This window comes from Photobacterium minamisatsumaniensis (assembly GCF_050336695.1).
GTDB classification, from domain to species: Bacteria; Pseudomonadota; Gammaproteobacteria; order Enterobacterales; family Vibrionaceae; genus Photobacterium; species Photobacterium minamisatsumaniensis.
Window position 1 is genome coordinate 1 of record NZ_JAKJSI010000031.1, and the last position, 57,671, is coordinate 57,671.

44 protein-coding genes and 1 tRNA gene (1 of these 45 running past the window's edge) are annotated in these 57,671 nt (G+C 42.6%); 24 read left to right on the top strand and 21 right to left on the bottom strand.

Features of this window, described 5'->3' with window-relative positions; genetic code table 11:
- Positions 1–242: 242 nt before the first annotated feature.
- From L4D78_RS16905 to L4D78_RS16925, 5 genes are all read right to left on the bottom strand, one after another.
- Complete coding sequence (locus L4D78_RS16905; protein ID WP_428468028.1) at positions 243–878, bottom strand: winged helix-turn-helix domain-containing protein; 636 nt, start codon at positions 876–878, stop codon at positions 243–245.
- Positions 879–2,276: a sensor histidine kinase gene (locus L4D78_RS16910; RefSeq protein WP_428468029.1), complete on the bottom strand. Its 1,398-nt coding sequence runs from the start codon at positions 2,274–2,276 to the stop codon at positions 879–881.
- A 184-nt stretch (positions 2,277–2,460) separates the two neighbouring features.
- Positions 2,461–3,444 (bottom strand): SCO family protein, encoded by a 984-nt coding sequence (locus tag L4D78_RS16915; protein ID WP_428468030.1) that lies wholly within the window; start codon positions 3,442–3,444, stop codon positions 2,461–2,463.
- 92 nt (positions 3,445–3,536) lie between these two features.
- Complete coding sequence (locus L4D78_RS16920; protein ID WP_428468031.1) at positions 3,537–5,918, bottom strand: multicopper oxidase family protein; 2,382 nt, start codon at positions 5,916–5,918, stop codon at positions 3,537–3,539.
- A 298-nt stretch (positions 5,919–6,216) separates the two neighbouring features.
- Positions 6,217–7,656, bottom strand: coding sequence for a glyceraldehyde-3-phosphate dehydrogenase (locus tag L4D78_RS16925; protein WP_428468032.1), 1,440 nt, complete (start codon positions 7,654–7,656; stop codon positions 6,217–6,219).
- 458 nt (positions 7,657–8,114) lie between these two features.
- Here L4D78_RS16925 and L4D78_RS16930 point away from each other — a divergent pair, with 458 nt between their 5' ends.
- A complete protein-coding gene (locus L4D78_RS16930; protein ID WP_428468033.1) occupies positions 8,115–8,765 on the top strand; it encodes a PEP-CTERM sorting domain-containing protein in 651 nt (216 codons plus the stop codon).
- A 67-nt stretch (positions 8,766–8,832) separates the two neighbouring features.
- On the opposite strand, the gene malZ is transcribed toward L4D78_RS16930, so the two are convergent.
- The 3 genes from malZ to L4D78_RS16945 form a co-directional block, all read right to left on the bottom strand.
- Positions 8,833–10,692 carry a maltodextrin glucosidase gene (gene malZ / locus L4D78_RS16935; protein WP_428468102.1) on the bottom strand — a complete coding sequence of 620 codons (1,860 nt, stop codon included), beginning with the start codon at positions 10,690–10,692 and terminating at the stop codon, positions 8,833–8,835.
- Between the two features lie 154 nt (positions 10,693–10,846).
- The gene (locus L4D78_RS16940; protein WP_428468034.1) at positions 10,847–11,296 is read right to left on the bottom strand and encodes a DUF4174 domain-containing protein; all 450 of its coding nucleotides are present in this window, start codon (positions 11,294–11,296) and stop codon (positions 10,847–10,849) included.
- A 288-nt stretch (positions 11,297–11,584) separates the two neighbouring features.
- Positions 11,585–12,508, bottom strand: a complete 924-nt coding sequence (locus tag L4D78_RS16945) for a LysR family transcriptional regulator (protein ID WP_428468035.1) — start codon at positions 12,506–12,508, stop codon at positions 11,585–11,587.
- Between the two features lie 184 nt (positions 12,509–12,692).
- On the opposite strand from L4D78_RS16945, the gene L4D78_RS16950 reads away from it, so the two are divergent.
- The 4 genes from L4D78_RS16950 (at position 12,693) to L4D78_RS16965 (ending at position 17,366) form a co-directional block, all read left to right on the top strand.
- Positions 12,693–13,886 carry a glycine C-acetyltransferase gene (locus L4D78_RS16950; RefSeq protein WP_428468036.1) on the top strand — a complete coding sequence of 398 codons (1,194 nt, stop codon included), beginning with the start codon at positions 12,693–12,695 and terminating at the stop codon, positions 13,884–13,886.
- 99 nt (positions 13,887–13,985) lie between these two features.
- Complete coding sequence (gene tdh, locus L4D78_RS16955; RefSeq protein ID WP_428460621.1) at positions 13,986–15,017, top strand: L-threonine 3-dehydrogenase; 1,032 nt, start codon at positions 13,986–13,988, stop codon at positions 15,015–15,017.
- Between the two features lie 195 nt (positions 15,018–15,212).
- On the top strand, positions 15,213–16,808 hold the full coding sequence (locus L4D78_RS16960; RefSeq protein WP_428468103.1) for an ABC-F family ATPase: 1,596 nt from the start codon (positions 15,213–15,215) through the stop codon (positions 16,806–16,808).
- 108 nt (positions 16,809–16,916) lie between these two features.
- Entirely contained in the window at positions 16,917–17,366 is a 450-nt protein-coding gene (locus L4D78_RS16965; protein WP_428468037.1) for a YaiI/YqxD family protein, read from the top strand.
- A 169-nt stretch (positions 17,367–17,535) separates the two neighbouring features.
- Here the strand turns inward: L4D78_RS16965 and L4D78_RS16970 are convergent, their stop codons facing one another.
- From L4D78_RS16970 to L4D78_RS16980, 3 genes are all read right to left on the bottom strand, one after another.
- A complete protein-coding gene (locus L4D78_RS16970) occupies positions 17,536–18,636 on the bottom strand; it encodes a ParB/Srx family N-terminal domain-containing protein (protein ID WP_428468038.1) in 1,101 nt (366 codons plus the stop codon).
- Between the two features lie 125 nt (positions 18,637–18,761).
- Positions 18,762–19,433 (bottom strand): DUF3334 family protein, encoded by a 672-nt coding sequence (locus L4D78_RS16975; RefSeq protein ID WP_428468039.1) that lies wholly within the window; start codon positions 19,431–19,433, stop codon positions 18,762–18,764.
- Positions 19,434–19,579: 146 nt separating this feature from the next.
- Positions 19,580–19,942, bottom strand: coding sequence for a glutathione S-transferase N-terminal domain-containing protein (locus tag L4D78_RS16980; protein ID WP_428468040.1), 363 nt, complete (start codon positions 19,940–19,942; stop codon positions 19,580–19,582).
- A gap of 405 nt (positions 19,943–20,347) precedes the next feature.
- On the opposite strand from L4D78_RS16980, the gene L4D78_RS16985 reads away from it, so the two are divergent.
- The 7 genes from L4D78_RS16985 (at position 20,348) to L4D78_RS17015 (ending at position 28,315) form a co-directional block, all read left to right on the top strand.
- Positions 20,348–21,298 (top strand): response regulator, encoded by a 951-nt coding sequence (locus L4D78_RS16985; protein WP_428468041.1) that lies wholly within the window; start codon positions 20,348–20,350, stop codon positions 21,296–21,298.
- The gene (locus tag L4D78_RS16990) at positions 21,298–22,287 is read left to right on the top strand and encodes a GGDEF domain-containing protein (protein WP_428468042.1); all 990 of its coding nucleotides are present in this window, start codon (positions 21,298–21,300) and stop codon (positions 22,285–22,287) included. Before L4D78_RS16985 ends, L4D78_RS16990 begins: the two co-directional genes overlap by 1 nt.
- Positions 22,288–22,429: 142 nt before the next feature.
- A complete protein-coding gene (locus L4D78_RS16995; protein ID WP_428468043.1) occupies positions 22,430–22,777 on the top strand; it encodes a DUF3802 family protein in 348 nt (115 codons plus the stop codon).
- Between the two features lie 200 nt (positions 22,778–22,977).
- Positions 22,978–25,017, top strand: coding sequence for a methyl-accepting chemotaxis protein (locus tag L4D78_RS17000; RefSeq protein ID WP_428468044.1), 2,040 nt, complete (start codon positions 22,978–22,980; stop codon positions 25,015–25,017).
- An 88-nt stretch (positions 25,018–25,105) separates the two neighbouring features.
- Positions 25,106–25,825, top strand: a complete 720-nt coding sequence (locus L4D78_RS17005) for a tRNA-uridine aminocarboxypropyltransferase (protein WP_428468104.1) — start codon at positions 25,106–25,108, stop codon at positions 25,823–25,825.
- Between the two features lie 188 nt (positions 25,826–26,013).
- Positions 26,014–26,925, top strand: a complete 912-nt coding sequence (gene nagK / locus L4D78_RS17010) for an N-acetylglucosamine kinase (RefSeq protein ID WP_428468045.1) — start codon at positions 26,014–26,016, stop codon at positions 26,923–26,925.
- Between the two features lie 139 nt (positions 26,926–27,064).
- Positions 27,065–28,315: a DEAD/DEAH box helicase gene (locus L4D78_RS17015; protein WP_428468046.1), complete on the top strand. Its 1,251-nt coding sequence runs from the start codon at positions 27,065–27,067 to the stop codon at positions 28,313–28,315.
- 87 nt (positions 28,316–28,402) lie between these two features.
- Here the strand turns inward: L4D78_RS17015 and L4D78_RS17020 are convergent, their stop codons facing one another.
- The gene (locus L4D78_RS17020) at positions 28,403–29,482 is read right to left on the bottom strand and encodes a ketoacyl-ACP synthase III (protein ID WP_428468047.1); all 1,080 of its coding nucleotides are present in this window, start codon (positions 29,480–29,482) and stop codon (positions 28,403–28,405) included.
- A gap of 168 nt (positions 29,483–29,650) precedes the next feature.
- On the opposite strand from L4D78_RS17020, the gene L4D78_RS17025 reads away from it, so the two are divergent.
- Positions 29,651–30,631: a Gfo/Idh/MocA family protein gene (locus L4D78_RS17025; protein WP_428468048.1), complete on the top strand. Its 981-nt coding sequence runs from the start codon at positions 29,651–29,653 to the stop codon at positions 30,629–30,631.
- An 86-nt stretch (positions 30,632–30,717) separates the two neighbouring features.
- Here the strand turns inward: L4D78_RS17025 and L4D78_RS17030 are convergent, their stop codons facing one another.
- From L4D78_RS17030 to L4D78_RS17045, 4 genes are all read right to left on the bottom strand, one after another.
- Positions 30,718–32,088, bottom strand: coding sequence for an SLC13 family permease (locus L4D78_RS17030; RefSeq protein WP_428468049.1), 1,371 nt, complete (start codon positions 32,086–32,088; stop codon positions 30,718–30,720).
- A 671-nt stretch (positions 32,089–32,759) separates the two neighbouring features.
- Complete coding sequence (locus tag L4D78_RS17035; protein WP_428468050.1) at positions 32,760–33,434, bottom strand: SanA/YdcF family protein; 675 nt, start codon at positions 33,432–33,434, stop codon at positions 32,760–32,762.
- 140 nt (positions 33,435–33,574) lie between these two features.
- Positions 33,575–33,651, bottom strand: a tRNA-Pro gene (locus L4D78_RS17040).
- Between the two features lie 138 nt (positions 33,652–33,789).
- Positions 33,790–34,767, bottom strand: a complete 978-nt coding sequence (locus tag L4D78_RS17045) for a ribonuclease T2 family protein (protein WP_428468051.1) — start codon at positions 34,765–34,767, stop codon at positions 33,790–33,792.
- Between the two features lie 595 nt (positions 34,768–35,362).
- On the opposite strand from L4D78_RS17045, the gene L4D78_RS17050 reads away from it, so the two are divergent.
- The 3 genes from L4D78_RS17050 to L4D78_RS17060 all read left to right on the top strand — a co-directional run bounded on the left by L4D78_RS17050 (position 35,363) and on the right by L4D78_RS17060 (position 37,762).
- Positions 35,363–35,665, top strand: coding sequence for a hypothetical protein (locus L4D78_RS17050; RefSeq protein WP_428460697.1), 303 nt, complete (start codon positions 35,363–35,365; stop codon positions 35,663–35,665).
- A gap of 403 nt (positions 35,666–36,068) precedes the next feature.
- Entirely contained in the window at positions 36,069–36,920 is an 852-nt protein-coding gene (locus L4D78_RS17055) for an ABC transporter ATP-binding protein (RefSeq protein WP_428468052.1), read from the top strand.
- Positions 36,920–37,762: an ABC transporter gene (locus tag L4D78_RS17060; protein ID WP_428468053.1), complete on the top strand. Its 843-nt coding sequence runs from the start codon at positions 36,920–36,922 to the stop codon at positions 37,760–37,762. The genes L4D78_RS17055 and L4D78_RS17060 overlap by 1 nt, the downstream gene beginning before the upstream one ends.
- A gap of 55 nt (positions 37,763–37,817) precedes the next feature.
- Here L4D78_RS17060 and L4D78_RS17065 read toward each other — a convergent pair whose 3' ends face one another.
- From L4D78_RS17065 to L4D78_RS17080, 4 genes are all read right to left on the bottom strand, one after another.
- Positions 37,818–38,021, bottom strand: coding sequence for a helix-turn-helix domain-containing protein (locus L4D78_RS17065; RefSeq protein WP_428468054.1), 204 nt, complete (start codon positions 38,019–38,021; stop codon positions 37,818–37,820).
- A 109-nt stretch (positions 38,022–38,130) separates the two neighbouring features.
- Positions 38,131–40,965 carry an Hsp70 family protein gene (locus L4D78_RS17070; RefSeq protein WP_428468055.1) on the bottom strand — a complete coding sequence of 945 codons (2,835 nt, stop codon included), beginning with the start codon at positions 40,963–40,965 and terminating at the stop codon, positions 38,131–38,133.
- Positions 40,966–41,186: 221 nt separating this feature from the next.
- Positions 41,187–43,022, bottom strand: a complete 1,836-nt coding sequence (locus L4D78_RS17075) for an Hsp70 family protein (RefSeq protein ID WP_428468056.1) — start codon at positions 43,020–43,022, stop codon at positions 41,187–41,189.
- Positions 43,022–43,681 carry a DUF2760 domain-containing protein gene (locus tag L4D78_RS17080; protein WP_428468057.1) on the bottom strand — a complete coding sequence of 220 codons (660 nt, stop codon included), beginning with the start codon at positions 43,679–43,681 and terminating at the stop codon, positions 43,022–43,024. Before L4D78_RS17080 ends, L4D78_RS17075 begins: the two co-directional genes overlap by 1 nt.
- 344 nt (positions 43,682–44,025) lie before the next feature.
- Between L4D78_RS17080 and L4D78_RS17085 the strand changes: the two genes are divergently transcribed.
- Positions 44,026–44,379 (top strand): YajD family HNH nuclease, encoded by a 354-nt coding sequence (locus L4D78_RS17085; protein WP_428468058.1) that lies wholly within the window; start codon positions 44,026–44,028, stop codon positions 44,377–44,379.
- Positions 44,380–44,475: 96 nt separating this feature from the next.
- Here the strand turns inward: L4D78_RS17085 and L4D78_RS17090 are convergent, their stop codons facing one another.
- Positions 44,476–44,769 carry a winged helix-turn-helix domain-containing protein gene (locus tag L4D78_RS17090; protein WP_428468059.1) on the bottom strand — a complete coding sequence of 98 codons (294 nt, stop codon included), beginning with the start codon at positions 44,767–44,769 and terminating at the stop codon, positions 44,476–44,478.
- A gap of 175 nt (positions 44,770–44,944) precedes the next feature.
- Between L4D78_RS17090 and L4D78_RS17095 the strand changes: the two genes are divergently transcribed.
- From L4D78_RS17095 to L4D78_RS17125, 7 genes are all read left to right on the top strand, one after another.
- Positions 44,945–45,082, top strand: a complete 138-nt coding sequence (locus L4D78_RS17095) for a periplasmic nitrate reductase, NapE protein (protein WP_428468060.1) — start codon at positions 44,945–44,947, stop codon at positions 45,080–45,082.
- A gap of 71 nt (positions 45,083–45,153) precedes the next feature.
- Positions 45,154–47,646, top strand: a complete 2,493-nt coding sequence (gene napA, locus L4D78_RS17100) for a nitrate reductase catalytic subunit NapA (RefSeq protein WP_428468061.1) — start codon at positions 45,154–45,156, stop codon at positions 47,644–47,646.
- A 10-nt stretch (positions 47,647–47,656) separates the two neighbouring features.
- The gene (locus L4D78_RS17105; protein WP_428460686.1) at positions 47,657–48,112 is read left to right on the top strand and encodes a nitrate reductase cytochrome c-type subunit; all 456 of its coding nucleotides are present in this window, start codon (positions 47,657–47,659) and stop codon (positions 48,110–48,112) included.
- 11 nt (positions 48,113–48,123) lie between these two features.
- A complete protein-coding gene (locus L4D78_RS17110) occupies positions 48,124–48,705 on the top strand; it encodes a NapC/NirT family cytochrome c (protein WP_428460685.1) in 582 nt (193 codons plus the stop codon).
- A 306-nt stretch (positions 48,706–49,011) separates the two neighbouring features.
- Entirely contained in the window at positions 49,012–49,977 is a 966-nt protein-coding gene (gene lpxL, locus L4D78_RS17115) for an LpxL/LpxP family Kdo(2)-lipid IV(A) lauroyl/palmitoleoyl acyltransferase (RefSeq protein ID WP_428468062.1), read from the top strand.
- A gap of 420 nt (positions 49,978–50,397) precedes the next feature.
- On the top strand, positions 50,398–51,327 hold the full coding sequence (gene lpxL / locus L4D78_RS17120) for an LpxL/LpxP family Kdo(2)-lipid IV(A) lauroyl/palmitoleoyl acyltransferase (protein WP_428468063.1): 930 nt from the start codon (positions 50,398–50,400) through the stop codon (positions 51,325–51,327).
- A gap of 716 nt (positions 51,328–52,043) precedes the next feature.
- A protein-coding gene (locus tag L4D78_RS17125; RefSeq protein ID WP_428468064.1) for a beta strand repeat-containing protein crosses the window boundary here: on the top strand, positions 52,044–57,671 show its 5' portion. Its footprint extends 243 nt past the window's final position; 5,628 of the gene's 5,871 nt are visible here — the first part of the coding sequence; it begins with the start codon at positions 52,044–52,046; its stop codon lies beyond the right edge, outside the window.

Genomic DNA, 57,671 nt, shown 5'->3' on the forward strand with positions numbered 1-57,671 from the left:
GGAAATGTATTGATTGCTAGCGAGATCTAAGAATTAAAATTCCCCATAAAATTGATGATAAATTAAAATTAGCATAGAAATAAAAGCTTAATAAATAATGTGATAACTGAAACTATCAAAAAATAAATATGTGATAGCTTCAGTGATATTGACAGGGTTAAATTAAATATTTAGTGAAACATAAAAGGGGTTACCTACCTTAGCAGTAAACTAAAGCACAAAGTTATATTCTATTGGTTTTACTATTTTATAATTTGGTGACGGAAAAGTTGCTCACCAGCTTTTGATAAGCGGTAAACACGGTTGTCATCTTGGACAATTAGCTCGGTTTTCTTCAACGTTTGAATATGGAAGTTGAGTTTTGTATGATCCTCAATATCAATAAGCCGGAATATCTCCATAAATTTCAATGAACTATTTTCTGTTAAATGCTGAATAATGTCTCGTCTGATAGGGTTAGAAAGGGCTGAATATACTTTATCGAGATTCAGTTTGGTTGCATCGGGTATAAATGCTTTTTCTGCGATACAACGCTTAACAGTCATTAATAATTTATGGCTGTTAAAAGGTTTCGGGATAAAATCATTCGCCCCTTTTTGCATGGCATCGACGGCAATCTCTACTGTTGCAAATGCAGTGATAAGAATGACAGAGAGGTTAGGGTTATATTGACGAAGGTTTGATATCGTCTCTGTGCCTGTAATGCCAGGAAGTAAATAATCAAGTACAGCTAAATCAAAAATGTGCTCCTGACATAAGGCGATTGCTGAGGTGGAATCTATCGCGGTATGTACGCTATAGCCGGCATGTTCCAGAATATCTACAATATTCTCTTTAAGCATTTCATCGTCTTCAACAACGAGAATTTTACCTGTCATTTATATCTCCTTTGCGAGCTTGGCTGTTACTGTTGTACCAATATTAATCGTGCTTGTAATTGTAAGCTCACCATTATGATCTGTCGCTATTTGGCTACAAATGGTAAGCCCTAATCCGGTGCCTTTACCGATGGGCTTTGTTGTAAAGAAGGGATCGGTCACCTTCGAAAGCGTTTTAGTATCTATACCACAGCCTTGGTCGGAAACCGCTATTTGTACGTACTCACGGCCGTCAAGCATACAATCATGAACGGCAATTTTTACGTCACTACCGATATTAGAGGCATCGATGGCATTACTGACAAGGTTGATAATGAGTTCTTCAATCTTAATTGGATTAGCGAGTATGCTTATCGCCTTGTCACATTGTATGTCAACATTGTATCCCCTGGTTTTATGTGCGAGAAGCTGTAACGCAGAATCAATGATTGTGTATACATAAACGATATGCGCTTTTTCTTCACTTGAGCGAGAGTAGTTGAGTAATTCTTTACATATAGTTGCAGCCCGGTCGATTCCAAGCCGTGTTCTTTTGATGAGCTCAGCATCTCTTTTTTCAGTTACTCGACTTTCTAACATATCAAGTGATAAAGTTGAAGATGCAAGCGGATTATTGATCTCATGAGCAACGCCGGATGCTAATTGTCCTATAGCCTTATACTTGTCAGAGATATAAGCTTGATGGAGGTGAGATTCAATAATGCGTTCCTTTTCTTTGTCAAAAACGTCAAGCGCTTGATATAGAGCGATAAGTAAGGCAAAGGAAATAACTACTCTCGCGTAAAAAAGTGATGAACCGACTTCAACAGGAATGATGCCACTCACCACACTCATTAGAATAAAAGCGTACCCAGTGAGTCGGAAATAACGGCCATAACTTTTTTTTTCATCGGTTAATTGTTGGCCATAATAAATTAAGCATAACCCTGCTATAAGCGCGGCTGGAAACGCTAAAATCAAATGTGCAAAATACTCAACATGATCAATCGCCTCTTTACTCAGCGATGAAGTGGATAGAGCATGAATGAAAATGAAGGCGTATATGCTTGTGGCAAGTAATAAAGTAACTCGGGCGATTTTTTTAACGGTTGTGTTATGAACGTCTGTTACCATCCAAGAAAATAAAAGTAGGAAGGAATAGGCGAGGGTGAGCTTTGTTAGTCTGAGCCATTCGATAAACGTCGATTTGGGTTCTTTAATACGATCACCAAAAAGGTTGATATAAAGTTCAGACCATTCATAAAACGCATAAGCGAAACTAAAAGCAGCCAGTGCCCATAAGCTGTGTGATATTTTGAGCTTACTATTACGAAAATTACGGAATAATATGGTACAGCCAATAGAGAAGAATGCTAGGCCATAAAATAGGTAGACGAGAAACGTTGAAAAGTAATTCATGATAGGCTTAAGTTGAAATAACCATATAGATAGTAGCGTGTTCTTGCTCTGTTGATAAGTGTTAGCTATGTATAGATGTGTTGCGATTTATTACCAGGTTGGAAAAAAGTACAGCATCATTACTTTCATAGATATGATGCTGTATGAGTACTCATAGTAGATCGTGTTACAGGTGTTTAAATAACTAATTTTTTTTACCTTCTATAATGCTTTTGGTGAGGATTAGGTTAAGTTGATCTTGCTCTTTTAAAAACGCCATTATATCACTGATGTCTTGCTCGGTAAGCTGTAGGTTCGGCATACGAATGCCATTGTAGGTATTCAGTAACGCTATAGCGGTGGTGTCTTTTTCTGCAAACATTTTATCGGGTTCTTTCAACCAGCGCTTGAGCCAAGCGTCATCTCTTCGCTGTGTTACACCTATCAAACTTGGGCCCAGCGATGGCTTGTTTTCGTATGTATGGCAGGTAACGCATCGGGTTCTGAATAAGTATTGCCCTTTACTTTCCTCTTCTAATATTGGGGCTTGCTCATAAGAAACGAGTTGTTCTAAATCCGTATTTTTCCAATTGTGCAGCCAATCTCCGACCATGGCTGATAAAATGGCAGTGTCTTCAAATGGTGAGCGTTTCATCCATCGTCCGGTTGATTCGTTGCCGATGATTAAGCTCAAATTATGGTCGGGTTCTTCTGCACCTTGTATTTGGATCTCGTCGATATAAAGGCCGAGTTTTTTGCGTAGCTCAATAATGTCTTCTTCACTGCCGGTCAGAAATTGCCAGCCAGAGGTAATGTTGTACTGTTTCGCATAGGCATTGAGCCTCTCTGGGGTGTCATACTCGGGGTCGATAGAGATTGAATAGAAAAAAATGTCTTTTCCGACTCTATTGCCCAACATGTTCTGAAGTGCAATAAGGCGTGCAGTCTCTAATGGACAAGCATTTTGGCAACGGGTAAAGATAAAATTAATTAAAACGACCTTATCTTTTATTAGGTCATCATAGAACTTTACTTTCTCGTTGTTATGGTTAGTTAAAATCGTGTTTGGGAAGTAGTTTTCATGCCATTCTGCGGCATATGTTGAGTGTATAGGAATTGTAAATAGTAGAGTGGATAAAGCGAATCGGCAGACCTTTGTTTTTAGGCTGACTATTAGTTTTTTCATCATAGTGTTAATCCATGGTTTTACGATGCTGTAACCGTATTAGGATTACGGTTACAGCACCGTATTGTTGTGATGCATGTGATCTATTGTGAGGTTTATTCGTTGAACTCCTGCTTCGCATCTTTGTCGCCGGCTTTGTAAGTTGGCAAGCTAAATGAGTCTGCATAGCTCACGCCGTTCCATGTCGGCATGGGGGTACGAATAGGTACGGTTTGACCGGGATTTTCAATGTCCCACCTTAGCAGTTGGGCGTGATCTTCATGCTGGGTATTGTGGCAGTGCTCTAAGTATGACCCTTTGAATTCTCGGAACCTTAAAGCAACTGTCAGCTCACGACTACTGTCTTCATCCTCACCTAATCGATAAACGTCTTTCCTCGCCCAGCGCTCCCATTCTGGAGGCTTTCCACCATCGCGAGATAAAATTTTGCCTTCTTCAAAGTGAATATGAATAGGATGACTCCAGCCGCCGCCACCTTTTAAATGCCAAATTTCGACATCACCTTTATTAGGCGCAGCCGAAAGTCTTTTCGGGTCGGCTGCGAAACCTTGTCCACCATCGGTTTTTATGGTCCATGGACTAGAATCTGTACCACTACTGCGACCAAAGTCAAACGTTCGGTGCTTGGCATTAGCCAGTTCAGATTTGGTAAATTTAGGCAATGGAATCATTTTCTTTTGCCCTTTAACATAATTAGCCGGATCCATACTTAAGTCTTTCCCGCTATAAGGCTGCACCCGCAATTCTAAAAATTTACCCACGGCAGGATCACAGGTGTTACCTCGTTTGAATGGGTTATTAAACGCTTTCGAGCGGCTAAGTGAACCTTCAGGCTCTCTTCCATCATTATGTTCCATTAAGTTAACGAGATAGATTTTTGTGCCGGGTTTAAACTGACTAAAATCAATGATGATGTCATAGCGTTCAGCAACAGCTTGTGTGGGGAGTTCACCTTTTTCAAATAGAACGCTGTGCTGCATGATATTGCCATCATTTGCAATCATATAAACTGGGACAGGTTCTTTGTCTTCTGTCATCACAGCAAGCTTCATATAGCGTGAGACTGAACCATTAAGTAGGCGAAAACGGTATTTACGCGCCCTGACATCAAGATAGGGTTTGTATTGCCAGTTCACCAACATTTGATCACCTAAAAAGCCGTCTAAATTAAATATATTGAAGAACAGCTGACCTCTTTTATCCCATGCTTTGTCAGCCATGACGAGGTTGACGTCGTAATCACGGTTCCCCCAATCAAGATAATCACCACTAGGGAAGCGGAGGTTAGTCCCGTCGTTGATAGATTCATTTCCCCGATCGATTGAACTATAAATATTTAGCATTGCGGCGTTGCCTTTGTAGACATTCTGGGCGGTAAAATCGAGCATGTGATCATGAAACCATAGGGTGCTCATGGTTTCACGGTAATCTCCGGGGATTTTTTTGATTCCTCCATAACCATCAGGGCCGCCTGCTTTCGGGTTTGTAGCTTTTTTATTGATGTGATCGTGGCCTGCGAGGATCACTGGCCAGCGGTAGTCGTAATATTGTCCCGGGAAGAAAAAGGATTGAGTATACCCGTCACTTTCTGCCGGATTATGGCCATTATGCTGGTGGGTCGAGAGAGTGTGTAATCCAAATCCATTATTAGCTGAAGGTGAAATGGGGAGGGCGTTGTAATGCCTAAAGAGCAAGGGATAACCGTAGCGCATTTTGAGTAACTTTGGTGGAAATGTACCGTCAAATGTCCACACGGAATTACTATCTTGCACAGGCATAGATGGATGAAACTGCATTTCTAGCCCAAAGGTGGTGCCATAGTAGCTATCAGTATCTGGTCCATTATCCCAATGATATGTGGAGTGGTATAACCCATTAAGACGAAACTCTTGAGACTTATATTGGTGACTTTGGTATTGATCTCGCCAGCCGCTATTCACTCGCGCACCAGCTTGTGCTGTTACTGTGTATTCAACGGGGTAGAACTCACTCCAGCGTTGATGTGCCCAGTCATTACCGGGCGGGCGCCCTTCTGCAGGTGCTTTAGATAAAGTGCGGTTTAAATAGGCTCCGATTTTATTTCTCCAAGGATTGAAGTCTTGTGTGTTTGCTAATGCACCTTGGCTATTTTTATTCGGAATGGGGTATAGAGGTTGGCTAAGAAACGTATCAAGCATTGAGCCATCAGGTGAAGAATTATAATTTTTAGGCGTTGGAAACGGTATCCCTTGCGAGCTAGAACTCGGGAGTTGCCGAGTACCAAACTCTTCGAATCGATATAAGGATTGAGTAAACGGTTGGGCATTGAATAATGGACTAGGAGGTGCATCGGTTGGAACGTTGCACTTATCAGCAAGTAATGGCGTGTGTTGAATAGATATGGCAACGAATAATAGTCGCCTCAGGTATATGGAATAGGTGGGATTGTGATGCTTGGTCGTACTTAATTTGCGGATGCTTGATCGATAGAGAGACATATTATTCACCCAAAGATGACTACGCTTGCCTAGAAAGTAGTACTTCGTTATACAGGAATCATACGAAAGATAGTTTAGGCAGGGCCTCTCGACTGGGTAAAATAAGTGATTAACTTCAGGGTGAATGAAAGCCCAGATTTTTGGTTTTTCATCTAACTGTTTTATAGATAAAAACAGCTGTTGAGGTGAGTGTGTCAAGTATTAAAGTTAAGATGGTGTGTAAAAAAGAAAGCCGCCAAAGATGGCGGCAAAAGCTAGGAAACTATTTTATTGTTTTAATTCGCTTACTTATTATTCGCTATTTAATTTCTGGGTACGTTTTGTAGCGTACGCCCATCATTTGCTCCATGCAGTGCACTACTTGGCAGCTATAACCAAACTCATTGTCGTACCAGATATACAGTACGCAGCGCTTATCTTGCGCTATGGTAGCTGCACCATCAACGACACCGGCATGGCGTGAGCCAACAATATCACTCGACACGATTTCAGTGGATTGCGTGTAATCGACTTGGCCGGAAAGTGCAGAATTTAACGCAATATTACGTAGGTATTCGTTAAGCTCATCTTTATCGGCGTTTAGATCTAAATTGAGGTTAGCCACAGCCATAGAAACATTAGGCGTTGGTACACGGATAGCGTTGCCCGTTAGTTTACCGGCCAGCTCTGGTAATGCTTTAGAAACTGCTTTTGCAGCACCCGTTGAAGTCAAAACCATATTCAATGATGCAGAACGCCCACGACGTTCACCGCTATGGAAATTATCAATGAGGTTTTGGTCATTGGTAAATGAATGAACGGTTTCGATATGACCTGAATGAATACCGTATTTGTCATTGATAGCCTTTAGTACAGGCGTAATGGCATTGGTCGTACAGCTTGCCGCTGAAATGATGGTATCATTTTCTTGAATAACAGATTCATTAACCCCGAACACGATATTTTTGATGTCGCCTTTACCAGGGGCTGTCAGCAGCACTTTTGCAGCACCTTTACTGCTAAGGTGCTGGCTCAGTCCTTCTGTGTCACGCCACATGCCTGTGTTATCAACAATCAGGGCATTATTGATGTTATAGGCCGTGTAATCGACATCTGCTGGGCTGTTCGCGTAGATCATTTGAATGTAGTTACCATTAACAATAATGGCTTTACGCTCTTCATCTACAGTAATGCTGCCATTAAATTGCCCATGTACAGAATCACGGCGTAACAGGCTGGCACGTTTTTCTAGATCACCATGCTTACCGCCACGAACAACAATCGCTTTAAGACGGAGAGGGTAGCCTTGGCCACTCTTTTCAATGAGTAATCTTGCTAGCAAGCGACCAATGCGACCAAAGCCATAGAGTACAACATCGCGAGTTTCTAACGATTGCGTACTGTTTAAAGACTCGAGCAATGCGGTATGCAAGAAATCAGAGATGTTGGAGTCATCGTCATTGGTTTTCCAGTAACTATGGGCAAGCTGTCCAACATCGATACGACATGGAGACAAGTCAAGTTCATTTAGTACTCGAATGACCGCTAAGGTCTGGCCTGGAGAAAGCTCGCTACCAGTGTAGCGACGAGCAACACGGTGTGCTTTTATAATATCAATAATCGATGCGTTTACGATTTGACGTCCAAAAAGGAGTATTTCAACGCCTTTTTGACGGTAAAGCTGACCTAGAAGTGGTGAGATTGATTCAGCATTTGTTTGGCTTGTTTGCCAGTCGAGAAGATATTTTTCTGGACTCATCTTTACTAAGGACCTTTCACGTTAGGGAAGAGGTGGGTTTTAATCTCACGCTAGTGAAATGTAACCCAATTGTTATATTATTTTTATGGTGGTGAGTGTAACGTTTGCGTGGTTTTTATCCTAGTAAAAATAATGGCTTAAAAGTGTGATCTGATACGTTGTGAAAGAGTGATGCAGTTCAATATTTTTTACAGTGCCGATAACTAAAAGCAGTTTTTTGTCGAACTTTATTTGTCATGCTAACCAATGCTACTTATTGATTATAAATATCTTAATTGTTTTTTATTCTGCGAAGTGAAGCGTTCCATTATGAGTAATTACTGTMAGTTTTTTTACACAATTGAGATTAGCAGGCTTAGGTAATACTTTAACTTATTGATCTCTAGTTATATTCAATTTTTGGCATATTGATTGCATTAATTTCCGTACAACCGGGTAAGGAAAGGCATGGTGACAATATGAAGCAACGAATAACTATTATGGTTTTTATCGCGAGTATTTTTACTTCAGCGACACAAGCCGCAATTTTGTCAGTTACTCAGGCTAACATGTCTTCTATCGGTGGAAGTGCGCAGCTACTTGTTACGGCACCTGTATCAGTTGAAGATGATGCACCTGAAAATGAAAATATGGCACAACAGGGGTTTAATGAGCGGCAGAATGTATTACTGACATCAGCATTGCAAACCGATGACCTGTTAATAGCTGCCGGTACTCGGGTTGATAGCCATATGATTTTTTTAAATAGCGATCGGCGTCAAAGGATCAAGCATAACAATGTTTATTGGACTTTTAGTGGGACGATCCTCGGTGTGATGTCTGACCGTCACGGAACACTTGAGGCTGCCTCTAATTATCTTGGCCATCCCGATACAATCTATCCTGGAAGTTTCAGAAACCGTGGATTAGAAGGGCGTAACTCATACGAGATTAACGATAATGTACTTACTGTTAATATGCGTGTAAGAGAGCCTGGTGACTGGATTCGAGTGATCACTGATGTTCCTGAGCCAGCAATGCTAGGGCTCTTCGGCTTGGCGCTATTAGGCTTAACAGTAAGGCGTCGCAAGCCAGTAAATGCGCCTTTAGGATTAAGGGGAAAGGCTTAAGGTTAAGTAATAGGCCTAAGCTTCCCTCACTAACATTGGGCTAGTGAAGGGAACTTAGGTAGCTGTGTTAACTTGCAAGCAGTAAACCTTCCTTACCTGCCAGTGTCATCGAGAGTATGCCATCTTTAACGAGCCATTCGTCACCTGTTAGCAAGTCATTTAATGCTCCATTGCTCAGGCCTAGCTGCCAAACTGGGAGTTCGATGGTTTTTGCTTTTTCGCTATTATTTAGCAGGCATATCGTGATCTCGTCGCCAAGGGTGCGAGCAAATCCTAAATGTTTATGCTCGGCACATAACCATTGAATACTGCCTTCTTGTAGCGATAGCCGTGTTTTACGTAGCGCTATTAGCTGTTGAACATAATCGAAAGTATCGTGAGGGGCTTCAGTTCGTTCCCACGGGAAGCAGCGACGGTTATCAGGATCTTGCCCTCCTTCAAGACTCACTTCAGTGCCATAGTAAATACACGGCGCACCCACATAGCTAAACAGCATAAGCAGGGCGAGCTGCATGGTTTCTTTGTCACCATTTAAGGTGGTGAGAAAGCGTATGGTGTCATGGCTATCAAGCTGGTTAAGTTGAGATAGTTGGTTTAACCAAGGGATTTTGCTTCTTGCTTCATTTAACCATTCGACAAACTCTTCAGCCTCAATTTGGCAGTTGTGGTAGGCAATGTCTTTGTTGGCAAAAAAGGCGCGCATGGGGTGAGCAAAACCGTAATAGTTCATCGCACCATCTTCTTGATCGCCCTGAAGCCAGCTTGTTGCCTCAAAAAAGTGTTCGCCGAGGACATAACAATCTGGGTTTACGCTTTTAGCGGCATGACGAAATTCTTTAACATAATGAGCGTTATTTTTCGCACCGGCACCTTCGCCCAACATATGAATGACATCGAAGCGCCAAGCATCAACATGGTAAGGTGCGCGTAGCCATGATTTGATCACCGCGTTTTCACCCGCATAGATATAGTCTTGTACTTCAGGGTTAGAGAAGTTCAATTTAGGCAACGTCGAAATACCGTTCCAGCCGATATAGTCATTACTAGCACCATCAAATTGGTAGTAATCACGGTAGGGAGAATCCGGGTGATTATAGGCACCTTGAACCTGATTGCCGCCATTGGCATTCTTACCGTATTTATCGAACCAGTGATGATCGACAGAAGTATGGTTGTAGACGGCATCAAGCATGATTTTCATATCACGGCGGTGGAGATCTGACACCATCTCTGCAAATTGTTCATTCGTACCAAGGTGAGGGTCGATATTTTGATAATCAGAGGTGTCGTACTTATGGTTGCTGGGGGCGGTGAAAATAGGATTTAAGTACAGTGCAGTAACCCCAAGTTTCTGCAGATAATCAAACTTGGAATGAATCCCAGCTAAATCACCACCGAAGAATTCATTTGGGCCATTTTTACCATGCTCTGAAACGGCTTCTCCCCATGCTTTCGCTAAAGTCGGTCGTTCATTGCCATTAAGGCAGTATTCGTTGGTTTTAACACTAAGGCTACTATCACCGTTGCAGAAGCGGTCGGGAAAAATTTGGTAAAAGATTTGGCTTTTTACCCATGAAGGAGGCTGATGCTGGTGATTGAATTTAAAATGGTGCTCTCGGCCTGGAACTCTCGGGCTAATACCACTGCCGTGTAACCACCATTGGCGGTTATTCTGCATCACTTTAAAGCAATAATATGAAATAGGCTTATCTAGGCTGAGTGGAAGCTGGGCATGCCAATACTGCAGTTTGCCGTTTTGCTCGCCACGTTCCATGTCGATAAGACATTCTTCGTTATCTGGTTCACAACGCACGAAAATGGCTGAAATTCGTGTTTCGGTATCACTGGCAATCGTTAACTGTAAATGGTTATCGGAGGGAGTCACCCAAAAGGCATCTTGTCCGTGGTATAGGTAAGGCACTTTCATCATTGTTTTAATAGCCATCATAGATAAGTCGGTTGCTTTAACATACTGCTTTTTAGGCTAAAGAAAATCCTCCCATGTAAAAACTTGGAGGCGTAGTCGGGGGCGTAGTGAAAACGTGTTACATCTATCAAGCTTTGAAGGGGGGCGCTGAAGGTTAAATTGCACAGCGGCTTGTCGGTTGTGAGGCAATTTCTTTTTTACGCAGTGGCATGTCGTCAATTAATTGATGGATATAGAGCCAGTTTGTCTTTTCCCCCCAACGGTGTTTTTCGAGTCCATCCTTACCTATGAGTATGGCGGTATGGCTATCACTGGTGATGTTGTATTTCGATGTTAGGTGCTGAACTTCTTCTTGGGTAAAGGCATTTTCTGGTTTGTAGAAGCCATCATGAGTAATAACAACGGTTTTTATATCACGTTCTTGCAACTGGCAATCATGCATTAAACTCTGCTTAATAAAATTATTCACATGCTGATCTTTCTCTGGTGCAAAGTAGAGGATGCTTCGATGATTCCAATGGATAGAACCGGTTGGGTAGGCGAATACGTGAAAGTGCGTAAACATAAAAAACATAGTCACAAATTGTATAAACCAAATTTTCATCGTTATTTTCTCTACTTACGTTAGCGAGAAAGGCTTAATTTACTCGATGTCACGCAGTGACGGCACATAAATCAGACCATGCAGTAATGCTTTTTTGTACTGCAGGTTTGCCAATAATTAACGACTTGCTTGTCAAAATGGATCAAGTGAATTTGCGCTTTAAGTTCAATATTTGAGCTTATTATTTGTAACAGAAGTATAGGGTATCAAGGCACCTTCAACACCAATCATTAATATGGCAACTATTACAATGCGTTAAATGATAGGTGTTGAAGCCATTAAAGAGGATTAGGAGACGGTGTATTTTTTGAGGTGTTCTTCAACATAGTCGATAAACACGCGAAGTCTTGCTGGCATAAACTTTGTCTGCGCAAACTGGAGTGCGATATCGCCCTGATAATTCCCTTTTATTGTCCAATCGTTGAGTACTTGTTGGACAGAGCCATCAACTAATGCTTGCTTGATCACAAAATCAGGAAAAATACCGATACCGAGATCATCCGTAACCCCCTTTAATCGCATCTGAGAGTGGTTAACGGCATAGCGGCCCTTAACGGCAACGGTGTGACATTCATCGCCTTTTACAAAGTCCCAAATATGATCGGTGGTGGTCTCACCTAGATATAAACAATCATGATTAAGCAGATCAGTTGGATGAGTCGGTGTCCCTCTCAAAGCAAGGTAATTAGGGCTGGCACATAGGCTTAAACTGACTTTGCCCATCTGTTTCAAGACTTGTCCTTCAATCGGCTTTTCGGTTAAGCGAAAGACAACATCAATACCATCAGAGATTAGATCTATCTCGCCATCAGACGCTTTTAGCTTTAGCTCTATATCTGGGTAGTAGTCGAGAAAAGGCTTCACAAGTGGTTGAAGTACAATACTTAAAAATGCTTTTGGCGCGGCAACGGTTAACGAGCCTGACGGCGTTTCATGTTCAGAACTGGTAAACTCTACGGCTTGTTTTGTAGCTTCGAGTAGGGTTGTACATTGATTGTATATACCTTTTCCTGACTGCGTTATTACCAGCTTTCGAGTGGTGCGTTCAAGCAACTTGGCAGACAAGGTTTTCTCAAGTTTTGATAGCTGTTTGCTAAGCGCTGAAGGGGTCACCCCCAGCTTTTTGGCAGCGGCGGTAAAGCTGCCTTCGTCGACCACAATTTTGAATGTGGCTAGCTCCGGCATAAGGGCAATTAGTTTATTTGTGTCCATAATTCAACAGTCCTTTTCCAAGAGAGGGGATAATAGTCTGAATTGCCTTGGATTAGAATGGCTAAAGTTCAAAGAACCTGTGAAATGAACATTTTTTTCAGGCAAATAACCTAATATTTTATATGGAATATTGCCTAGTGGAGCGTTTACCGCATTCACTAAAAATAATATTGAGAGGAACATCATGTCTGCCGCATTTTATGATCAAATCAATCAGCAAATAGAAGAAGTAAAAGCTGAAGGTCTTTACAAATCTGAACGTATTATCACTTCTGCTCAGAAAGCAGCGGTATCAATCAATACTGGCGAAGAAGTACTTAACTTCTGTGCCAATAACTACCTAGGCTTAGCAAACCACCCTGCACTTATCGAAGCTGCGAAAGGCGGTATGGATGAGCACGGTTTTGGTATGGCTTCTGTACGTTTCATCTGTGGTACGCAAGATTCACACAAAGAACTAGAGCAAAAGCTTTCTACGTTCCTTGGTAAAGAAGATACGATCCTTTACACATCTTGTTTCGATGCAAATACAGGCTTGTTCGAAACTATTCTTGGTAAAGAAGATGCGATCATCTCTGATGCACTAAACCATGCTTCAATCATTGATGGTGTTCGCCTGTGTAAAGCAATGCGCTTCCGTTACTCAAACAACAACATGGAAGAGCTAGAGCAGCAACTAATCGCAGCGAAAGAAGCGGGTGCTCGTCATACGCTAATCGTAACTGACGGTGTGTTCTCAATGGACGGTGTGGTTGCAAACCTTCCTGCTATCTGTGACCTTGCTGATAAGTACGGTGCACTAGTAATGGTTGATGACTCTCACGCTGTGGGTTTCATGGGCGAAAACGGTGCAGGCACACATGAACACCATAATGTTATCGATCGTATCGATATTATTACCGGTACGCTAGGTAAAGCGATGGGTGGTGCGTCAGGTGGTTATACTTCTGGTAAGAAAGAAGTCATTGACTGGTTACGTCAGCGTTCTCGCCCGTACCTATTCTCTAACTCTGTTGCACCTGCAATCGTATCAGCTTCAATCCGTGTACTTGATCTACTTGCTGAGTCTGGCGATTTGCGTACACACCTATGGGAAAACGCAGCACACTTCCGTACACGTATGGAAGCCGCTGGTTTTACAATGGGTGGTGCAGATCATGCAATCATCCCAATCATGCTGGGTGATGCAAAAGTGGCTGCAGAATTCGCAGAACGTGCACTTGCGAAGGGTATCTACGTGGTAGGTTTCTCTTTCCCTGTTGTACCTAAAGGCCAAGCACGTATCCGTACTCAAATGTCTGCAGCACATTCACGTGAACAACTAGATAAAGCGATTGATGCGTTTATCGAAGTGGGTAAAGACATGGCAATTATCTAAGCTTGCTTAGTTAATACCCAATTAAATTCTAAGGGCTGCAGGTTGATTTTTAATCCAATAACAACCTGCGGAACATTACCCTGTAGTAGGAATAACATAATGAAAATTAAAGCACTTGCTAAGTTAAAGCCTGAAGAAGGCATCTGGATGACTGAAGTCGCAAAACCAGAGCTTGGTCATAATGATCTACTTATTCGTATTAAGAAGACGGCCATTTGTGGTACCGACGTTCATATCTACAACTGGGATGAGTGGTCACAAAAGACAATTCCTGTTCCTATGGTTGTTGGTCACGAGTATGTAGGTGAAGTTGTTGGTATTGGCCAAGAAGTTCGCGGCTTTGAACTTGGCGATCGTGTATCTGGTGAAGGTCACATCACTTGTGGCCATTGTCGTAACTGTCGTGGTGGTCGTACACACCTTTGTCGTAATACGACGGGTGTTGGTGTAAACCGCGAAGGTGCATTTGCTGAGTACTTAGTTATTCCTGCATTCAATGCATTTAAGATCCCTGAAGGTATTTCAGATGATCTAGCGTCTATTTTTGACCCGTTTGGTAACGCTGTTCACACTGCTTTGTCTTTTGACCTTGTTGGTGAAGATGTATTGATTACGGGCGCTGGCCCAATCGGTATCATGGCTGCTGCTGTTGCGAAACATGTTGGCGCACGCCATGTAGTTATTACTGACGTTAACGAATACCGTCTAAAGCTTGCGCGTGAAATGGGCGTGACTCGTGCAGTGAATGTTGCTGAAGAAAAGCTTGAAGACGTAATGTCTGAACTTGGCATGACTGAAGGCTTCGATGTTGGTCTTGAGATGTCTGGTAACCCATCAGCGTTCAACAGCATGCTAACAGGCATGAACCACGGCGGTAAGATTGCTCTACTGGGTATTCCACCATCAGATATGGGTATCGATTGGAACCAAGTTATTTTCAAAGGCTTGGTGATCAAAGGTATCTACGGTCGTGAAATGTTTGAAACTTGGTACAAGATGGCGAGCTTGATTCAGTCAGGCCTAGATCTAACACCAATTATCACACACCACTACAAGATTGATGACTTCCAAGAAGGCTTTGATGTAATGCGTTCTGGTATGTCAGGTAAAGTTATCCTAGATTGGGAATAATCGTTCCTTTCTAAGTCGATATGAAAAGAGCCGATCTACGGCTCTTTTTTTATTTTAGGTGTTTAAAAACAAACATCTAAATAGCTAGGTGATGTAACTCACAAAACCTGCTATAATCTGCGCTAATTCACAGAAAAGTCGTCTTTAGAGACGGCTTTTTTAATGCTTGATAGACACCATAATTGGAATAGTACATTGATTTCAACAGCTAATATCACAATGCAGTTCGGCGATAAGCCATTGTTCGAAAACATCTCAGTTAAACTTGGTGGTGGTAACCGCTACGGCCTTATCGGTGCGAACGGCTGTGGTAAGTCAACGTTCATGAAAATTCTTGGCGGCGAATTAGAGCAGTCAGGCGGTACTGTTTCTCTTGATCCTAATGAGCGTATGGCGAAGTTGGGTCAGGATCAGTTCGCATACGAAGAATACTCTGTGGTTGATACCGTTATTATGGGCCACAAAGAGCTTTGGAAAGTAAAAGAAGAGCGTGATCGTATTTACGCACTACCTGAAATGTCAGATGAAGACGGCATGCGTGTTGGCGACCTAGAAACAGAGTTTGCTGAAATGGATGGCTACTCAGCTGAAGCACGTGCGGGTGAGCTACTTCTTGGTTTGGGTATTGCGGAAGACCAGCACTTTGGCTTAATGAGCGCTGTCGCTCCTGGTCTGAAAGTACGTGTACTACTTGCACAGGTACTATTTGCTGACCCAGATATCATGCTACTTGATGAACCAACGAACAACTTGGACATCCACACAATTAGCTGGTTGGAAGAGATTCTATTGGCGCGTAACTGCACCATGATCATCATTTCACACGACCGTCACTTCCTAAACAGTGTATGTACACACATGGCTGACCTTGATTACGGTGAACTTCGCGTATTCCCAGGTAACTATGATGAATACATGATGGCCGCTGAGCAATCTCGTGAGCAGCTACATGCCGATAATGCAAAGAAAAAAGCACAGATGGCTGAACTACAAACGTTCGTAAGCCGTTTCTCTGCGAATGCATCGAAAGCGAAGCAAGCAACATCTCGCCAAAAGCAACTTGATAAAATTCAATTAAGCGAAGTGAAGGCATCGAGCCGTCAATCACCGTTTATTCGTTTTGATCAAGAAAAAGAGCTATTCCGTAACGCATTAGAAGTTCAAGACCTAAAACAAGGTTATGATGACAACATTCTGATCAATGGCGTTAAAATGCTGGTGGAAGTAGGTGAGCGTATTGCTATTATCGGTGAAAATGGTATTGGTAAGTCGACACTACTTAACACATTAGCTGGTGCAATGGATCCAATGGAAGGTATGGTTAAGTGGTCTGAAAACCACAATATCGGCTTCTATGCTCAGGATCACAACGCTGATTTTGCAGAAGACATGACACTGCTTGACTGGATGGGTCAGTGGAAGAAAGATGGCGATGACGAACAAACTGTTCGCGGTATTCTTGGTCGTATGCTGTTCTCACAAAATGACATTAAGAAATCGGTAAAAGTGATTTCAGGTGGTGAGCAAGGTCGTATGTTGTTTGGTAAGCTAATCATGCAACGACCAAACATCCTTCTGATGGATGAACCAACTAACCACATGGACATGGAATCTATCGAAGCATTGAACCTTGCACTTGAAAACTTCAAGGGTACGCTTATGTTCGTTTCTCATGACCGCCAGTTTGTTTCTTCAGTCGCGACGCGTATTCTAGAAATTACTAAAGATGGTATTGAAGACTTCCACGGTACTTATGAAGAGTACCTAGCGAAGAAAGGCCTTATCGGTTAATCTTCACGTCTAGTGAATACTGAAAAAAGCCGCCGAATGGCGGCTTTTTGTTATTTAGAAAAATGACGCTTATAAGCGGTTCATATTCAGTAATAATAAGGAAAGAGAATGAAAATTTGGGTGGATGCTGATGCTTGTCCCAACGTAGTCAAAGAAATTTTGTTTCGTGCGGCTAACCGTGTCGGTGTTGCTGTAACCTTGGTTGCAAACCAATTTATTCGCGTCCCACCTTCACCGCATATTAATTCTATTCAGGTAGAAGCGGGGTTCGATGTTGCTGACAACTATATCGTGCAGCACGCAGAAGCGGGTGACTTAGTGATAACCGGCGATATTCCATTAGCCGATGAAATTATCACAAAAGGTGCGCATGCATTGAATCCTCGTGGTGAAATGTATACTAAAGATACGATTAAGCAGCGATTACAGATGCGTGATTTTATGGAAACCATGCGTAGTTCAGGCGTGCAAACAGGTGGTCCAGCACCGCTCAATCAGGCCGATCGCCAAAACTTTGCCAATAAGCTTGATAGCTTTTTGGTTAAGCATCATAACTAAAACTGATAAGGCTGACGATTTATCGTCAGCCTTATTGTTATGTAAACTTATAGTTAACTTCCATTATATGCGCACCTTCAATTAAGCCATCAAGGTTGAAAGCGATAACGGAAGGACACATACCAACTTTAGACATAAAACAGTTAAAATTACTGCTTAATCAAGTTGTTCAGTTTTCTTCTTTCTTACCATCTTCAGTACTTTTTTCTGACGTATTTTGTTCGCTTTCTTCTGCGGCGACATCATGTGCTTCTTGTTCTTTTTTTGCTTTCTCTTCATCTAATATCGCTTTAGGTGTCGATTTTTCTTTTTTGTTAAGGCGGTAGGCTATTGCAAGGCCAAATGAGGAAGTTTCATCGGTTAGGAGTGTTTCGAGTGCTTTGCTATCAACAGTGCTGAGCTTGCCCATTTCAGCAGCTGTACGTTTTGATTTACCGACAATTTCATCATCGGGTGTATCAACAATGATGGTTGCCGCTTCGGTGATCGCTGTTGCATACTCATCAGGATCATTCAAATCATACTCAGACACTTTCATTTTTTTTCGTAGTAATAATGCCCAATTTAAAGCTAGGTAGGGTACTGATAGCTCAGTGTTTTCTTTACCGTCAGGCTGAGGTTCCAGATAGCTAATACCAAGTAAGAAGTTGGCTAACGATAGGTACTTATCATGCTTTAGTTGTTTTCTACCGATATATTCTGGTAGGTCATCAGGCTTTATCTTCTTACCTTTTTCGTTAACTAACCAGACCTCATTATCGTTGATCATTTCTGGCCAAAAATCGTCACCAGAACTGATAAGGTTATGACTGACCTTCACCGTAATTGGTACGCTAATCCCGCCATTGGGCATATCCCAGAACGTAGAGAGAATTGTTTGATTCGTGGTTAAGTAAAGAATGCCATCTTCAGGTGCGACCACAACAGTGCTCAGAGCATCGGTGTCCGTGCCGTGTTTGTTTGTGCAAGTGTAGGACTCGGGCTGAGTTGGGGAGGAAGCGTCATCCCAGTGTTTAATGCCTTTGGCACCATTGAGGTGGCAAAGATCATCAAACATATTTTTCAGCTCGATTTTATAGTTCTGCAAGTTTGCATTTTCAGCATCATGGTCAAGTATTGCCTGAGTTGGCAAAAGTTGATCTAAGGTTACTGTGACTATGTCACCATTATCAAGTTCGCTATAGCTTACTTTTTCAGCAAAAGAAGACGAAATGACAAAAGAGGAAAGTAAACAGAGCGAAGAAGACAAAAGAGCACGCCAGCGTTGCATATAATCTAACCCCATAGAAAAGATGACCAATGATAGTCTAGCAAAGTGGGGTATTGGGCGGGTGTGTTAGATGTAATAAAGCAGCAAGCTTAACTTACTGCTTTGTTGTTCGATAAAAAAATCGACTAGATACCAAGTTCATCAAGCAGATCAAAGTCAACGGATTGTGCTGAATTTTTCTTCTCTGCATTCTTTTGCTGTGCAGAAGCAATAATGCTATCTGGGTCAACCTCTTCGTGCTGTTCAAACTCTTCAAGTTGAATAAATTCAGTCTTATCCATCGCGAGTTCTAAATAAAAGATATTGTTTTTCGCTGTCGTGAAGCTAACTCTACGTGCTTGTGGACGATCAAGATTCGTATCAACAGAAAGAAGGATTTGTTTATTAAGTGCCAACATTTTGGGTTGGTTCTGACTAATGGAAACTTGCAACTCTCTGCGGATTTTACTGGTGAAATCACCCACAACTTGGTTCATTAGTTCGCCGAGCACATCAGCGACTTCATCAGAAGAGTGGTGTATCGCAAGTTCGCTTTCTGATATCCCCATTTTCAGCATATAGTCTTGGTACAGCTCAAGTGCGGCTTGATGAGAAAAGTTAGTTACCACAAGGCCAGTAAATCCACCATCAAAAAGAACAAAGCAACCGATATCCGGCTTTAAGCTTGTTTTGTTGATTTTCTGTACCATCGCTGAGTAATTCACGGGGCTATCTGTCGCTGTTGAAAGCACAGATGAAAAAGATTGGCAGAGCTTAAGGAGAATATCGTCGGTTGTTATGATTTTTGTTTTTTTCATGGTGTTCTTTAGTCGTCTTTATATGCTCGCAGTGTGTCATTAAATGCGAAAAAATGCACAGTGATTACGTTATGAGTTGATATAGCTCACTATTTTTATTCAGTGGTACTCAGTTTCACACTGTGCAGGTTTTAAATTTGGTTACTTTAGTTCGCGTAGCGTTGCTCAAGATAAGCAATGATATCGTTAGATTCATACATCCATGTAATATCACCAGACTCTTCTTCAATGCGTAGACAAGGGACTTTACGCTTTCCACCACCGGTTATAAGCGCCTGCTCATGAACGGATTGCTTTGCATCGATCGTGTCTAACGGAAGATTTAAGCGCTTCGCTGTACGGCGCACTTTAACGCAAAAAGGACACGCATCGAACTGATAAAGCTTGATGTTACGTAATGATTGTTCAACTTGGTGTTGCTCATCAGTACTACGTTGAAGAGCTTTTGGTGAAAAAAGAGCGTTTAGTAGCAAAATTGCCCGACCAAGAACCCAACGAATCACTTTCATAACTTACTTCCTTATGATTAAAATAGTATTAACTCAGTAATGATAACGATTAGTGTTGTGAGTTAAAACCATAATTATAATAAGGGTAAAGGTCTGAGAGTGATATTCCCTCTCGGAATGATATTTGAAATGACAGTAAAATTGTTTTTTATCACTAAACGTAAATATTAAAAGTAATCTAAATCGAAAAAACACCTTAAGAAAATGTATGTAAATACAGGCGCTAAACATAGAAAAAGACGATCGACTTCACTTCATTGTGATTAATATAACAGTTTTAATTATGATTACTGATTAAATTTATTACTATTAACGATTCTATTTCATGGCCGAAAAGGCATTGCTACTGTGCATAAAATTAGAAACATCCTTATTTGTGATGACTCACCTGTTGTACACAAAACCATGTACAAATACCTTTCACATTATGCTGGATTGACATTGCATTTTGCGGAAGATGGAAAGCAAGCTATTGAGTGTATTGTAAATATAAATGTGGATGTTTTATTTTTAGATCTAACCATGCCAATTATGGATGGCTTTGAAGTATTACAGCATTTACCTATTAACCAATATCAAACAAAGGTTATTGTACTTTCTGCCGATGTACAAAAAGAAGCGATTGAACGGTGTCTTGATTTAGGTGCAAGTGCATTTTTAGCAAAACCATTTAATCAAGCACAATTGGCTACGTCACTCTCGAATATTGGTGTGAGCTTGTCAGTCCCTGAAACATCGAATCAACGGCCAAAGTTGGGACAAGATCCAGTTGCTAAACATACAAATGACATTAATTACCTTTCTCAATTTAAAGAAGTCGCAAATGTTGCGCTAGGTCGAGGTGCGGCAATAATATCCGATCATTTTGGTGACTTTATTAAGATGCCTTTACCTAATGTGGCGATGCTTAGTGCCGGCGAGCTCGTTATGACGATTAATGATATTAAGCAACAAACAGAAACAGTTGCTATCGCTCAGCGATTTGTTGGTGGTGGGATCCATGGTGAAGCTTTAATTTGTTTAGAAGGAAAAGATGTCGATAAATTTGGTAAGCGCTTAGGGTTTAGCCAAGTGAATGAGCATAAAAATGAGGTTGTTATTGATATCGCAAATTTAATGGTATCTTCATTTTTAGTTTCCTTATCAGAGCAAATGAATATACCTTTTTCAGTGCGTCAGCCTATTGTTTTAGAAGAATATATGGCATGGGGTGAAATTAATTGCAATAAAAGTGAATATTTTACGGTGGAGTATCGTTATCAGGCTGAAACATTAGATGTCATATGCGAAGTGTTATTTATGATGGATCAAGGTTCAACAAAAGTGATTAAGCGAATTATGGAGACATTACATTAATGAATAACCCTATTACGCTATCTGATTTTCATTTAACTATGCAGGTTATAGATAATATTGACGCTGGTGTTGTTATTCTTGATCATGAATATTCAGTACTTGCTTGGAATACTTTTATGCAAGCATACAGTGGTGTTAGTGCTGATCAAATAATGGGTAAGAATTTATTTGATGTAATTGAACATTTACCGGTTGAATGGCTAAAAAACAAAATTTCCTCTGCATTCAAGCTACGTACTCGTTCTTTTAGTTGTTGGGAGGATAGAGCAAGTATTTTTAATTTTACAAACTTTAGCCCAATAACAGGGGGGGAGTCGGTTATGTATCAAAATATGACGCTGACACCTCTGAAGTCATTGAGTGGCGATTATTCGCATATGTGCTTAACGGTAACCGATGTTTCTGATATTGCCAAAAGTAAGATGCACCTTCGCGAATCTAATGAACAGTTAACACATTTAAGTATGACAGACCGCTTAACGCAGTTATTTAACCGAGGGCATTGGGAGACGTGTTTAGACAAAGAGTTTGAATCCTGCCTGCAATGTCGGGAGCCATCGACATTAGTCATGTTTGATATCGACCATTTCAAAAAAGTGAATGATACTTTTGGCCATGTTGCAGGTGATGGTGTAATAAAAAACATATCAAACCTGTTACGACGCACCAAGCGCCAGAGTGATATCGCAGGGCGTTATGGTGGTGAAGAGTTTGGTATTATCTTACCGGCAACATCGGCAGAGCTGGCTCTGTACTTTACAGAGCGGCTACGGACTCGCATCGAAGCGTCATCTGTCGTTGCAGACATCAGAGACATTCAGGTAACCATTAGCTTGGGCATATGTGAATGGTCACCTTGTATCGAAAACTATGAACAATGGCTTGAGTATGCAGATACGGCACTCTATCAATCTAAACAAAATGGACGTAATCAATCGACGGTGTTCACGCACGCAAGTACAGGAAATAATCAATCAGCGGCTGGGTAGTGTGAGACTGCTAGGATTACTGAAAATTTAATATTGATATTGTTGTAATTATCATCGGAATTTTTAAAATAGACTGAGATATTTATACCAAATAGGCGTAAATACAAGATGATTATTTTTGTTAATATTGAGCTAAAGAATTATGGTTGTAGAATCTGAAGGCTATCACGCGTTAATTGAATACTTTACCGAACACTTATCGTTGTTTGAAAGAGCAGAAAGTGAAGGTTGCCAAGAGACAGTGGAAGATGTAGTTACCGATATGATAGCGACGAATTTAATGGCAGTTTTCTCTCAGAATCCTGATTTAGAGTCTGACTTTCGTTTCAAATTGATGCAAGAAGCAGATGCAGTTATGGCTGATCTTACTGAAGTACTTGCTGGTGCTTGGACACGCTGCCCAACAAATGAACAGGTTGTTTTTTTAGAAGATTATGTTGGCTTAGTGAAAAACCTTTTCGATAGCGCAATTAGCAAGGAAATACAGTAAATAGCTATAAGATAGGTTACAACAGAACAGAAAGTGGAGAATGTTCAACTTTGGAAGCGTTAATTTACTTTGCTTCTCCATTTTATAAATAAAATACCCCTTGAAACCTTTTTGTCATATTTCCTTAGTATTTTACTCTTGAACTTATAATACGAATTTTTATTAAGCACCCTGTACTTAATAAACTTCAAGGGATAAACATGGAAGTATCTTCTAAGAGTCGATCAAAATTATCGATCGTCACCTCTATTCAAATTGTCTTTCTGCTACTGGTCACAATGGGTGGGTTGTTATCGTATTTTGGTAGCAATGGCCTAAATAATGTATCAAAAGAGTTTGAAACGTTAAGTCAGCAAGCATTACCAGTCACCATGAATAATGCTGCCATAGTAAAAGGCTCGCTGCTATCGGCTCAGCAACTCTTAGAGATGATTAACAGTGCATCTGTTGAACAGCTAGAAACAGCATTTAATGGGTTTAAGAGTGAACAACAAACTGTGCTGCAAGCACTTGTTGAATTAAGGACTCTAGCGGATAACTATGCAATTAGTTGGCTTAAAAACGATGTAACTCTATTATCTGAGCAGTTAAGTAGCATCGATATGGTCGCTGGCGATCTGTATTCCCTGCAGCAGCAAATACTGTTGAACCAAACGACGGTGAATAACGATAAAGCGATGATGAACTATGCGGTGTCATCTGTTCGCGCCGAAATGACTCGCTTAGGCACAGAAACATTCAATGGTGTGCCCGATGGCCTTAATCATGTCACCAATTTCGTAAACCACTCTCTGGAAATGGCCAGCCACCTAATGGCGTTGTTACTCGAAACAGATGTAACGAAGGCGAAAAGTTATGTACGCAGCTTACGCGGGACTAATTTGTCTGGTATGAACTATGCGTGGCGCGAAATGAATCGTATTGACAGCTCAATTAGCGATTACAGCAGTGTGACTGTGCCTTTCCAAATGGTCGGAGAGTTGTTTGAAGAGGGAAAAATCGTTGATTTACACTTAACAACACTAGGTTTAATGCAAACACAGTCGTTGAAAGTAACGGAAGCTCAAACACAAATTTCTTTGATTATGGATCAGCTTGATACGCTGACTCGTGGTGCTGATAACATGATCAGTCAGGGAGAAGTGGGTGTAATGAACGCGACAGAAAATGCGATAACGCTGTTCGTTATGTTGAGTGTTGCTGGCCTTGCAGTAGGTATTGTATCCAGTGTTTGGGTTAGCCAAACGGTTAAGCGTGCGTTGTCTAAAATTGATCGTGTCGTAAAGGCAACAAGCCGGGGCGATTTGACAGCTAGAGCGACACAAAATGCACCGAAGGAGTTTGCAGTGTTAGGTGCATTATTGAATCAATCAAACAGCAACAATAGCGATACGATAGGGCGGTTGGTTAATAACAGCCAAAGCTTGAATATTGCTGCTGAAAGTAGCCAAAAAGCGGCTTCGCAATCACGAATTGCACTAAAAGAACAAAGTGACGAGTTAACTACAATTGCTGCTGCTATTTCTCAACTTGAGATGTCGATTAAAGACATTGTGAGTAGTACTGGTGAGTCAGAATTGGAAGCACAACGCGCCAACCAGTTAGCCTATCAAGGCGTTGAGGTGATTGAACGCAGTACGTCGGGGCTACGATCGTTAGACCAACAGTTTGCGGTAAATGAAGAGCGAATGGTTGAGCTTGATAACCATGTAAATAAAATCACGGAAGTTGTCGAGTTGATCAGTTCTATTGCCGATAATACCAATTTATTAGCATTGAATGCGGCCATTGAAGCTGCTCGTGCGGGTGACCAAGGGCGTGGTTTTGCCGTTGTGGCTGACGAAGTCAGAAAGTTAGCCAGTGAAACGAATCAACAAACAGAATCTATTCGTATAACAATCACAGAGCTGCACCACGCGGCGAGAGAAGCGAATAATGCGATGGCTGTCAGTCGAAAAGAAATGACCTCATCGATTGAACTTAGCGGCGAGGTACAGATTTCAATTGACCAAATCCAAACCATTATTTCCAGTATCAGTGATAAAATTATGACGATTGCCGCTGCAACGCAGCAGCAAGAAAATGCATCCATTGATGTTGGGCGAAGTGTGGAGCAGGTTTCGCATCAAGCGCAAACGAATAGTCAGCAACTAAAAACGCTGGTGAAAGAAGCCAGTACGGTGGCAGATATTGCCCACCACCAACAAGATTTATTATCAAAGTATCAGCTTTCCTCTTAAAAATTAAACGGCATTAATGCATTTAATGATTGCAACCTACTTAGACGCCAGTAAAATGCTGGCGTTTTTGTATTTAGGTAAAGCTGCTATGCGTATCCATGCTGTCCATAAGTTATATGATGAACGCCTTGCTCGTTCGACCCGCCCTTTTAGAGCCCGAGGTTGTAAAGTTGAACGATGCTTATACTGCATGTTGCGTGTGCACCTTTGTATTTGTGATAACAAACCGCAGATCGAATCAAATGCAGCGTTTTTGTTAGTGATGTATGACGATGAAGTACTAAAGCCAAGTAATACTGGCCGCTTAATTGCAGATTTGTTTGAAGAAACATACGCGTATATTTGGTCTCGAACCGAGCCTAACCCCGCGATGCTCGCATTATTGGAAGACCCACAATGGCAGCCGTATGTTGTATTTCCTGCGGAGTATGCTGAACCTGAACGCGTCGCTGACAAGATTACTGTTGAGTCTAACAAGAAACCATTGTTTATCATGCTTGATGGTAGCTGGGCAGAAGCGAAGAAAATTTTCCGTAAAAGCCCATACTTAAATCAGTTTCCTGTGTTGTCAATAAACCCTGAAAAGCCATCTCGTTATAAAGTACGTGAAGCATCGAAAGAAAACCAATTGGGTACTGCCGAGGTTGCCGCACGAATTATTGATTTGTTTGGTGAGCAGAATAATGCTGATGTACTTGATCTGTGGTTTGACGTATTCCGTGAAAACTATATGACGGGCAAGCTAAACCGCGTTTTGCCTGATGATTCAGCATTAAAGCAATTGAAGACCTATATGGCGAATTATTAAGCATAAGAAAGAAATAAAACAACAGCTAGCGCGTATTTTTTGCAATTAGTTGATGTTTCTTTCAGCAACTGCGACGCCATGTCGATTAAAACTCGGCTAAATCAGCGACCTGTCACAGTTTGTAGGTGTAGTTGTGTGGATAATTTTTTCAGTTTTGTTTTTTTTGCAAATTTATCGGAGAGTGCAGGATGTACTACGGCTTTGATGTAGGTGGAACCAAAATTGAGTTTGGTGCGTTTAACGAGAAACTCGAACGTGTAGTCACGGAGCGCGTGCCAACCCCGACAGATAACTATGATCTGTTGGTTGAGACTATCGCGAGTCTGGTTAATAAATACGATACAGAGTTTAGCTGCGAAGGCACTATCGGTTTAGGTCTACCTGGTATGGAAGATGCCGATGATGGTACTGTTCTGACTGTAAATGTACCTTCGGCAAAAGGTAAACCTCTGCGCAAAGACCTTGAAGCTAAAATTGGTCGTACCGTAAGAATTGAAAATGATGCCAACTGCTTTGCCCTTTCTGAAGCTTGGGACGAAGAGCTGCAAGGTGAGCCTTCAGTACTAGGTTTGATCTTGGGTACTGGTTTCGGTGGTGGTTTTATCTACGAAGGTAAAGTTTTCTCTGGTCGTAACCATGTTGCGGGTGAAGTCGGCCATACCCGTCTTCCTCTCGATGCTTGGTTCCATTTAGGTGATAATGCACCGCTACTAGGCTGTGGCTGTGATAAGAAAGGTTGCCTAGATAGCTACTTGTCTGGCCGTGGTTTTGAGTTGCTCTATGCGCATTACTTTGGTGAAGAGAAGAAAGCCATTGAGATTATTAAAGCGCATGCGGAAGGTGAAGCAAAAGCGGTAGAGCACGTTGAACGCTTTATGGAACTACTTGCCATCTGTTTTGCAAACCTATTCACTGCCACTGACCCACATGTAGTGGCACTTGGTGGTGGTTTATCGAACTTCGAACTTATTTACGAAGAAATGCCAAAACGTATTCCTAAGTACCTACTGTCTGTTGCTAAGTGTCCGAAGATCATCAAAGCCAAACATGGTGATTCAGGCGGCGTTCGTGGTGCTGCATTCTTAAATATTCCTCAATAACTTCGTATTCAGCTGATTGACTCAAAGAAGCACCGCCTCCAAGGCTGTGCTTTTTTATTTTTATAAAGCTATAAAACATAGTAATCAGGGTAAAGTTTGCTAGAATCCGTGCTCGTTAAAAATTAAGCCGGAATTATTCATGTCCTTCCTTTCATTAGGCCTTCAAAGCCAACTTGTCGATACCGTGACGTCATTGGGTTTCGATACTCCGACCCCTGTTCAGCAACAAGCCATTCCTGAGGTACTGGCGGGGCATGATGTTTTGGCTGGCGCACAAACGGGTACGGGTAAAACAGCCGCATTTGGTTTACCTCTAATTCATCAGCTGCTGGCATCACCGAGCCATACCGAGCATAAAAAGAAACAAGTTAAAGCGTTAATTCTAACGCCTACTCGCGAATTAGCTCAGCAGGTATTCGACAGTATTTCTTTGTATTCAAAAGATGTTGATATAAAAGCGGCTGTTGCTTATGGCGGTACTAGTATAAAAATGCAAGTTAAAGCCATTGAATCGGGTGTTGATATTTTGGTCGCAACACCTGGTCGTTTGTTAGATCACGCGCATGTTGGTACTGTCGATTTAAGCCAAGTGAGTTATTTGGTGCTTGATGAAGCTGACCGCATGCTGGATATGGGCTTTATAGATGACATCAAACGCATTATGCGTCGGATGAAGGCAGACCGACAAACACTGTTCTTTTCTGCAACATTTGGTAAGCAAGTTAAAAAACTGGCCTACGATATTCTGACCGACCCTAAACTTATTGAAGTGACACCAGCGAATACAACAGCAGTAACTGTTGAACAGATGGTTTTCCCTGTTGATAAACATCGAAAGTCAGAGTTGCTAGCATACCTGATTGGTTCGCGTAACTGGCAGCAGGTCTTAGTCTTTACTAAAACGAAGCAAGGCTCAGATGAACTTGCAAAAGAACTCGGTAAAGACGGCATTAAAGCGGCGTCAATCAACGGTGATAAAAGTCAGGGCGCAAGACAGCGTGCACTAGATGATTTTAAGTCAGGTAAAGTTCGCGTTTTAGTTGCAACCGATGTGGCAGCTCGAGGGCTTGATATTGAACAACTGGAATATGTTGTTAACTTTGACATGCCGTTTAAAGCTGAAGATTATGTTCACAGAGTTGGCCGTACTGGTCGAGCAGGCTTAACAGGTAATGCGATTTCATTGGTTAGTATTGATGAAGAATGGGCGTTAAAAGCCGTAGAAGAATTACTTGATACCCGATTGCCTCAGCAGTGGCTAGAAGGTTATGAGCCGGATCCAACGATCAAGCCGTCAGATAATCGTCCTCGTGGTCGGTCAGCAGAAAAGCGTCGAGCGAAAAATAAGCATAAAATTCATAAAAACCGTGGTCGTAACGTAAAACGCTAGGCTTGGATTGTTACGATTAGAAAAAACACTCAGCGTTACTTTGAACAAAGTAAACTGAGTGTTTTTAGTGACTAACTATTATTAGCACTATCGCTTTGTCTTCACACAATGCTCAATTGCAGAGCTAAGAAGCTCAGTTGCAGTATGTTCACATGCTGGAAGTTCTGCATCACTTTCGTTGATTGGTGTGACTCGAGGACCCCATTGTATAACGCCTGCTCCCCATGTTAATCCCGCGCCAAATGCAGCTGAAAGTATTTTATCATTAGGTTTTATCTTGCCTTCCTCTACTGCCTCACAAAGGGCAATAGGCACAGTGGCGGCAGATGTATTCCCATATTTATGGATATTGATGAACGCTTTTTCTAATGGAATACCTGCGTGATCACAAAGGGCTTCAATAATCCGCTGGTTTGCTTGATGGGGTATAACAACGTCAATATCTGCTTCAGTGAGATCTGCACGTTGAAGAACCATTTTGGCGGCTGTCCCCATACCACGAACAGCGCGGCGGAAAATCTCTCGTCCAACAAAATTAAAGGCAAAATAACCGGCGTCAGGGCTAAAGCGATCCATTCCAATGCCAAAGTCTGGAATAGCGAGTACATCGCGACCTTCAGAGTCACAGCCTAATTGGGCATCCAGTAAACCTGATTTCTCCGTACTACGGCTTAGAATAACCGCGCCAGCACCATCCCCAAACAGAACAGCTGTGTCGCGTTGGCTCCAATCTAAATACCAAGATAAGCGTTCAGCTCCAACGACTAACACATGCTGATAGTTGCCAGCTTGAATCATCCTTGTGGCCGTTTCTAGCCCATAAAGAAATCCGGTACACGCGGCATTCATATCAAATGCTGCTGCTTTTTTAGCGCCAAGCTCTAGTTGAACCTTAGAAGCAATATTCGGTACTAATGTATCAGGCGAGCAGGTCGCAATAATGATTAGATCAAGATCAGAAGCGTCTAGTCCAGCAGCCGCGAGTGCACGTTTACCAGCTATCGTTGCAAGTTCAGATGTATTGACATGACTTATGCGGCGAGAGTGGATACCGGTTCGACTCTGGATCCATTCATCAGATGTGTCGACAAATTCGCTGAGTGCTTGGTTACTTAATTCGGCAGGAGGAAGGCACTTACCCCATCCAGTGATCTCTGCATAATACATAATGGTATCTCTTATTTTAGTAATAACGTGCTGAGTGTTAATGGTTTAACTTATCGCTAAGTAATTCTAAAAACAATAAAATTGCAACACTCAAGTCGATAATCATCTGGGAATGCGACATGTAGTATTGGTATAATTTAATTAAATAGAATGAATAGGAAAGTGAACATGATTCGTTTCGGTGTAATTGGTACAAACTGGATCACTGAGCAATATATTCGAGCTGCATTATCAACGGGTAAGTATGTTTTAACTGCCGTCTATTCGCGTAGTCTAGAAAAAGCTCAAGACTTCGCGAGTAAATATAATGATGTAATCTGTTTTGATTCGCTTGATGAAATGGCTGGTAGTGATTTGATTGATGCTGTGTACATTGCCAGTCCGAATTCATTGCATGCTCCCCAGGCTATGAAATTTATTAAACAGAAAAAACATATCATCGGTGAGAAGCCTTTAGCGTCAAATATTGCTGAAGTACAAGACCTTATTTTTGAAGCGCAAACGCAAAATGTTGTTTTATTTGAAGCAATGAAAGCGGTATACACACCAAACTTTAATGCGCTAAAAACAGCATTGGCAAAGGTTGGCAAAATACGAAAAGTTTACTTTTCTTACTGCCAGTATTCATCCCGCTATCAAAAATATTTAGACGGTGAAAACCCGAATACTTTCAATCCTGAGTTTTCCAATGGGTCGTTGATGGATATTGGCATTTATCCATTGAGTGCAGCCATCGCATTGTTTGGTGAACCCAACAGTATGACGGCGCAGGGGACGCTGCTTGAATCCGGCGTTGATGCTCACGGAACGCTCGTTCTTCATTATAAAGGGTATGATGTCACTATCGCACACTCAAAGGTAAGTGATGGTGTTATTCCAAGCGAAATACAAGGTGAACAAGGAACACTAACTATTCACTTTATATCCGAGTTTCAGGGTATTCATCTCCATCGCCGTGGGGAGCCGACCGTTGAATTGACTGTGCCACAAGATGAAAATGCAATGCGGTATGAAGCTGAAGAATTTGTTCGGTTAATTGAAAATAATGACGTAAGCCATACTGCATTGGTTCGAAGCCAAATTGTCAGTAGCATTATCACCCAAGCAAGAGAAATGATTGGTGTACGCTATCCCGCAGATGTGATGTAACGTTGAATAAAAAAGGTGGTCATGATTGACCACCTAAAAGAAACAACGTCACTATTTTTATTTTTGGGGGAGTTAACTAGAACCGATTACCAGAATAAGTAAGCAAAAGCAGAGAGTGCACCAATACATGCAATGTTCAGGTAGATACCCACTTTCATCATGTCTGACTGCTTAATATGCCCAGAACCAAACACAATCGCATTCGGTGGTGTTGCAACAGGAAGCATGAATGCACATGATGCCGCGACAGCAATGAGCGCAGAAAGAATAATTGGCGACACACCGAGTGCTTCAGCGACAGTGGCAAATACAGGCACTAACAATGCAGCACTTGCCGTATTACTTGCAAACTCGGTTAAAAACACAACAAAAGCAGCAACAACCAAAATAGTAAAGAATAGGCCAGCTTGCTCTAAGAAGCCGCTTAAGCTGTGTGCAAGGAAAACGCTTGTGCCCGTTGCTTTTAAGACGTTACTTAGACAGATACCGCCACCAAAAAGAAGTAATACACCCCAGTCAGCAGATTTCTCGATATCTTTCCAATCGACAACACGAGATGCACCCAGCATTACAATAGCTGATAAGGCAACCAGCGTATCGAAGCTGCTGAAACCGCCTAAGAAAGCGTTAATTGGTTTGCTGAAAATCCACAGTACAACAGTAATTGCAAAAATGGCTAAGGTCGCTAATTTTGCATTGTTCCACTCGACAGGCTTATGGTCGAGTTCGAAGGTATGCTTAAGATTTGGCTTCAGCATGAAGTAAAGTAATGCAACAGTGATCGGCAATAGGATCATTGAGATAGGTAAGCCAAACTCCATCCACTCAGTAAAGCTCAATCCAACTTCTGCTGCGGCAATGGCGTTCGGTGGGCTACCGACAACAGTTGCAATACCACCAATACTGGCGCAGTAAGCGATACCTAGCAGAACAAAAACATAGGTGCCTCGTTCACTTTTTGCATTAACTTTGTTTAATACACCTAACACTAGCGGAAGCATCATAGCGGTTGTTGCGGTATTACTGATCCACATAGATAAGAATGCTGTTACACCAAATAGCATGAAGACAGCGACAGACATTCTCCCTTTTGCAATGAGCAGTACTTTGTCTGCAATTGCCTTATCAAGCTCTTGTTTATGCAGTGCCGCTGCAAGTGCAAACCCACCAAGAAACAAGAAAATAATGGGGTTGGCAAAATTACTTAATGCCTGAGGCGTTTGGAATATACCAAAACCAACCGCAATGATCGGTACGAGAATCGCGGTAATGCTTACGTGCAATGCTTCTGTTAGCCACAATACAGCCACAAAAGTCAAAATACTTAAACCAATAACGACATCTTTCTCAAAGGGTAAGGTGTTTAAAAGAAGGGTAAATAAGGCGATGTCTGCCAACAGAATGATACTGTTTCGGTCAAACAGCCACTTTTTCAGTGTCATAGTTAAGGCCGTCATATGCTTTCCTTTAGCTTGATTATAGTTATGAAGTGCAACTGCGTGCACTTGTTAGGCATGAGGTTATGTTACCAATTGTGCTGAATTTGTTAATCTTAAACTGCTCAGATGTTGTTCTGTTGGCGGGGGGATAATAGTATTTGTGAGCTTGCAATGCGCTAATGTGTAGAAATGTACCCATTAAAAAAAATCCATATCTTCCAGTAAACAATAACCTAGCAGTTTTGCAGGTACAGTTTTGAAAATAGAGAGCCTGCCATGGTATCTATTCATCAATAAGAAGCTAGTTTGTGTGTGACTTGTGTCTTATAGGTTGCAAGAGAAGCATAAATAAGTGATGTGCATCACATTGTTTATATGATGGTAATTAAAGTGATTTTTAGATAACTGCGCAATAGGTATCATAATTATTAGAAGGAAATAATAATAGATTGATAGGCTAGGGAATTATGAGTGCTAAAAAGCAGCTGACACGTAAACGGATGCAAAGTGAAGCTCAAACCCACATGCGCAGTGTTCGAAGTAAATTTATAAAATCATTCGCTTCTTCTGATTCGACAAAAGTCTAGAGTTTTTTCTAGGTTGTTGAAGATTCGGGCTCATGTGACAAAGGCCATTGTGTAATACAATGGCCTTTGTGATTTTATCTCTCTTTATTTAATTTTCTGAACTTAATGTTCGGGAGGGCCTTCTAATTCAATATTGTCATTTGGAATAGGTTCTTTGGGGCCTAAAAACTTCGGTTGCATGTCTAAGACATATAAATCAATGATGGCTTTGATTCGAGCTAGCACTTCTCTTATTCTGATTTTTATTCCGGCTAAACCATTAGGCTCAGGTACGGCTAAACAGATAGCATCTATGTCATTTCTTTGTGCAATGAAGAGAGCTCGTTCACAATGAAAGCGTTGAGTAATAATGACAAAATGATCCGCTTCGAATACATTCTTTGCTCTTACTACAGAATCTAACGTACGAAACCCAGCGTAATCTAACACGATATCTTGCGATGGGATCCCTGCTTTTAATAAATCACGTTTCATCGTCCAAGGTTCGTTATAAGAACGATGAGCATTGTCGCCACTGAGTAGCAGTACATTGACTTTATCGAGTTCATACAGAGTTAACGCTGCATCCATTCGGTATGTGTAATAAGGGTTTAAAGATTTAGCAATGTATTTACTGGTACCTAATACAAGTCCAATTGAACGTGAAGGGATGTCTGAAGGCGCTTCAAAGATACGGGCAGAAGCTTGAGTTGATACCCATTTATCTATTAATAGAATACTTGAGATTACAATGATAAAGAAAATCGCACTCATACGAAGAAGATTTAGCAGTTGCATAACAGCCCAAAAATGAAATTCACTACTTAAGTATACTACCTTAATTTATTGATAATGTTGTGTAAAAACAGCGTCAATTTATGTAATGAAAGGCGAGGAAGTAAGCAGGGCGGGAAGGGGACTGTGATTAAAAAGCCTTTTGGTCGGACATACTGGATTCGAACCAGTGACCCCTACTCCCCCAGAGTAATGCGCTACCAAGCTGCGCTAATGTCCGCCAAAAAGCTTTTTATTCAAATGGTTACCTGAGTTATTTAGTCTACATTACCCATTGTCGAATGTAAGCAATTTGAGGCTAGAACTGTAGGTTTGATCTCAAATTGCTTTATTCAGTGCTTGATCAGGAAAGGTACACTCAATCTTCTATATAGATGTCACTATTACAGTTTCCTTTAAAGCTGCGAGCAGGCGGAGCAATGTTGAGGTTACTGATTAGTGAATTTTGCTCTTCAAAGCGAAGGGGGAGGTTTAGTCTGATTTCTTGAAGGTATTTACCTTTCAAGCACGAAAGCTGTAGACGCTTGACGGCCTGTTGACCAAGTTGATTCGACAAATAGCGCTGAAATTCGTTAATTGAAATACGTTGGCCGATATGTTGCTTAACGTATTGGCCTATCGGCGACGCGTCAGTTTGTTGTACAAGATTCGATGCCGCTAAAAAATACTCGTCATCACTTCGTGACTGGCAGGTACCATGCTTCTTCCATTGGTAGGCACCAAATGTTGTTTGGTAGTGAAAATTAGGCATCCAATAGGCTATTTCAGCGATGGTTTCAGCAGATAGATCCATAGTACTTGCTGGGGAGCAGTAACCGTATTTAATACCACACGACTTTTTGTTAGGCCATAAGCCGTGAAGTGTTAAGTGGTGAGATGTTAGCTGATTATTATTTAATGCCGTACATTCAGGTTTTTCACCTTTGAAGTTGGCATGCTCACAAAAGCCAGGCTGCCAACTAACCGCTAAAACATAGGAGTCATGTTTATTTGGTACCGTGCAGACTGAACCATCACTTTTTGTATGCTTCTGGAAATCAGCATTTCCACAGTTTAAGTTAACCCAGCGAGTTTGTGGCGAAGCACTTTTGATATAAAGTTGAACCCAGTCCCCTTGTGGCTTGTTGATGGCAATTGTTTGATAACGTGTACCTATTTGAGTTGAAATATTACCAGGGTTCGTTTTCTTCCTGATCGATTGAAAAGCAGGGCAGCGCTCTACTGCCGTAAACGTACCCTGTGCTTTGACAGAGGCCATAACATCGACAGGACTAACAGCGATTAAGCTAAAAGTGAGAAGGGCTAAAGCTTTTAGGTGGCGAATAAAGAATGGCATAATTGAAAGCATGTTTATTAAGGCGTTAGTTTTTTATTATACTTAAGTAATCATGTCGTGTGAGTATTTCTGTAATGATTTTAAGTTTTGAATGGTGATAAGGTACTACCTTGAATAACGAAAAGTATTGTCGATTACGAGTTGGCAATTATGTCTCTGCCTAGAATCGTATGCGACGAGATAGCGCTACATGTGTACTTAAATGGATGATTGCTAAGAATGGAAATTCTTTACTGTTGCTAAACTGTTCAGTGTGAGCCAAAATAAATTGACGAGTTAATCTTTATAAAGTCTGAATAAGCACTGATTTCGATTAAATTTAGGTTCACATGTTATCAAACTAAAGGTATCATCAGCCTATCTACTCGATGTGGTGTTTAGTATTTACCACTCTCTCAGCCTTAGTCTGAACAAAGTGAACAGCAAAGAATGTGGTTAAACTAGATGGTGAACACCAGTCTGGTGAATTTATTTATATGTTGTCAACCCAAGATACCCTTCTAAAAATATCACTGATATGCATTTATTGCGACACGCTGGTGGTCTTTGTCTGATGGTTAACAATGTTTAAGTTCGAATTTTAAGAGGTATATTCATGGATAATTTTGCAGCTGCTGAAAAAGCATTATCAGCAATGCTAAAAAGTGTTGACCAGAAAACAGGTCAAGTTAAAGAAGAACGCGCTGACTATCGTCAAATGCTAATCGATTTTGCTGATGAAGTTCCTGGGCGTCAAAAAGCAGTAATTAAGCGCATGCCACTACATAAAATCAACAATTTGATTGCTGTGTTGCATGAGTTTAAAGAAGAGGCTCGCCAAGTACGCATGAACGAAATTCTTGCTATGATGGAAAAAGAAGACGTTCACCCAGAAGACCTTCTGCAAGGCAACGAATAATTTAAATAGTAAATGCAATAGTGTGCGTAATTCATTTGCTTACGTTTGCAGATGACTGGTCGTCTCATTGAATAGTATAAGGACAAAAACACTCATTAGACTTATGCTGCCATTACACTAATAGGTGACGATCAATTTAGGTTTTTTAGAACCTAGACATATACCTCTTTTCTTATGTACCATGATTAATCATGGTGCATGATTTCTTATATTTGCTATTTAGCCAGCTTTCTATCTTCAACCTTTCATATACCGTGAATTTCCGGTGTTGCCTGAGCACCAATTAAAGTGATGATGGTATATCCAGATTAATATTACATTAGTATATTTGTCTCAATGCTTTGTTTGACTTTACATGTTTGGTATAAAATAACTGAAACTGACATGTATAGGTTAAGTGAGCGTGGAAACACTAGTTAAATCTGATTCTTTAGGTAAATCTTACGGGCGTTTTCGTGCCCTAATGGATATTAATCTTGATTTACGTACAGGGCAGGTATTGGGCTTACTTGGGCATAATGGCGCTGGTAAATCTACCTTAATAAAGAGCATCTTAGGGGCTCATAGTTATGAAGGGAACCTTGCCGTTTTGGGCTTAGAGCCACAGAAACAACGAGTTAATATCGTTCAACAGCTAGCATATATCTCCGATGTTGCAGTGTTACCTGAGTGGATGACTGTAAAACAAATTATTAAATATATCGAGGGTGTTCATGGTGCTTTCGACCAGAAAAAGGTTCACGCGTTTTTGTCTCAAACCGATATTCAACAAAAGACAAAGATTGGGCGTTTATCAAAAGGGATGAAGGTTCAGCTGCATCTTGCTTTGGTTATGTCTACAGATGTGAAATTACTTATTTTAGATGAGCCAACTTTAGGCTTAGATTTAATGTTCCGTGAGAAATTTTACCAGCAGTTAATGGCGTGGTTTAAAGAGGGTGATAGGGCCTTAATTATAGCAAGCCACGAGGTGGATGAAATCGACCATTTACTCACGGATGTATTAATACTTAAGCGTGGTAAATCAGTGGTTAGTGGCGACATTGATACAGTTATTAACCGATACTGTAAAGTGACTGTGCCTGACAGTAAGTTAAAGCAAGCCCAATCAGCTCGTCCGATATATATTCAACAAGGTGTTAATTCATCGGTGTGTATGTATGAAGTAACAAAGAACGATAAAATGGCATCACTTGGAGAGGTTGTAAAGCCTACACTTGCCGAGATATTTATTGCCGTGCAGCAGGAGGCGTAATGAAAAGGCTAAAGACGCTTTTAGAAAAAGAGCTTATAGAATACAGTGTGGTCGTTAAGCTTCCCCTTTTTCTTGCCCTGTTTGCGGTGATTAATTTTGCAATGGTAATGAGTGGCGATAACGTTTCTTTTTCGGTACAAACTAGCGGTGCAGGGCTGTTTGACTGGGGAGACAGCAGTGGTCAATTTGCTGGGCTAATTGGTAAATTGAATGAAATTGTCGCAGGTGTACTTTACTTAGTTTTGTTTCTGATTTACGTTCCTAAAACCCTTAGGAAAGAAAAACAGGAAGGTAGCTTAATGTTCTGGCGTTCAATGCCAGTGTCTGATCATTTAGCGATTGCTGCGAAGCTGATCTTTGCTCTCTGTATTGTCCCTATTATTGCTTCAATATTATTACTGTTCTCTGACTTTATTGTTTGGCTGCTTGCAACATTCTTTATGTCAGCAGATATGCTCACATCATTTACGATTTCACTAACATCGTTAGGCGTTCATTGGGTAAGTTTTATTGGGCGTTTAGCTGTGATGAGCCTTGCTTTATTTCCTTTAGCTTGTGGCTTCTTTGTCGTTTCGCAACTTACTCGTTACCCACTTCTAACGGCTATTCTTGCCGTGGTGATGTTTAAAATAGCAATGTATCAAGCAACGGGTAGCAGTAGTGCGGGTGATGCACTCGCTGAAATATATTGGTTGCCTGCATCCATTTTAACAAGCGCAGTCCCGGTAGACACATATGTTAGTTTTGGGCTATTTAACAATGTAATGCTCATTGTTTTGGGGATTGCATTCTTCTATGCGTCTGCATGGTTACGTGGTCGAGATGATATGCTGAAGATGTGATTTTGGGCTGGGTCATCTAGATGTAAAAACGGAGAGCTTTCGCTCTCCGTTTTTATTATGCAGCTACAATGCTTTGAAGGTAATCAACTTCACGCTTGTATTTACGTACATTACGAGACAATGTGCCTTTTGGCACATCAAAACGTTTTTCAGCTTCATAGCTAGAAAGGCCATCAAAAATTACCGCTTCTACTGCGACGCGTTGATTATCTGACTTGAAAATTCGCTGAGAGATAAGTTGGAATTGTGTTCGGTTCATTATAGTCGTACTCGCTAGGCATAAATAGATTCGCCTCGCAAATATATCAAGGCGAAAAATTAGTTTTTATTTATGAGAAGAAGATTACCAGCTGAACCCTAACAGAACCTTAATCGATTAAGCATAATCCTGTTGGTAGTGCATCACCGAATACGCGCTTAGTTTCACTCTCCGTCAGTACCTTGACGGTTGATACCATTTCAAGCCAACTTTCTGGCACTTTGCTAGATTTTAGCTTCTCAATCACCGCATTTCGATTTACATCATCAATGTCTAATGTACGGTCTCCCGTCATTCGACACATCATAACTGCCGCGAAAGCGATGTTCTGATCTTTACGCCAATCAAAGTCCATTAACTCAGGTAAACAATAACTGACATGCTCAGCACTGAGTAAATTATGCGCACTTCCATAGAAAGGGCTACGTGTTGCAATTCGTCCAATAGCCCACCAATGTGCTTGTGCATATTGTGCTTTCTGTAAACGGCCAAAAATCCATTCAATAAGTTGAAGCTTTTTATCGAACGGCAAATTTTCAAGCGACGCAGCAAGACGAACCATATCTTCGTAACTGCGCTCTTGCATCTCTTTGGCTAACTTGCTGTCACGAACGGCACTTGGGTTTATGTATTTGGCTATGTCTTTGTAAATAATCAGTTGCTGTTCTTGATTCAAGCCACCAGAGACACGTCGCCAAAATGTCCACCAGTCACTCCATGTTTGGGTATTGCTATCGAACTGAATGCCATGTTGGTACAGTGCCCATACTTGTTCCATACGCCATTCATCCGATGGGTAGCCAAAACCTGGGCGTAGGGTAAAGCCCGTAAGCTTGAGCCAATTACGTTCGTGAATATCAGAGCGTCTACGTCGTTTCTTACTGTCTAAAAGTGAGTTAGCAAGTTCACGTAAAGCAGGTGTTTCCCAGTTATCACGCTTACCTAACATTTTTTCTAGTTGGTTACGTAAGGTTTTAATTGCTTTAGGATCGGCATTTTTAGTACTGCCACCATAAGCTTGCTTCACTAGTGTAATTGCATCGTCAATTCGAGCGGGTAGGGCCGATTGTGCAAGGGTTGATGCCTTATCGCCTTGGTTTAGCTTGGCCAAATCTTTACGGATGGCAAATTCAACCTTCCAACGTTTAGCATCGTCTGTTGTACTTACACATTCTATTTGTAATGTACCTACTTCTGTTAACTGACAAGCTAAAGTGACCTCTTCTCGGTCTTTTTGGTTAGCAGCCAATTCAGCGCGATCGCGCTCACTGTCTAATGTCGCAATGAATGGAGGTAAGGAGACAAAACTATCACTATCAACGGGGAATAGCTCGCCAGCTTGAGTATGGCTATCATCTGTTGATGAAACTAAATTAAATCTTACAGGCTCACCTAGAGTAAGTGCGAACTTGCGATCTTTAAGCCTGATTTCTGTGCCTTCATCAATGCCTTTAGGGAGAATACATAAGCCTTGTTTATTTTTCTTCTTACCCTCTAAGGTAAGAAAGAAAGAACGGGCTGAACCTCCTCCAATCTTAAGTTGAGCACCATGACGTGCTTTCGCATAAGCAACGGCACCGTAGGCAACGGCTAAATCAGGGTGAGGGTTCATTAGCTCAGTGACAGTGTCACCTCTCCAGTGGGTAAAGGTATCTAAAACACGCTCCGAAAGTAGTGGGCTATTAAATACACCACCATTAAGTAATACGGCCGCAGGAATCGCAGGTAGGTGTTCGTTTACAACTAAGTTGCTGCCGTTGAGTGATTCTCTGCAAACCGTATCATGTAATTCAATAAATTGAGCAAGGTGTTTACTAATGGCAGGATCTGCTGCATAAGGCAAACCAAATTCAACAACCGCGGCTTGGCGCTGGCTTGGTTGAACGTTGAAGTCAGTTTTTGGGAAAAAGCCGTTTAATGCAATGTCATGAACTTCATCGCGGGTAAGATCGATACTTTTTGCACCACCAATTAAACGTGAGCCACTTCCTAACATCGTTACTTTTGCTGTTTCAGGTGCATTACCTGCGAGAAGCTTTTCTTTTACTTTTCGGGTTTGTTGGATCAGCTTTGATAACCCTGACGCGCTGAGTTTTTTGGTTGCCCCGTGTAAACGTTGTTCCGCTTTATGGGCTAAAGCTAAATCAATATTGTCACCTCCAAGCATAAGGTGATCGCCAACACCAATACGGTCGAGTGTTAGTTTGTCGTCTTTAGTTCCGACCTTTATCAAACTTAAATCAGTGGTACCGCCGCCTACATCGCAAACCATCAGTAGTGGAATGTCTTTCAGTAGTGCTTCTGCGTTATCTTTATTTTTAGCATACCAGTCATAACATACGGCTTGAGGCTCTTCCAAAAGCAATATGTTATCAAGACCAGCCATTGAGGCAGCCTCAAGTGTTAATGCTCGTGCAGCCTCATCGAAAGAAGCGGGGACGGTGATGACGACTTCTTGGTCGTTAAGTTTGGCATCTTGGTGATGGTAATCCCAAGATTGACGAACGTGGTTTAAGTAGCTAGCACTTGCGACAACAGGTGATACTTTTTCTACATTATTGTTCGACGACCAAGGTAAAATAGCCTCGCTACGGTCAACACCAGCATGCGATAACCAACTCTTGGCACTGACAACTTRCCGACCTTCAACTTTGGCTCCAAGATCTCGTGCCAGCTCACCGATAATGGCATGCTTAATATCACCATTAACTTGTTCAATGTCCCACGGTAATACCATTTGAGATGGGTCAATTTCACCTTCTGCCGGATGATAGCGAAAAGAGGGCAGTAGTGGCTTACGTGCAACCTCGCCAGGGGCTATAAGCTGATCAATTTCAAATATTGTAATTGGGCTTGATTCGAGTTCATCTGAAATAAGGGTGTAGGCAACAACAGTGTGGGTAGTCCCTAAGTCAATACCAACAAGATAACGAGGGGAAGACATGTATTTCTCCAGAGCTGATCGTTCTGATTATTTTATATGAAGGTTGTAGGTGAGTATCTTAACCAAACCTTGCCGGCAGTATTATACCGATGATTGATATAAGTATCTGCGCCAACTCTTTGATTTCAATATTTACTTGAAGTTGGCGAAGCAACGGTCAATAAAATGTGAGTGATATAAAAAAGAAAACGGCGCTAATAAATAGCGCCGTTTAGTATTACTTATTTTTCGCGAACATCAAATTCGACTTGCCACTTTTCACCGCCATCAGTTGGCAAGGCTTCAAGGCAAAGAGTGCCTAATTCAGTAACACGAGAAGCAAGACGAACGGGGACAACTTCGCCCGCTGTTCGTCCTTCGACGACTGGCAGTGTTACCTGAATTGCAGGTAGCTCTTCCAGTTCTTCTGGCTGCCACCAATCTAGATGTGTACCGGCTGGGTCATCACGACGAACTGTCGAACCGAAGAACTTAAACTGAACGGGTTGGCCTATAACCAAACCAAATTCGCGGCTTGGCACGTCAGCATGCGTTCCTTCTTCCATACCAAATGGAGCAACACAAAGAGCTTCTAATGGCGGCTCCATACCAGGAATAGCAGGCATAGAGCTTTCGATACCCACATAATAGCTACTTGCAATACCGCCACGAATACGAACGCCTTTGCCTTTACGCACTGAACCGTAGTATGAAGCACCGCTTGCTACCGCAAGGTCTAAATCAAGTCCTTCAAGTAGTTTAGCTTCAGGGCTATCAGCAGTTGTGAGCCAGCTATTGATGATGGACAGTAAACGGTTAGATAGTAAGTCTGATTTCAGCACACCACCATTGAAAAGAATGGCACTTGGGCGAATGAAACCTTCGTGAAGTTGTTCATACTTTTCGAACAGCTCGTCAACTGCAGAAGACTGACGGCTAAGGAAACCAGCAACATGACGTGAAACCGCAGCGTCTTGTGCGTATGGAAGTCCCATTTGTGTAAGCGCACCACGCTGCATTTCAACAGGGTGTTCTTCAACGCTGTTGCGAGGGAAGAAGCCTTCTACCAATGTTTGCTGAACTTCTTCTTGAGTTAGCTCTGTTTGCAGCGTGCCACCAAGAAGCTTAGAGCCTCGGCTTGGGACAACAATTGGCATTGATTGCAAATTTTCATCGCTAAGAAGCGCTTCTTTTGCATCACGGCAAGCATGCGTAATCGCTTGGACCTGCCAAGGCTGAAGTTGCTTACCTTCTTGAGCCAGCTTCATCTTTAAGCGGTAGGCTAGCGCCAGATCCATGTTGTCGCCACCAAGAAGAATATGATCACCAACCGCAACACGGTTAAGTGTCAGGTTGCCGTCTTCTTCTGTTACTGCAACAAGTGAAAGGTCAGTGGTACCACCACCAATATCAACAACCAAAATGACATCACCAACGTTTACTTGGTCACGCCATGTGTCATCGTTGTTTTTCAACCAGCTATAAACAGCCGCTTGCGGTTCTTCTAGCAACGTCATGTGCTTGAAGCCCACTTCACGTGCCGCTTCAGCGGTTAGTTCTCGTGCTGCTGGGTCAAAAGACGCAGGAACAGTAATGGTGACATCTTGATCAAACAACGGTGTTTCTGGGTGTTGATGATTCCAAGCATCAGCAAGGTGAGCTAGGTAATTACGTGTTGCTTCTAGTGGTGACGCTTTTACTACTTCGTCAGGGCTATTGAGTGGCAAAAATGCATCACGACGATTAACGCCGCCGTGGCAAAGCCAACTTTTTGCACTTGCAATCAAGCGAATAGGGGTTTTGCTACCCAGAGAGCGCGCCATAGCACCAACGATTGCGGTAGGCTGGGTACTCCATGGAAGCGCCGTATCACCTTCAGCCAGTTCAGACTCGTGGGCTTGGTACATAAATGAAGGAAGCTGATCTTTCTCTTCAACATTGCCCGGAGTTGTTAATTGAGCAATAGGCATAACGTTGACGCTTGCGTCTTCATCTTGAAGATCAACGTATGATAAAACACAGTGCGTAGTACCTAAGTCGATACCAACACTGTAACGGTGTTCTTGAATATCTTGCATTACAGTTCAACCTCAGCGGCGGCAACAACGTGTGCATCATGGCCTTCAGCCAATTTTGGCAATTTAACGTTTGTTACTTTCCAACCGCGGTGGATAAGGGTTCCAGTGAAAGGTGCTTCGCCAATAACGTTACCTGTTAGTCTTACTTCAGAAGCATTAAAGCCTTGTGGCAGAGTAATGCGAGTTTCTTCTTCTTCATTACGAACAGGGGCAAAGCTGAAGTATTCGTTAAGGACCTTCTGCCCACCTTCGTGAATAACACGGGCAGCAGCCCCGATTTCTGCATCAGCAAAACCTTTTAGGTCTTCTTGCATGAAATCGATAAAACGTGCTTCTTGTTGAAGTAGCGATAATAGCTGAAGTGCTGAGTCCGGCGTTGATGTTTTTAGTTTTGGTTCAACTTCAACAATTTTTTCAACGATTTTTTCTACTTCGACAACTTTTTCTACTTCAATAATTTTCTCGACAGGTTTTTCAACCTCAACGATTTTTTCGACTTCTTTCTCAACAACTTTCTCGATTTCAACAGGTTTGCCTTTCTTGGCAATATATAGAACGAGCATGACAGCTAAAAGGCCACCAAGCCAAGCGTGTCCCATATCAATCGTTGTCGGCATTGCCGATAAATCTACAGTTAGTTCAGAAAAATCAAAAGCCATATCCGTCTTCTCTATGCAGTGAAATAGTGGTTCACAATTAATAGTTTGGGTCGAATGTTATCATAATCAAGTTGCATTACATCGAAACCCGTCATTTTTTTGTCCCATTTGAGCATTTAGCTTTTCTATAGCTCGAATTGTAAACAAAATAGGTTTAACAGGATATTGTCATAGTACCCATTAGTACGTGATACCCTGTAAATGACGCGATTTATTACCTTCACTATTAGCGTATTTTCATGACATTCGTTGTGTTAATTCATAAATTTATGCATTCGAAGCGGGCATTGTGCGAAAAATTAGGTAAAATCATGGCTGATTTAGACTGAATTTTGGGTGTTAACATGTCATCAGATTTTTACGGAACAAGTGCTGCCTATGCGCGACAAGAGCAAGGTTACCGAGAAAAAGCACTGAAACTATATCCTTGGGTATGTGGACGTTGTTCTCGTGAATTTGTATATTCAAACCTTCGTGAACTGACTGTTCACCATGTTGATCACGACCACACGAATAACCCTGCGGATGGAAGTAATTGGGAATTACTTTGCTTATTTTGCCATGACCATGAACATGAAAAGTACACGGAAGCGGACAATCAAATGGGCAGTGTCGTAAAAGCGGGTGAGAATGATCATGAAGCGGCGACGTTTAATCCTTTTGCTGATTTAAAAGCAATGATGAATAAGAAAAAATAACACCGCATCGTGTTTGTTTATTGAATTGCCTATAAAAAATATAACGAGAAGGTGGTTAGGTTGATAACAACGTATCAATCTCCCCCTTTCTCGTCGTTATGGGTAATCAAGCACTGATTTAATGTCAGTAATGTTTTCAGTTACCCACACTCTATTTATCGCCCCCCAGTCACTGATTTCATATTTTCCACTTCGATTCCTTTCTCCTTCCGTTTGTACAAACTGACAGACGATATCCAGTTCAGCCAAACTCTTAATTGTATCTTGCGCAGTACGGCGCGGCATGCCGGTATATTCAATAATGTCAGGTACTGTTGTGATACCAGTATCAATGAGGTGTGCCACATAGAGTCGTCGATAGAAACTGGTCTTGGTTTTGCTTACTTGCACGCTAACATCCTTAAATCATTATCTATTTATATTTACTTTAACACCGTTGGCCCACGATAACATTATCCGAGCTTCTATGAGCTATTCAGCTTTATTCGTATTTTCTACTTATAAGGTTATCAATTTCATGGAAGCTAACTAGAGTTACCTGTATGTACTTTCTAAGGAACGTGTGATGACAGAGCAAAATCGGCAGCGTTCAGAGTTAAAAGCTTTCTTGTTTATTACCATCATCCTATTCCCTATTTTAGCCGTTGCGGTCGTTGGCGGTTACGGGTTTTTTGTATGGTTTTTACAAGTGGTGACTGGGTAGCGCTTCGCTAACTACATAGAAGTGCAAGAAAAAGATACGTAAATGTATAGCAATAGATTGGAGAGGTCATAATGAAATGTTCTCGGCGTAAATTTCTAAAAGCACAAGCCGCTGCCTCAGCAGCTGCCGCGGCGGGGATGTCAATTCCCGTTGTCGCGAGTAATGTTGTTACTGATGGATCACTGACACAGCTCGATTGGGAAAAAGCGCCGTGCCGTTTCTGTGGTACGGGTTGTTCAGTTAATGTTGGTGTCAAAGATGGAAAGGTCGTTGCTACTCATGGTGATATAAAATCACCGGTTAATCGTGGCCTGAATTGCGTTAAAGGCTACTTCTTATCGAAAATCATGTATGGCGATGACCGCCTTATGCAGCCATTACTGCGAATGAAAGACGGGAAGTATGACAAAGAGGGTGATTTTACAGCCATCAGTTGGGATCAAGCTTTCGATATTATGGCCGAAAAATGGAAAGCGGCATTGAAAGATAAAGGTCCAGAGGGCATTGGCATGTTTGGTTCTGGCCAGTGGACGATTTATGAAGGGTATGCGGCATCAAAATTAATGAAAGCGGGCTTCCGTTCTAATAACATCGAACCCAATGCTCGTCACTGTATGGCGTCTGCTGTCGTCGGGTTCATGCGTACCTTTGGTATCGATGAACCGATGGGCTGTTATGATGACATTGAAGAAGCCGATGCTTTTGTCTTATGGGGCTCAAATATGGCTGAAATGCACCCCATATTATGGACCCGCGTAACAGATAGAAGGCTGTCGAACCCTGGCGTTAAAGTATCTGTACTTTCTACTTTTGAACACCGAAGCTTTGAGTTAGCTGATATTCCGATTATTTTCACCCCTCAATCTGATCTTGCTATCTTAAACTTCATTGCTAATTACATTATTAGTAATGACAAGGTGAATAAAGACTTCACCGATAAGCATGTGAATTTTAGACGAGGAGCAACCGATATCGGTTATGGTCTTCGTCCTGAAAACCCATTACAGCAACAAGCGAAAAATCCAGATAGTGGTGATTCGGAGCCAATGACGTTTGATGAGTTCAAGTCATTTGTCTCGGAATATACCGTTGAAAAAGCAAGTGAAATGTCTGGTGTTCCAACGCATAGATTAATTGAATTGGCAGAACTGTATGCCGACCCGAAGGTTAAAGTCATGTCTTTCTGGACCATGGGCTTCAATCAACACACCCGAGGTGTCTGGTGTAATAATTTGGTCTATAACATCCACCTACTTACCGGGAAAATATCTACACCAGGAAATAGTCCGTTTTCATTAACAGGCCAACCTTCTGCTTGTGGTACAGCACGAGAAGTTGGGACATTTTCACATCGACTACCAGCCGACTTAGTTGTGGCAAACCCAGAGCACCGGAAAACAGCAGAGAAAATTTGGAAACTGCCTGATGGCACTATTCCAGGAAAAGTTGGTGCGCATGCGGTATTACAGAGTCGAATGCTAAAAGACGGGAAAATTAATGCTTATTGGATTCAAGTAAATAACAATCTTCAAGCTGCCGCAAATATTAATGAGGAAACGTTACCGGGCTATCGCAACCCTGATAATTTCATTGTTGTTTCTGATGCTTATCCTACTGTGACGGCTCAGGCCGCAGATTTGATTTTACCCGCTGCAATGTGGGTAGAAAAAGAAGGCGGATATGGTAACGCAGAGCGCCGTACACAGCTTTGGCACCAAATGGTGTCGGCGCCAGGTGAGTCGAAATCTGACCTATGGCAGTTGATGGAATTCTCTAAACGTTTTACTACCGACGAAGTGTGGCCCGAAGAGTTGCTCGATGCAAATCCATCTTACAAAGGAAAAACGCTTTTTGATGTGCTCTACAAAAATGGGCAAATTGATAAGTTCCCGTTGGAAGATATCGCAGAAGGTCACGCCAATGATGAGTCAACCGAATACGGTTTCTATGTGCAAAAAGGCTTGTTTGAAGAGTACGCGGAGTTTGGCCGTGGCCACGGGCACGACTTAGCACCTTTTGATATTTATCATGAAACACGAGGGCTTCGCTGGCCTGTGGTAGATGGTAAGGAAACATTATGGCGATACCGCGAAGGCGCTGATCCATACGTTAAAGAGGGAGCTGGTTTTGAGTTTTATGGCAAGCCAGACGGTAAAGCCATCATATTTGCCTTACCGTATGAGCCGCCAGCAGAAAGCCCAGATAAAGAATATGACTTGTGGTTATCGACAGGGCGTGTTCTTGAACATTGGCATTCAGGCTCTATGACTCAACGGGTGGCTGAAATACACAAATCTTATCCTCATGCACAAGTATTTATTCACCCGGATGACGCAAAATCACGTGGTTTACGTCGCGGTGATGCGGTGAAAGTGGTTTCTCGACGAGGTGAAATTATTACTCGCGTTGAAACTCGGGGGCGAAATAAACCACCAAAAGGCTTGGTATATGTTCCTTGGTTTGATGCAAGTCAGTTAATTAATAAAGTCACGCTTGATGCAACCGATCCACTGTCAAAGCAAACTGACTTTAAAAAGTGTGCAGTCAAAATTGTAAAGGCGTAGGAGAAACCAGATGAAACACTTCATTTCAGTGCTTTTACTGTTGTTTGCCACCGCTGTTATTGGCGCTACAGCAGTAATTAATGGCGATGAGCTTGCGACATTGCGTGGTTTTGCACTTAATCAAGAATCGGAACCACCTGCAATGAGTAAAACGCTCAATACAGATGTTATTCCCAAGCGTAGCTACCCAATGCAGCCACCGATAATTCCGCATAAGATTGATAATTATCAAGTTGATTTAAATGTGAACAAATGTATGTCTTGTCACGCAAGAAGCCGTGTTGAAGAAACTCAGGCGAGAATGATCAGTGTTACGCACTATATGGATCGTGATGGAAATTTTTTGGCTGAATTATCCCCTCGACGTTATTTCTGTGAGCAGTGCCATGTTGTTCAAACTGATGTGAAACCTGCGGTAGGTAATACGTTTACCGACCTCGATACGCTATTGAGCGAAACGAAATAGGGGGAAAGCGTATGTGGGGCTGGATAAAAAAATGGTGGACGTTAATCCGTTCACCCGCGAAGTACTTTAGCCTAGGTTTTTTAACTCTCGGTGGATTTGTTGCTGGTATCTTTTTCTGGGGGGCGTTTAACACAGGCATGGAGTTTACTAATACAGAAACATTTTGTGTTAGTTGCCACGAAGATAACGTTTACCAAGAGATACAGGGAACCATCCATTTCACAAACCGAACAGGAGTAAGAGCAATCTGCTCTGATTGTCATGTCCCGCATAATTGGACAGACAAAATGGCGCGTAAAATGCAGGCATCAAAAGAAGTGTGGGCTTGGGTGACTGGTGCGATTTCAACACCTGAGAAATTTGAAGCACGTAGATTGCATATGGCTGAACGTGAGTGGACTCGGATGAAAAAGAATGACTCATTAGAGTGCCGTAATTGTCATGAATTTAGCTATATGGACTTTACCCAACAGTCAAAGCGAGCTTCTACGCAGCATGCGAGCAATCTTGCTGATGGAACTAAAACGTGCATTGATTGCCATAAAGGTATTGCCCACCATTTACCAGACATGAAAGGTGTGGAAGGCTTCTAAGCAAAACAGCTTGATGTACAGTGTTTTATTTTAGTTCTGGTCAAAACGGCTCTTWTTATACAAAAAGTTGTCTTTATGAGCCGTTTTTGACCAATATTCTGTTGACTAAAATTATAAAATCTTAAGCTTTTGATAGGGTTTGTATGCGCTTTTTGTCGAAAAATAGAATAAGTACTCAATTATTGAGTATAAAGGGTAATAAAGCTATTAATTAAAAAAAAGACGTAATATTATGCTGGTATTGATTGGGTAATTACCAACTTCAGGTGATTACAAAGAATTGTCTAGCATTGTGAATATAAAACCATGAGCAAATCTGTCGCTCCTCCATTTTCTTGGACGCTGTTATCCCCACGTTACTGGCCAACTTTATTGCTCATCGCTGTGATGTTCTCGTTAAGCCTACTACCATACTCATTTCAACGCCGTTTAGGGCAAGGGTTAGGACGAACTCTACTTCGCTTTATGAAAAAGCGTCGTTTTACGATTGAACGTAATTTAGAGCTCTGTTTCCCTGAAATGAGCGAAGCAGCTAGAAAACAAATGGTGAAGGAAAATATCGATAACTCAGGTCTCGCTCTGCTTGAAACGGGTATGGCATGGTTTTGGTCTGATGCCAGGGTAAAGCGCCATGTTAAGTTTGAAGGCATGGAACATATCGAAGCATTAGAAAAGCAGGGAAAAGGGGCTGTTTTTATTGCTGTGCATTCAATGAATCTTGAGCTTGGTGCCCGTGCTTTTGGCACTATGAAGTCGGGTATCGGTGTACAGCGAGCAAATAAGAACGCTTGCTTCAATTATTTTCAGTGTAAAGGCCGTAGTCGTTCAAACCGAACTTTGATTGACCGTAAAGATGTCAAAGGCATGCTTAGAGCCTTGAAATCAGGTGGACGAGTTTGGTATGCACCAGACCATGATTACGGTTTACGCCGTAGTACATTTGCGCCTTTATTTGCAGTTGAAAATGCCTGTACGACGATGGGTACTAGTTTGATAGTCGATAGCGCTAAATGTGAGGTGCTTGCATTTACTTTCGTAAGAGACTGTAATTCTGGTCAGTACACGGTAAAAATTTCACCGCCACTGCATGACTTTCCTCGTAACGAACCTGAAAAGGCAGCAGCATTCGTCAACAAGGTTGTCGAGCAATCTATTCTCGAGGCTCCAGAGCAATATATGTGGCTACATCGTCGTTTCAAAACTCGCCCTGAAGGTGAGCCATCATTGTATGACAAAGAACTGAGAACGAAGATTAAAGAAAAAATTGCTTAGGGCTGATTAGCCTTATGTATCGACAACGCCCTTTAGTTTGTTATTTCGGTAGCAAGGGAAAGGGCGTTTGTTTAGGTTATTATCTCTACCTTACTACCTTACTACCTTCATATTCCCGCTAATTATTGCCAGCCTCATCTAGAGTAGTGCTTGGTTATCTCTTTATTGCTCAAAAACTTGTTTGAAAATGATGAACTGCTAAGTCTGTTGTATAGTTATTAGGCTGGTTGTTTATTAGCCCATCAATGGCTTAACACGAGCTGTAGTGGTATGTGTTTTACTTGTCATCTTCTTGCAACAAATATAATCAAGCAATAAAATACGCCGTTCAATACTGGTATGTCTCAGTTGCATATGTTGGATTGTGCTTTAGCAAGCTGCACTACCGGTGTAATAAGATAAAAGAATGGGATAACAATTATGAGCCACGTTACTGCGCCTGTTTTTACCAAGTCATTATTGCATCCACGCTATTGGATCACTTTAGTAATGATTGGTCTCATGTATTTAATGAGCTGGTTGCCTTATTTTATCCAATTTAGACTAGGACAGGTCGTTGGCCGGCTAGGTATGCTTATCGTTAAAAAGCGTAAGCAGACCATTGATCGTAACCTTGAACTTTGCTTTCCGAGTATGTCGCAGGAAGAGCGCGATATTATCTTAAAAAAGAACATTGATAATACAGGCTTAGCATTATTTGAAACCTGTATGGCGTGGTTTTGGCCTGATATTCGTGTTGAACGCCATGTCAAATATGAAGGCTTTGAGCATATCCAAGAGCTAGAAAAACAAGGTAAAGGCGTGCTTCTTGTGGCCGTTCATTCTTTGAACCTAGAGCTTGGCGCGCGTGCATTTGGCTTGAAAACACCCGGTATCGGTGTTTATCGCCCCAATAACAATCCCTGCTTTGATTATTTTCAATTTCACGGACGTGTACGATCAAATAAATACATGATTGATCGTAAAGATGTGAAAGGCATGCTGCGTGCTTTACGTAAGGGTGAGCGTGTTTGGTATGCACCAGATCATGACTATGGTCGCCGTCGCTCAACCTTTGCTCCTTTGTTTGCGGTGGAGAAAGCATGCACAACGACAGGAACCAGCTTATTAGCTGATGCATCAGACTGTGCGCTTGTTCCGTTTGCAATGGTTCGAAATACCGATTCTGGCAAATATACGCTGAAGGTGTTTCCCCCGTTGGATGCTTTTCCTAAAAATGACCCTGATAAGGCAGCTGCATATGTTAACAAAGCCATTGAATGCTCGATTATGGAAGCGCCTGAGCAATATATGTGGTTGCACCGACGCTTTAAAACTCGGCCTGAAGGGGAAGAGTCTCTGTATGATTAAGTGAAAGAATCACTAATAACCGCTACGATGAGTAGCGGTTTATCAAATCTCCTCCCAAAGATTGACCCCATAGAATAATACGTTCGACATCAATATGACTGTTATTGGATGTCCTTCATTAGATGCCTACTCTGTTGCTACATGGATATCTTCTTTAAATCTTCATATTTAATATATAGTTGAGTGTCTTCTGCCTTTATCTATTTATATATTACTTAAGCTTTAAATTATCAGTTCAAATTCGTCACTGCTCTTTTATCTACATCATGATGATAAATAAAAACCATGAACTAGACGAAAATAAACTATAAAATTGAAATTAAAGGATATTATTGATTTGTCGTATTATCGGTATGCATTTCATTATATAGAGATAATAATTTCATTGCTAACTCAATATTTATATAAAAGGGCTTCTTAGTTGAGATGATTAATACCTTATATAAGAAACGTGATGAAATTAATTGAGGTAAGTATTAACTCACCGTTAGGAGTTAGGTGTAGGCGTCATTATTAGTTAGAACCTCGCACTAGTGGAAGGTTAGTAAAACATTGTTTATCTACTGTTTATAGCACCACATAAATACACCTACTCACTGTCTGTGTTTTTCATGACTAATTTTTCATACATAGACGCTAAATTCCGTTTGCACATCATAGATATGCGTCTAATCTCATATTTGAGTCATTTTTAATTACCAAAAAGGGATATTCGTATGGCTGACACTAAAAAACCTGAAGGAACAACTAACTACGAAGCTGGAACAGACAGTGAGGATTTTATTGTTGGTAGCCAAGACAATGATTTAGTCACCGCAGGTGACGGTGATGACATTGTTCTGGGTGGTGACGGTGATGACCAGCTATACGGTGAATCCGGCGATGATGTATTGGAAGGCGATGCGGGCAATGACACGATTGCAGGTGGCGATGGTGATGATTTAATTGCTGGTGGTGAAGGCAATGACACACTTTTTGCTGATAGCGGTGATGACTTAGTTGAAGCAGGTTCTGGCGATGACACTGTTTTTGGCGGTGAAGGAAGTGACAGCATAGATGCTGGTGACGGAAACGATACGGTTTATGGCGGAGAAGGCGATGACATTATCCGCGGCGACTCAGGTAACAACGAGTTATACGGTGAGGCTGGCGATGACAAAATTAGCGCTGGCGATAATGCTTCTAGTTTATTTGGTGGTGAAGGTAACGATCAGCTTACCGGCTCGAATGAGAATGACACGCTAAGTGGTGGTGATGGCAACGATATTCTCTCGGGTAAAGCGGGGGATGACAACCTAGAGGGTGGTGCGGGCAATGACCAACTTATGGGTGGTGCGGGTAACGACACCTTACTTGGTGGTGAAGGCAACGATACTTTAGTGGGTGGTGAAGGCGCAGATCATCTTGCTGGTGGTGCCGGAGATGACCAAATTACCGATGAAGGTGGCGACACCGTTCTTGGTGAAGCTGGGGACGATACCCTGATTGCGGCAGACTCAGGCAGCCACCAGATTTATGGCGGTGAAGGTGACGATACCCTAGTGGGTGGCGGTGCCAGCGATACCCTGTACGGTGGTGAAGATAACGATACCATTACTGGCGGCGGTGGTGACGATACGCTTTTTGCCGGTGAAGGTAATGATAGCGTTGAAGCTGGGACTGGTAACGATACTGTTTTTGCGGGTACAGGCGACGACGTAATCGCGACGGGCGACGGTGCCGATACCGTTTATGGTGAGTCTGGCGCTAACCGAATTGATACTGGAGCGGGCGATGATCAGGTCTACGGTGGTGTTGATAACGACACAATCACTGCTGGTGAAGGTAACGATACTGTCTACGCTGGCGACGGTAATGACAATGTTGATGGCGGCGCGGGTAATGACCAACTCGAAGGTGGCGCAGGTAACGATAGCTTATCGGGTGGTAGCGGCGATGATGTATTACTCGGCGGGGCTGGAAACGATAATTTAATCGGCGGTGAAGGAACAGACTTCCTTGCTGGCGGCGACGGCGATGACACCATTACGGGTGATGGCAACGATGTATTGTTAGGTGAAGCTGGCGATGACACCTTGATTGCAGCAGCAGAAGGAAGCCATCAGGTTTACGGTGGTGAAGGTAACGACACCTTAGTCGGAAGTGATGCCAATGACACCCTGTATGGTGGTGCGGATGATGACCAATTAACGGGCGGTGGTGGTGATGACCAATTAGATGGCGGTGCGGGGCGCGACCGTATCTCTGGCGGCGCTGGCGCTGATGTATTACTTGGTGGGGCGGGTAATGACAGCCTATCTGGTGGTGATGGTGACGATAAGCTCTTCGGTGGCGAAGGCGATGACTTGCTAGAAGGCGGGGCAGGTAACGATGAAATTCATGCCGAATCAGGCAGTAACACTATCAATGCTGGCGAAGGTGATGATTCCGTATTTGGTGCCGCGGGTGATGACATTATAGATGGCGGCTTAGGTAATGACAGCCTACAAGGTTTTGCGGGTAACGATACTATTCGCGGAGGTGAAGGGAACGATGTTATCCAAGGTGGAGAAGGTAACGATGTTCTTTCTGGCGAAGCGGGTGACGATACCCTTATCGCAGGTACGGGTGATGACATACTCGATGGTGGAGCAGGTAACGACACCATTTATGCCGAATCCGGCACCAATCAGATAGATGCTGGCGAAGGTGACGATGAGATCTACGGCGGTACGGGTGATGACACCATTGATGCTGGCGAAGGACACGATAAGGTTTTCGCAGGTGAAGGAGATGATGTCATCAATGCTGGCAGCGGCGATGACTTCGTTGATGCAGGTGATGGTGATGACGTCATTGTGGGTGGGGAAGGTAACGATGTGTTATTTGGCGGTGCGGGTAATGACCGCATCACGGGTGGACAAGGCAGTGACTTCTTGGCGGGTGGAGCCGGTAATGATCACCTAACCGATAGTGGCGGTGATGTCCTTCTTGGTGAAGAAGGCGACGATACTATGGTCGCTGCAGCAACGGGTAGTCATAACATCTATGGTGGTTCAGGCGACGATACCCTGATTGGTAGTGATGCTAGCGATACTCTTTATGGTGGTGCCGACGACGATACCATCACTGGTGGTGGTGGCGATGATGTGCTGTTTGCGGGTGAAGGCAACGACAAAATTGATGCGGGTGAAGGCAATGACACTGTTTATGGTGAGGCTGGTAATAACACCATAGATCTTGGAGAGGGTAATAACACCCTTTATGGTGGCTCGGGTAGTGACACTGCTGTTGCAGGCTCTGGCGATGATTTGATGTACGGCGGTGAGGGTGACGATAACCTTTCAGGCGGTGCAGGGAACGACCAATTAGAAGGTGGGGCAGGTAACGACACCTTAGATGGCGGTGAAGGTGATGATCTGCTACTCGGTGGCGAAGGCAATGACACCCTGTTGGGCGGCGATGGTGACGACAAACTCTTCGGTGGCGAGGGAAATGATCACCTAGAAGGTGGTGCCGGTAATGATGAAATTCATGGTGAACTTGGTGATAACACCATTTTGGCAGGTGCTGGAGACGACGTTGTATTCGGTGGTACGGGTAACGATACTATCGATGGTGGTGAAGGTAACGATCATCTTGAAGGTGGTGCTGGTAATGATGTTATCAGTGGTGGTGAGGGTAATGACTACATTGATGGCGGTGAAGGTAACGACAAGCTATCGGGGGGCGCAGGAGATGACACGATTGTCACTGGCCTTGGCGACGACAAGGTAGATGCTGGCGCAGGCAATGATGCCATTTATGCTGAAGGTGGTACTAACCAAATCGACGCTGGCGCTGGCGATGACCAAGTCTACGGTGGCACAGGCGATGACACCATCACTGCTGGCGAAGGTCACGATACCGTCTATGGCGGTGCTGGTAATGACCAGATCGATGGTGGTCAAGGCAACGATGTGCTATTCGCTGGCGCAGGTGATGATAAAGTCACTGGCGGTGAAGGCAACGATGAAATCTATGCTGGCGAAGGTAACGATAATATTGATGCTGGCGCGGGTGACGATACCGTTTACGGTGAAGCCGGTAATAACACCATTAACTTAGGTGAAGGTAATAATACCCTGTTTGGTGGCTCTGGTGATGATATTGCAACAGCTGGTAGCGGTGATGACGTAATGCACGGTGGCGCTGGTAATGATCAGCTAAGCGCAGGCGCAGGGAATGACCACGTTGAAGGTGGTGAGGGCGACGACAAAATTGACGGCGGCGCAGGTGATGACTTGCTGTTTGGTGGCACAGGCAACGACACCATCGCTGGTGGTGAAGGTGACGATAAGATCTTCGGCGGTGAGGGTGATGACACCTTAGAAGGCGGGGCAGGTAACGATGAGATTCATGGTGAATCGGGTGCCAATACCATTGATGCAGGTGCCGGGGATGACTTTGTTTACGGTGGTGTAGATAACGATACGATCACGGCTGGCGAAGGGAATGACTCCGTATTTGCCGGTGACGGTAATGATGTTATCGATGCAGGCGCAGGCGATGATTTTGTTGATGCTGGCGCAGGTAATGACACCATCGAAGGCGGTGCCGGTAACGATGTGCTATATGGTGGCGCAGGCGATGACAAGATGATTGGTGGTGAAGGTAATGACTTCCTCGCTGGTGGTGAAGGTAACGACTACATGGTCGATGATGGTGGCGATGTCTTACTCGGTGAGGCTGGCGATGACACCATGATCGCTTCTGATAGTGGTAGTCAGCACATCTACGGTGGTGAAGGTAATGATACGCTGGTCGGTGGCGCAGGGAATGACACCTTATACGGTGGCGCCGATAACGATAATATCACTGGCGGTGCGGGCAACGATACATTGTTCGCCGGCTCGGGTGATGACACGATCAACGCTGGCGAAGGCGATGATGTGGTTTATGGTGAAGCTGGCAACAACACCATTGATTTAGGTGATGGTAATAACACCTTATTTGGTGGTTCTGGTGATGATACTGCAACAGCAGGTGCTGGCAATGACTTAATGTACGGCGGTGAGGGGAACGATAACCTTTCAGGCGGTGCAGGTGATGACCAACTTGAAGGTGGCGCGGGTAACGACCAACTACAAGGTGGTGAGGGTAATGACCTACTGTTTGGTGGCGAAGGTGATGACAAGCTATCAGGTGGTGAAGGCGACGATAAACTGTTTGCTGGTGAAGGTAATGACAACCTAGATGGTGGTGCGGGTAATGATGAAATTCACGCTGAAGCCGGTGATAACACGATATCAGCGGGTGAAGGTAATGACGTTGTTTATGGTGGTACTGGTGCCGATACTATCGATGGTGGAGCGGGAGACGACCGACTAGAAGGCGGCGCTGGCAATGACACCATTAGCGGTGGTGAAGGCGATGACATTATTGACGGTGGCGAAGGTGACGACAACCTTTCTGGCGGCCGTGGTAATGACACCATCACATCGATGTCGGGAAATAATACGGTTGATGCTGGTGAAGGTAGTGACACTGTGACAACTGGTGCTGGTAATGACGTAATTGATGCTGGTGACGGTGATAATGTTATTGATGCTGGCGAAGGTAATAACCAAGTCACCGCAGGTGCTGGTCGCGATCAGATTAATACAGGATCAGGTGACGATCGCATTAGCTCAGGCGATGGCAGTGATGTGATCAATGCTGGCGATGGTAACAACCAGATTAATGCCGGTGCTGGCAGTGACACCATTCTAACTGGCGCAGGAAATGACACTATCGTCGCTGGTGAAGGCAACGATGTGATTCGTTCTGGTGCTGGCGATGACAATATCGATGGTGGTGAAGGGCGCGATACTATTTATGCTGGAGATGGCAATGACACCATAGCTGGCGGTGAGGGTAATGATCGCCTATATGGTCAAGATGGTGATGACACTATCGATGGCGGTGCGGGTGATGACTATCTGGTTGGTGGAGAGGGCAATGACACCATTACCGGAGGCGAAGGTGACGATACCATTAAAGGAGATGCTGGTGACGATGTCTTAAGTGGTGGCGCAGGCAATGATTTGGTCTTTGGGGGGGAAGGTAACGACACCCTTGATGGCGGCAGTGGTATTGACCAATTATTCGCAGGTGACGGCGATGATATCTTGGTCTACGACAGTGAAGATCTTGCTGGTGGCGGTGATAGCGTTACTTACAGCGGCGGCGACGGTTTCGATGTGCTGACTGTCGGTGCTGACAGCGGTGGCCAAAGTATCGATATGACCCAAACCGCGTTCCAAGAAATTGAAGCCGTTAATTTAGATGTCAGTGATGCACAAATAAAACTGGCTTTGGATAACGTACTGGATAATGACGGTGCC

Coding starts and splice junctions, on each gene's coding strand:
- L4D78_RS16905 (WP_428468028.1), bottom strand. CDS start 878: ATGACAGGTAAAATTCTCGTTGTTGAAGACGATGAAATGCTTAAAGAG.
- L4D78_RS16910 (WP_428468029.1), bottom strand. CDS start 2,276: ATGAATTACTTTTCAACGTTTCTCGTCTACCTATTTTATGGCCTAGCA.
- L4D78_RS16915 (WP_428468030.1), bottom strand. CDS start 3,444: ATGATGAAAAAACTAATAGTCAGCCTAAAAACAAAGGTCTGCCGATTC.
- L4D78_RS16920 (WP_428468031.1), bottom strand. CDS start 5,918: ATGTCTCTCTATCGATCAAGCATCCGCAAATTAAGTACGACCAAGCAT.
- L4D78_RS16925 (WP_428468032.1), bottom strand. CDS start 7,656: ATGAGTCCAGAAAAATATCTTCTCGACTGGCAAACAAGCCAAACAAAT.
- L4D78_RS16930 (WP_428468033.1), top strand. CDS start 8,115: ATGAAGCAACGAATAACTATTATGGTTTTTATCGCGAGTATTTTTACT.
- malZ (WP_428468102.1), bottom strand. CDS start 10,692: ATGAAAGTGCCTTACCTATACCACGGACAAGATGCCTTTTGGGTGACT.
- L4D78_RS16940 (WP_428468034.1), bottom strand. CDS start 11,296: ATGAAAATTTGGTTTATACAATTTGTGACTATGTTTTTTATGTTTACG.
- L4D78_RS16945 (WP_428468035.1), bottom strand. CDS start 12,508: ATGGACACAAATAAACTAATTGCCCTTATGCCGGAGCTAGCCACATTC.
- L4D78_RS16950 (WP_428468036.1), top strand. CDS start 12,693: ATGTCTGCCGCATTTTATGATCAAATCAATCAGCAAATAGAAGAAGTA.
- tdh (WP_428460621.1), top strand. CDS start 13,986: ATGAAAATTAAAGCACTTGCTAAGTTAAAGCCTGAAGAAGGCATCTGG.
- L4D78_RS16965 (WP_428468037.1), top strand. CDS start 16,917: ATGAAAATTTGGGTGGATGCTGATGCTTGTCCCAACGTAGTCAAAGAA.
- L4D78_RS16970 (WP_428468038.1), bottom strand. CDS start 18,636: ATGCAACGCTGGCGTGCTCTTTTGTCTTCTTCGCTCTGTTTACTTTCC.
- L4D78_RS16975 (WP_428468039.1), bottom strand. CDS start 19,433: ATGAAAAAAACAAAAATCATAACAACCGACGATATTCTCCTTAAGCTC.
- L4D78_RS16980 (WP_428468040.1), bottom strand. CDS start 19,942: ATGAAAGTGATTCGTTGGGTTCTTGGTCGGGCAATTTTGCTACTAAAC.
- L4D78_RS16985 (WP_428468041.1), top strand. CDS start 20,348: ATGTACAAATACCTTTCACATTATGCTGGATTGACATTGCATTTTGCG.
- L4D78_RS16990 (WP_428468042.1), top strand. CDS start 21,298: ATGAATAACCCTATTACGCTATCTGATTTTCATTTAACTATGCAGGTT.
- L4D78_RS16995 (WP_428468043.1), top strand. CDS start 22,430: ATGGTTGTAGAATCTGAAGGCTATCACGCGTTAATTGAATACTTTACC.
- L4D78_RS17000 (WP_428468044.1), top strand. CDS start 22,978: ATGGAAGTATCTTCTAAGAGTCGATCAAAATTATCGATCGTCACCTCT.
- L4D78_RS17005 (WP_428468104.1), top strand. CDS start 25,106: ATGCGTATCCATGCTGTCCATAAGTTATATGATGAACGCCTTGCTCGT.
- nagK (WP_428468045.1), top strand. CDS start 26,014: ATGTACTACGGCTTTGATGTAGGTGGAACCAAAATTGAGTTTGGTGCG.
- L4D78_RS17015 (WP_428468046.1), top strand. CDS start 27,065: ATGTCCTTCCTTTCATTAGGCCTTCAAAGCCAACTTGTCGATACCGTG.
- L4D78_RS17020 (WP_428468047.1), bottom strand. CDS start 29,482: ATGTATTATGCAGAGATCACTGGATGGGGTAAGTGCCTTCCTCCTGCC.
- L4D78_RS17025 (WP_428468048.1), top strand. CDS start 29,651: ATGATTCGTTTCGGTGTAATTGGTACAAACTGGATCACTGAGCAATAT.
- L4D78_RS17030 (WP_428468049.1), bottom strand. CDS start 32,088: ATGACGGCCTTAACTATGACACTGAAAAAGTGGCTGTTTGACCGAAAC.
- L4D78_RS17035 (WP_428468050.1), bottom strand. CDS start 33,434: ATGCAACTGCTAAATCTTCTTCGTATGAGTGCGATTTTCTTTATCATT.
- L4D78_RS17045 (WP_428468051.1), bottom strand. CDS start 34,767: ATGCCATTCTTTATTCGCCACCTAAAAGCTTTAGCCCTTCTCACTTTT.
- L4D78_RS17050 (WP_428460697.1), top strand. CDS start 35,363: ATGGATAATTTTGCAGCTGCTGAAAAAGCATTATCAGCAATGCTAAAA.
- L4D78_RS17060 (WP_428468053.1), top strand. CDS start 36,920: ATGAAAAGGCTAAAGACGCTTTTAGAAAAAGAGCTTATAGAATACAGT.
- L4D78_RS17065 (WP_428468054.1), bottom strand. CDS start 38,021: ATGAACCGAACACAATTCCAACTTATCTCTCAGCGAATTTTCAAGTCA.
- L4D78_RS17075 (WP_428468056.1), bottom strand. CDS start 43,022: ATGCAAGATATTCAAGAACACCGTTACAGTGTTGGTATCGACTTAGGT.
- L4D78_RS17080 (WP_428468057.1), bottom strand. CDS start 43,681: ATGGCTTTTGATTTTTCTGAACTAACTGTAGATTTATCGGCAATGCCG.
- L4D78_RS17085 (WP_428468058.1), top strand. CDS start 44,026: ATGTCATCAGATTTTTACGGAACAAGTGCTGCCTATGCGCGACAAGAG.
- L4D78_RS17095 (WP_428468060.1), top strand. CDS start 44,945: ATGACAGAGCAAAATCGGCAGCGTTCAGAGTTAAAAGCTTTCTTGTTT.
- napA (WP_428468061.1), top strand. CDS start 45,154: ATGAAATGTTCTCGGCGTAAATTTCTAAAAGCACAAGCCGCTGCCTCA.
- L4D78_RS17105 (WP_428460686.1), top strand. CDS start 47,657: ATGAAACACTTCATTTCAGTGCTTTTACTGTTGTTTGCCACCGCTGTT.
- L4D78_RS17110 (WP_428460685.1), top strand. CDS start 48,124: ATGTGGGGCTGGATAAAAAAATGGTGGACGTTAATCCGTTCACCCGCG.
- lpxL (WP_428468062.1), top strand. CDS start 49,012: ATGAGCAAATCTGTCGCTCCTCCATTTTCTTGGACGCTGTTATCCCCA.
- lpxL (WP_428468063.1), top strand. CDS start 50,398: ATGAGCCACGTTACTGCGCCTGTTTTTACCAAGTCATTATTGCATCCA.